Source organism: Variovorax sp. J22G73 (assembly GCF_030317035.1).
Classification (GTDB): Bacteria; Pseudomonadota; Gammaproteobacteria; order Burkholderiales; family Burkholderiaceae_C; genus Variovorax.
On record NZ_JASZYK010000012.1, the window covers coordinates 169,782 to 213,068 of the forward strand.

Consider the following 43,287-nt stretch of genomic DNA (forward strand, 5'->3'; position numbering starts at 1 on the left):
GCGGCGCAGCTCGGCGATGGCGCGCACCTCCTCGACCATTTCTGTCGGTGTCTTGCGCACGTTGGCCAGCGAATGCGCCACGCTGGCCGACACCGGCATCGTGAGCTTGTGCACGCCCGCCTCGAGCGCGGCCTGCGCGCCCTTTCGGTTGGGCACCAGCGCCATCACCACGAGGCCGGGCAGCGTGACGGCGTGGCGCACCACGTCGGCGGCGTCGGCCATCTGGGGCAGCAGCTTCGCGGGAACGAAGGAAGCGACCTCGATCTCGCGCACGCCGGCGGCGTAGAGCGCGTCGATCCAGCGCAGCTTGTCGGCGGTCGGCATGGTGGCCTTGACCGATTGCAGGCCGTCGCGCGGGCCGACCTCGCTGATGAGGACGTCGGGGGATGTCATTGGATTCGTCTCCTTGAAGCGACCTGTGGGTGGGTTGCTTGACAGTTCTATCTTACAGAACTAAATTCCGTTAAACAGAATTAGACCGCTGATCGACTTTCACTGTCAAGTCCGTGGGCACCCGCTCGCGGCACGCCGCCACCCCACGCCACCCCCACGCCATGCCACGCAAAGCCCAGACCGAATCGGTTTCCGACCTCAACGCCGCCCCCGGCGGTGCCGCCGCCGTCGACCGCGCGCTCAGCCTGCTCTCGGCCTTCCAGCCGGGCGACGAGGCGCTGTCGCTCGCGCAGTTCGCCGAGCGCACGCAGCTCTACAAGAGCACCGTGCTGCGCCTGCTGGCTTCGCTGGAACATGCGCGGCTGATTCGCCGGCAGGACGACGGCCGGTACGCGCTGGGCATGGAAATCGCGCGGCTGCACGGGCTGTACGCCGCCTCGCAGTCGCTGGAGCACATCGTGCTGCCGGTGCTGCGCGCGCTGGCCGCGGCCACCGGCGAAAGCGCGGCGTACCACGTGCGGCAGGGCCAAGGTGACGGCTGGGCGCGGCTGTGCCAGTTCAGGGTCGATTCGTCGCACGTGGTGCGCGACCACGTGCGCGCGGGCGACCTGCTGCCCAACGACCGGGGCGCGGGCGCGCGGGTGCTGATCGCCTTCGGCCCGCCGGCCGGCCTGCCGCGCGGCGCGAAGGAGCGCGCGCTGTACGAGGGCATTCGCGCGCAGGGCTACTGCGCGCTGGTGGGCGATCGAACGGCCGAGCTGGCGGGCATCTCGGCGCCGGTGTTCCATGCGGACGGCAGCCTTGCGGCGGCCGTGACGCTGACGATGCCCACGCATCGCTATGACGAGCGGTACATCGAGCCTGTGCGTGCGGCGGCGAAGGAGCTGGGCGGGCTGGTCTGAGGGGGAGTGCCTTGCTCCTTCCCCTTCCGGGGGAAGGTTGGGATGGGGGCGAGCGGCGCTCGCCTTGCCCGCGGCGCTCGATCGACCGCCGCGTGCCCCCACCCCTGCCCTCCCCGGCAGGGGAGGGAGAAATTCAACGACTCAGCCCAGCGCCGCCAGCACCGCCTTGTTCTGCTCCGGCAACCCCACAGTGATGCGCAGCCATTCCGGCAGCCCATAGTTCCCGAGCAGCGACACCTCGATGCCAGCCGCCAGCAGCCGTGCGTGCACGGCCTGCGCGTCGCCCACCCGCACCATCAAAAAGTTGCCCGACGACGGCACGAAGCTCAACCCCAGGGCCTGGAAGCCCGCCGCCAGTTGCTCGCGCCCCGTCGTGTTGAGCGCGTAGGTACGAGCCAGAAAGTCCGCATCGCCCAACGCCGCCACCGCAGCGGCCTGCGCCGGCGTCGTCACGTTGAAGCGCGGGCGCTGCGCGTTCATGCGCAAGGCCAGCGGGGGCTGCGACACGCCGTAGCCGATGCGCAGCCCCGCCAGCCCGAAGGCCTTGGAGAAGGTGCGCGCCACGACCAGGTTCGGCAGGCGCCGCACCCATTCGACGCTGTCGTAGCGCTGCGCGGGCGACAGGTACTCGGTGTAGGCCTCGTCCAGCAGCACCGTCACGTGCGAGGGCACCGACTGCAAGAAGGCCAGCAGCGGCGCGGCGTCGATGAAGGTGCCGGTCGGGTTGTTCGGGTTGGCGACGAACACCAGCCGGGTGTCGTCGCCGATGGCGGCGCGCATCGCGTCCAGGTCGTGGCCGAACTCGCGCGCCGGCACGACGGTGGCGCGCGCGTGGGCGTGCGCCGTGGCCTGCGCATAGACGATGAAGCCGTACTGCGAATAGACGACGCCCTCGCCCGGCTTCAGGCTCACCTGCGCCGCGAGCTCGAGCAGCTCGCTCGATCCGCTGCCGAGCGTGAGCCAGTCGGGCGGCACGTCGAGGCGGGCCGCCAGCGCCTTCTTCAGCGCGGTGCCGTTGCTGTCGGGGTAGTTGCCGGCGCCCTCGAGCGCCGCGGCCGCCGCGCGGCGGGCCGACTCGGGCATGCCGAGGGGGTTTTCATTGGAGGCGAGGAGGATCATGGAGGCGGGGCCCGGATTTGCTTAAGAAGTTAAATATATCCGGCAGCGCCATGGTCCTTATCGGTGCCTACCCTTTGCACCTGGCGTCGGGCCACCGTCGATTACCTTCATTTTTGTCACAGATAAATCTCGCCCGCACCTCTTACTGCCCAGCAAAGTATCGAATAAAGTTCATCCCAAGATTGCATCTTTCTCAAGGAGAAACCCCCATGACCGCACGCACCACCGCCCACGGACTCCAGGTCGCGACCGAGCTCCACCGCTTCATCGAGGACAAGGTCCTGCCCGCCACCGGCGTGGCCAGCGACGTGTTCTGGAAGGGCTTCGACGCCATCGTCAGCGACCTCGCCCCGAAGAACATCGCCCTGCTCGCCGAGCGCGACCGCCTGCAGACCGAGCTCGACGCCTGGCACAGGAAGAACCCCGGCCCGATCGGCGACATGCCCGCGTACCGCGCCTTCCTCGAGAAGATCGGCTACCTGCTGCCGGCCCCCAAGGGCGCCAAGGCCACCACCGAAAACGTCGACTCCGAACTCGCGCTGCAGGCCGGCCCGCAGCTGGTGGTGCCCATCCTGAACGCGCGCTACGCGCTGAACGCGGCCAACGCGCGCTGGGGTTCGCTGTACGACGCGCTCTACGGCACCGACGCCATCTCCGAAGCCGACGGCGCTGAAAAGGGCAAGGGCTACAACCCCGTGCGCGGCGCCAAGGTCATCGAGTTCGCGCGCAACGTGCTCGACCAGGCCGCGCCGCTGGAAAACGGTTCGCACAAGCAGGCCACCGGCTACAGCGTGAAGGACGGCAAGCTGGTCGTCGCGCTGCAAAGCAGCAGCACCGGCCTGGCCGACGCCTCGCAGTTCATCGGCTACCAGGGCGACGCCACGGCGCCGTCCTCGGTGCTGCTGAAGCACAACGGCATTCACCTGGACATCCGCATCGACCGCGGCACGCCCATCGGCAAGACCGACGCGGCCGGCGTGAGCGACCTGGTGCTCGAAGCCGCGCTCTCGACCATCCTCGACCTGGAAGACTCGGTGGCCGTGGTCGATGCCGCCGACAAGGTGGTCGCGTACGCGAACTGGCTCGGCATCGTCGAGGGCACGCTGACCGAAGAAGTCGCCAAGGGCGGCAAGACCTTCACGCGCGGCCTGAACGCCGACCGCGAATACACCGGCGCCGACGGCAAGGCCGTGAAGCTGCACGGCCGCTCGCTCATGTTCCTGCGCAACGTGGGCCACCTGATGACCAACCCGGCCATCCTCTACGCAGGTGGCAAGGAGATCCCCGAAGGCATCCTCGACGCCGTGGTGACCACCACCATCGCCACCATCGACCTGAAGCGCAAGGGCAACTCGCGCACCGGCAGCATCTACATCGTCAAGCCGAAGATGCACGGCCCGGCCGAAGTGGCCTTCGCGAGCGAGCTGTTCGGCCGCGTCGAACAACTGCTGGGCCTGCCGGCCAACACCGTGAAGCTCGGCATCATGGACGAAGAGCGCCGCACCAGCGCGAACCTGAAGGCCTGCATCGCCGAGGCGGCCGCCCGCGTGGCCTTCATCAACACCGGCTTCCTCGACCGCACCGGCGACGAGATGCACACCGCCATGCAGGGCGGCCCGATGATCCGCAAGGGCGACATGAAGTCCAGCGCGTGGATCGGCGCCTACGAGAAGAACAACGTGCTGGTCGGCCTCTCGTGCGGCCTGCGCGGCAAGGCCCAGATCGGCAAGGGCATGTGGGCCATGCCCGACCTGATGGCCGCGATGCTCGAACAGAAGATCGGCCACCCCAAGGCCGGCGCCAACACCGCCTGGGTGCCCTCGCCCACCGCCGCCACGCTGCACGCGCTGCACTACCACCAGGTGAGCGTGACCGCGGTGCAGCAGGAGCTGGAGAAGATCGACGCCGACGCCGAGCGCGACAACATCCTCGACGCGCTGCTGCAGGTGCCCATCGCCGCCGAGGCGAAGTGGACCGATGCCGAGAAGCAGCAGGAAATCGACAACAACGTGCAGGGCATCCTGGGCTACGTGGTGCGCTGGATCGACCAGGGCGTGGGCTGCTCGAAGGTGCCCGACATCCACAACGTGGGCCTGATGGAAGACCGCGCCACGCTGCGCATCTCCAGCCAGCACATCGCCAACTGGCTGCTGCACGGCGTGGTGACCAAGGCGCAGGTCGACGAGACCTTCCAGCGCATGGCCAAGGTGGTGGATGAGCAGAACGCGGGCGACGCGCAGTACCTGCCGATGGCCGGGCACTTCGACACCTCGGCCGCATACAAGGCGGCGCAGGACCTGGTGTTCAAGGGCATCGAGCAGCCCAGCGGCTACACCGAGCCGCTGCTGCACGCATGGCGCCTGAAGGTCAAGGGCGAGGCTTGATGCCTGGTCAGGCAAGGCCATGAAACGACGGCACCTTCGGGTGCCGTTTTTCATGCGCGCGGCTTGGCCTTCCTGGGAGTCGTCTTGATTGGTGGTGCTTCGGACAATTGTCGGAATTCACGGCGCAACTCCCGCTCAAGCTCCTGTTCGGTTGGAAGATGCAATTGGTAGCGGCTCGTGAAAATGTTGCGCTCCTGCTGCTCGCCCAAGGTGTATCTCACGACCGCGTCGTTTTTGTCCGGGCAGAGGATCACGCCCAAAGTCGGGTTGTCGCCTTCAGTACGGCGCTCACGATCGAAGTAGTTCACGTAGAACTGGATCTGGCCGAGATCACCATGCGTCAGCTTGCCGACCTTGAGGTCGATGAGCACGTAGCACTTGAGCACGGCGTGATAGAAGACCAGATCGATGTAGAAATGATCGCCGTCGATGGTGATGCGTTCCTGACGCGACACGAAAGCAAAGCCCTTGCCCAGTTCGAGCAAAAAGGTTTGCAAGTTGTCGATAAGCGCTTGCTCGAGCTTGGACTCGACCAGCTTCGGAGACTCTGGCAGATCGAGAAATTCGATGACCATCGGATCTTTCAGCACGTCGAGCGGTCGGGCCACCTCTTGGCCGTGCGTTGCCAGACGCATCAATCCCTTCTTGTCCTTGCTTTTTGCCAGGCGGTCATACAAAAGGCTCGCCGCTTGCCGCTGAAGTTCACGCACCGACCATGCGTTGCGTATCGCTTCGATCTCGTAGAACGCACGCGCTTCCGGTCTTGTCACTCGCAAAAGTTGGCGGTAGTGGCTCCATGAAAGAGAAGGGCTCAGCTCTCCGGGATGCCAATCGGTGCTTCCGCTGGATTCCCGAGACGGCGTCTCGGAATTCGTCTGGAGAGGCAAAGCTGGCGGCATCATCAATTTCCGAGATACCGTGTCGGAAATAAGCTGCGGAAAATCCAGGTAGAACTGCCTGAAGGCTTCAAGGTTGTCCACGGAATAGCCGCGTCCAAACTCGGCGTTCAAGCGCGCCGACAGTTCCGCAAGCAGCTTGGTGCCGTAGTCCGCCCTTCGCTGTCCACGCTGCTCTTCCTCGACGATCTCGCGCCCGATCAGCCAGTTGGCAGCAACCTGTGTCGTGTTGACGGTACGCGCCAAGCCAACACGCGCGGCATCCAAAATTTCGCGCACACGGCTGAAAAGCGGCGGCGAACCCGAAACCGCGTTGACACCGGCTGGCTTGGTCGCACGGGGGCGGGAAGTAGAGGGAGTTGCCAAGGAAGTGCTTCTGACAAGTTGTTGGGAAATTATGGAGGCACGCCAGAATGAAATCGATCAACTCTATTTCCTCGGAAACAGCACTGATCGGTAGACATCGGTCTGTCGCGCAGCGTGCAACGCAGCGCGCCTCGATCCATTAGCATTCAGGCCGCCTCCTCTTTCCCCCCGGCCTCCCCTCATGAACCCGAACGCGGCACCCCAGCCCGCGGAGCGCACCGGCGACGCCGCTGCGAACTCACGCCCTTCCCTTTTGCCTCGCTTGTCTCGTTTTTCAAATTGGTCGTCCTCGGCCTCGGCCATGCTGGTCGCGCTGGTCTCGGCCTTCGCGCTGAGCCAGGCATTCCGCACGGTCGGCGCCATGATGGCCACGCCGCTCACCGGCCACTTCGGCCTCACGCCGCAGCAGCTCGGCATCTGGGCGGGCACCTTTCACTTCGCGTTCGGCATCATGCAGCTCGCGATGGGCGTGTCCATCGACATGTTCGGCGTGCGCCGCACGGTGCTCACCGCGTTTCCGCTCGCCGTGGCGGGCGCGGCGCTGTGTGCCGTGGCACCCAACTACCACGCGCTGCTGCTGGGGCAGGCGCTGATCGGCGTGGGCTGCGCGCCGGCCTTCCTGGCCTGCACGGTGTTCATCGCGCGGCACTTCGACGCCTCGCGCTTCACGGCCATGTCGGGGCTGGTGATGAGCATGGCCGGGCTGGGCATCGTGTTCACCGGCACGCCGCTGGCGCTGCTGATCGAAGCCGCCTCGTGGCGCGCGGGCTATGCGGTGCTGGCCGGCGTGGCGGTGCTGTCGTGGCTGGTGATCTTCTGGCGCGTGCGCGAGCCTGCACATGCTGCGGTCACTGCGGTCACTGAGAGCGCACCGGCCGCGCCGGCCGAACGCCAGTCGCTCGGCAAGGCCGTGCGCGAGCTGCTGCCGCTGTTCGCGATGCCGCACACGCTGGGCCTGGTCTGCTTCGCCTGCGTGTCGTATGCCGCGTTCATCACGCTGCGCGGCCTGTGGCTGGGCCCGGTGCTGCACGAGCGCCATGGCCTGTCGCTGGTGGCCAGCGGCAACGTGGCGCTGGTGATGACGGTGGCCGGCATGATCAGCCCCGCGCTGTTCGGCCGCATGGACCCGGGCGGCACCGCGCGCACGCGCTGGATGATGGGCTGCGCGCTGGCTGGCGCATTGATGTTCGCGGCCATGGCATTCACGAATTCGCGCGCGGTCGACATCGGCCTGCCGATCGTCTACGGCCTGCTCTCCGGCTACAGCGTGCTGCAGTACGCGTACACCAAGAACGCCTACCCCGCGGCCATGACGGGCCGCGCGCTGGCGCTGATGAACATGGCGATGTTCCTCGGCGTGTCGCTCATGCAATGGACCACCGGCGTGGCCGCGTCGTGGGCCGTCGACCACGGCGCAGAGCCGTTTCGCGCAGTGTTCCTCACGGTGGCCGGCATGCTGGCCGCGGGGACGCTGGCGTTCCTGGTGCTACCGCGCGCGCAAGGCGTGCGCTAAGTCCCAAGCTCGCGCGCAAGGCTCCGCAACAACGCCGGCCGCGTGGCCCTCACTGCGCATCGCCCAGCCGCGCACGCACCTCGCGGCGGCTCAACTGCCGCTTGCCCACGGCATACACGAACGCACGCGCATAGCTCACCGGCCGGTACGACATGCCTTCCATGACGTGGCACACGCCATGGCGCGTCACCAGGCAGCCGCGCATCACGTCGAAGCGCTTGTCGTTGTCGGCCACGCCGCTGGAGGGAAACGCCGCCAGGCGCACCTCGAACCAGCAGCCGTCGACCCGATGCCACTCGGTGAAGTCGTCCACGACCACGCGCTCCGGCGGCTGCGCCCTGCGTTGCTCGGCGGCGCGCTGCCGCGCTTTCTTCAGCCGCAGCCGGTTGGGCAGCAGGATGCCGGTGGCCGGGTGCACGAACAGCTCGACGCGCGGCGCGTCGGCAAGCGGCACGTGCGCGCGGTTCCACCGGTGCGAAGGCACCCACACCTCGCCGTCGCGCAGCACCGCCTTGCGTTCGACGAAGTCGTCGATGTGCTCGAAGATGTGCGCCTGCACCGTGCTGCGACGATCGATGCCGCTGCACAGTTGCGCGTACACCTTGTCCCACGGCCGGTGCACCTGCTTGTGCAGCCAGCGCCTGAGCGGCGCGAGGTTTTCGTTGAGCCCCTTCGGGCGGTCGTAGCCGCGCTTCATGCCCAGGTGCGAACCACGCTCGCGGCTGTTGCGAAAGCCGCGCCCGTCGCCCTGCACGCCGCCGCCACGGCGCGGCCGCTCGACGATGACCTTGCTCATGTCGTCACGCATCGTCGCCTCCGCGTCCCACGCTGCGCGCGGCCTTCTGCAACGCCACCTTCTGCGCACGCCGCTCCGCGCGGTGCGTGCGCAGGTGGCGCCCGGCGCCCTGGCTGGACTCGCGGCGCGCCATCGCGGCCACCACGGGATTGCGAGGTGCCGCATTCGGCACCGAGAAATAAAACCGGCCCAGACGCTTGTCGTCGTCGCGGGCCCTTCGTTGAGCACTCATATGTGCGCACACTCCAGAAACAGAAAAGCCCCGGCGAATGGCTGCGCGGGGCCTTTGTCGATGGGCCTCGGCGGGTGCGTGGATGCACATCCGGCCGGGGCGGTCGGTGTGCGGGTCAGGTGTTCAGGAAACGGTTCATTGATTGCGTTGTGCGCCCGGGAGGTCGATCGTCACCGGGCGCGGTGAAAAGAAACTGTTGCTGAAAAACGAAGGGCGGATTCTGTCGAGCACGCGTTCGATGCGCAAGCGCGCCCTGCGCGGCTGTGGCGCAAAGCCGACGCGCCACAAATCTGAAACCGGGTGCGAATCCAAACGCGAAGCGCTGCCGTATTCGATTCAAGCGCATCGCGCCTCCGAGCTGATGGCGGTTTCCACAGACACCTTCCAAGAACCATTTCTATCCAGGAGCCTTCAATGAAAAAACTCATGATTGCAGTCGGCGTTTCGGTCCTGCTCGGCGCTTGCGCGGGCGGCATGGGCATGAGCGGCAGCGGCAGCACGGCGATGTCGTCGAACCCGATGGTCGGCGGCGCCGCGATGTACCCGACGAAGGACATCGTCGACAACGCCGTCAACTCCAAGGACCACACCACGCTGGTGGCCGCCGTGAAGGCCGCGGGCCTGGTCGACACGCTGAAGAGCCCGGGTCCGTTCACCGTGTTCGCGCCCACCAACGCCGCCTTCGCCGCGCTGCCGGCCGGCACCGTCGACACGCTGCTCAAGCCCGAGAACAAGGCCACGCTGACCAAGGTGCTCACGTACCACGTGGTGCCCGGCAAGATGGACGGCCCGGCCCTCATGAGCGCCATCAACGCAGGCGGCGGCAAGGCCGTGCTGAAGACCGCCAGCGGCGGCACGCTGACCGCCACCATGAGCGGCAAGGACGTGCTGGTGACCGACGCCAAGGGCGGCACCGCGATGGTGACCATCGCCAACGTGTACCAGTCGAACGGCGTGATCCACGTCGTGAACAAGGTGCTGCTGCCAGGTTGAGCGCTTTAAGCGCAGGGCGCCGGCGCGGCGGGCTTTCATAGGCATAGCCTCGCCGCCCTCATCTCCTGCGCTTCATTTCTTGCGCTTCATTTCCTGCGCGTCATCTCCTCCGCTTCATCGCGCAGCCACTGCGCGAACTCGAGCGCGTCGCGGTTGCCCGCGGCGCGCTTCGACGTTTCGACGAAGTAGCCGCGTCGCGACACGACCTGCTCGCCCAGCGGCGCCACCAGCCGACCGTCGCGCAGCAGTTCGCGAAGCAGCGGCAGCCTCCCGATGACCACGCCTTGCCCCGCCACCGCGGCGGCCACGGCGTCGGCGTATTGCGTGAAGCGCAGCGTGCTCTTCATGCGCAGGTCTTCCAGCCCCATCACCTTCAGCCACGGCTCCCAGTCGGCCAGCGGCGCCTCGCTGTGGTCGGGGTACTCGACCGTCAGCAGCGTGAGCTGGGCCAGGTCGGCCGGCGTGCGCAAGGCGTCGGCCAGCGCGGGCGAACACAGCGGCACCACCGACTCCTCGAACAGCGCGGGCCCCACGCCCCTGCCGATGGGCGTGAGTCGTACCGCGATGTCGATGCGGCTGCGCTCCATGTCGAGCACGTCGAGCGTGGCCGACACGCGCACGTCCACCTGCGGATGGCTGCCGGTGAAGCGCGCGAGCCTGGGAATGAGCCACAACGACGCGAAGCCCGGCGTGGTGGTGATCGCGACCTGGCGCGGCGCGGAGGCCGCGCGCACGCGCGCCGTGGCGTCGCGCAGCCGCTCCAGGCTGTCGGTGACGGCGCGCTGCAGCACGCCGCCGGCCTCGGTGAGCGCAAGCGCGCGGTGCCGGCGCTCGAACAGCGCCACGCCCAGGCTGGCCTCCAGCTGCTGCATCTGGCGGCTCACCGCGGACTGCGTCAGGTGCAGTTCGCCGGCGGCCAGGGTGAAGCTCAGGCGCCGCGCGGCGGCCTCGAAGCTGCGCAGCAGTTCGAGCGGCGGCAGCTCGGCGGCGGAGGCTTTCGCATTCTCTGGATGCATGCAACGAGTTCCGAATGACCGCGTGTAAAGGGCGGGCCGGCTCACTATATTCATTCGTATCCCGAATGCAATGGAGCTTGCCATGAGCACCACCTTCACCACTTACGCCGCCTTTTCTTCCTGCCCCTCCTCGGACGCCTCGCGCTTCCACGTCAGCCTGCCGCACCGCGCGGTCTTCGCCGTGCCCGACGGCGCGGGCGTGGGCATCGAATGCCGCAGCGGCTCGGTGTGGGTCACGCTGGACCGCGACCCGCGCGACATCGTGCTGGCGCCCGGCGAGCGCTTCGAAAGCGACGAGCACCGGCGCGTGCTGGTCTCCGCGCTGGAGGCCTCGTGCATCACCGTGTCCGACGCGCAGCCCGCGGCCATTCCGCTGGCGCGCCGCACGCAGGCGCGGTCGCCTTGGCGACTTCTGCCCCACGGGTTGTCCCCGGCTTGACCGGCCCCCGTGGGCGTCGAACCATCGATGCCCATGAGTCCCGACGCACCGAAGGCCGCCGTTGTCAGTGACGGGCGGCCTTCTTGCCTTGGGGCACCCCGCATTCCCGTTACCTGAAGGACATGAACATGGCAGAGGCATACATCGTGGCCGCGGCGCGCACGGCCGGCGGCCGGCGCGGCGGCAAGCTCGCGGGCTGGCACCCGGCGGACCTGGCGGCGCGGGTGATCGACGCGCTGGTGGCGCGCAGCGGCATCGACCCCGCGGCGGTCGAAGACGTGATCCTCGGCTGCGTGAGCCAGGTGGGCGAGCAGGCCACCAACATCGCGCGCAACGCGGTACTGGCGTCGAAGCTGCCCGAGTCGGTGCCGGGCACCTCGGTCGACCGGCAGTGCGGCTCGTCGCAGCAGGCCTTGCACTTCGCGGCGCAGGCCGTGATGTCGGGCGCCATGGACGCGGTGATTGCCGGCGGCGTCGAGAGCATGACGCGCGTGCCCATGTTCACGCCCAACGTGCTGCCGGCCAAGGCGGGCCTGGGCAGCTACATGAGCCCGGCCATGAAGGCGCGCTACCCCGGCGTGGAGTTCAGCCAGTTCACCGGCGCGGAAATGATCGCGAAGAACTACGGCATCGAGAAAGAGGCGCTCGACCGCTACGCGCTGGAGAGCCACCACCGCGCCATCGCGGCCACGCGCGCGGGTGCGTTCAACGACGAGATCGTGCCCATCGACATCCTGCTGCCCGACGGATCGGGCTCGCCCAGCGGCGAGCAGCACACGGTGGACGAAGGCATCCGCTTCGAGGCCACGCTGGAGGGCATCGCGGGCGTGAAGCTCATCGCCGAAGGCGGTCGCTGCACCGCGGCCACGGCCAGCCAGATCTGCGACGGCGCCAGCGGCGTGCTGGTGGTGAACGAGCGCGGCCTGAAGGCGCTGGGCGTGAAGCCGCTGGCACGCATCCACCACATGAGCGTGATGGGGCACGACCCGGTCATCATGCTGGAGGCACCCCTGCCCGCCACGCAACGCGCGCTGAAGAAGGCCGGCATGAACATCGCCGACATCGACCTGTACGAAGTGAACGAGGCCTTCGCGCCCGTGCCCATCGCTTGGCTGCAGGCGCTGGACGCCGACCCGGCGCGGCTCAACGTGAACGGTGGCGCCATCGCGCTGGGCCATCCGCTGGGCGCCTCGGGCACCAAGCTGATGACCACGCTGGTCCACGCGCTCGGCCAGCGCGGCAAGCGCTACGGCCTGCAGACCATGTGCGAAGGCGGCGGCATGGCCAACGTGACCATCGTCGAGAGGCTGTGATGGCCGAGCAGCCATTCATCCTGTACGCGCTGGCCGACGGCATCGCCACGCTCACGCTGAACCTGCCCGCCAAGCTCAACCCGATCGCGCGCGACCTGCAGGTGGAGCTGCGCGACACGCTGGAGCGCATTCGCGACGACCGCGCGGTGCGCGCCGTGATCCTCACCGGCGCGGGCAAGGCCTTTTGCGTGGGCGCCGACCTGAGCGCGATGGCGCCGGGCGAAGCCGGCAAGTCGCTCGGCACGCAGACCGCCGAGGCCATGCAGGCGCTGAGCAACCCGCTGATCGAAACGCTGCGCACGCTGCCCGTGCCGGTGGTGGCCGCGGTGAACGGGCCGGCGGCCGGCGCGGGCGTGGGCCTGGCGCTGGCCGCCGACGTGACCATCGCGGCGCGCAGCGCGTACTTCTACCTGCCCTTCCTGCCCAAGCTGGGCATCGTGCCCGACCTGGGCTGCACCTGGGCCATTCCGCGGCGCGCCGGCCGGGCGCGCGCCATGGGCATGGCGCTGCTCGACGAGCGCGTGGGCGCGGGGCGCGCGGTGCAGTGGGGCCTGATCTGGGCCTGCGTGGACGACGAGCAATTGATGGAAGAAGCCAGGGCCATCGCCCAGCGCCTGGCGCAGCTGCCGGCCCACGCAGTGGTCGAGGCGCGCGAAGCCTTCGAGGCCTCGGAGCGCCACACGCTGAAGGAACAGCTGCACTACGAAAGCGAACGCCAGCGCGAGCTCATCGACAGCCCCAGCTTCCGCGAAGGCGTGAGCGCGTTCCTTCAGAAGCGGCCACCCGTATTCGAGCGCCGCTGACCGCGCCCGGCAGGCGCTGACATCCTGTCACTGGCGCCTGCCGGAGGGCTGCGGGAGAATGCCCGCATGACGATCTCCAACGCCTTCTACGCCCAGTCGGGTGGTGTCACCTCGGTCATCAACGCCTCGGCCTGCGGCGTGATCGAGACGGTGCGCAAGCACCCCGAGCGCATCGGCAAGCTCTACGCAGGGCGCAACGGCATCATCGGCGCGCTGACCGAGGAGCTGATCGACACCGGCGCCGAATCGGCCGAGGCCATCGCGGCGCTGCGCAGCACGCCCTCGGGCGCCTTCGGCTCGTGCCGCTACAAGCTCAAGTCGCTGGAGAAGAACCGGCGCGAGTACGAGCGGCTCATCGAGGTGTTCAAGGCGCACGGCATCGGCTACTTCTTCTACAACGGCGGCGGCGACTCGGCCGACACCTGCTTCAAGGTGAGCCAGCTGTCGCAGTCGATGGGCTATGCGCTGCAGGCCATCCACGTGCCCAAGACCATCGACAACGACCTGCCGCTGACCGACTGCTGCCCGGGCTTCGGCTCGGTCGCGAAGTACGTGGCGGTGTCCACCATCGAGGCCTCGTTCGACGTGCGCTCGATGGCGGCCACGTCGACCAAGGTGTTCGTGCTCGAGGTGATGGGCCGGCACGCAGGCTGGATCGCCGCGGCCGGCGGGCTCGCCGCCGACCAGGGCATTCCGGTGGTGGTGCTGTTCCCCGAGATCGAGTTCGACAAGGCCCGCTTCATCGCGCGCGTCGACGAACTGGTGAAGCAGCACGGCTACTGCTCGGTGGTGGTGTCCGAAGGCTGCCATCACCCCGAGGGCACCTTCCTGGCCGAGCAGGGCACGCGCGACGCCTTCGGCCATGCGCAACTGGGCGGCGCGGCGCCGGTGGTGGCGCAGATGGTGAAGGACGCGCTGGGCCACAAGTTTCACTGGGCGGTGGCCGACTACCTGCAGCGCGCGGCGCGCCACATCGCCTCGGCCACCGACGTGAAGCAGGCCTACGAGCTGGGGCAGCGCGCGGTCGAGCTGGCGCTGGAAGGCCGCAACGCGGTGATGCCGACCATCGAGCGCATCTCCGACGTGCCTTATGCCTACCGCCTGGGCAGCGCGCCGCTCGAATCGGTCGCCAATGTCGAGAAGCCGATGCCGCGCGATTTCATTTCGGACGACGGCTACGGCATCACCGAGAAGTGCCGGCGCTACCTGCTGCCGCTGATCGAGGGCGAGGACTACCCGGCCTACAGCGGCGGGCTGCCGGTGTACGTGACGCTGAAGAACACGGTGGTGGCGAAGAAGCTGCCGGCGTTCGAGATCGCATGACGACCGCGGTGGCAGCCCCGGGGCTTATCGACGCCACGCGCTGCCCGCTGTGCGGCGAGCTGAACCGCTGCGCGATGGAGACCGAGCGCGAGACGGGCCAGCCACAGCCGCCGTGCTGGTGCATGCAGGCCGACTTCAGCAACGCCCCGCTCACCAACCTGCCGCAGGAGATGCGCGGGCTGGCTTGCATCTGCGCCCGCTGTGCCACAGGCGCCACGGGCTCCACACCCGCAAAGGGCGCAACAAGCGCGCCGTGAGCCACGCCGGTCAGGACTGCGATTGAGTCTGTGACTGCGACGGTGCCAGCTCAGGCATCGCCGCGAGTTCGGGCATCGGCGCCAGTGGCGCAGCTTCGGCCGGCGCCGCATCGACAGGCTCGGCCACGGGCACGCCGATTTCGCTGGCCACCACCATCGTCGGCGCGCTGCCGGGGCGTTGCTCGGTGATCACGCGGTGGATGAACTGCAGCTTGCCCACCGCCGCGCGCGGCAGCACGAATGGGTAGTAGTCGGGCTGGCCCATGCTGCGCGACAGCTCGTTGAGCACGTTGGTCAGCAGCACCCAGCCGTTGATGAAGTCCAGGAACTTGCCCGCGTCGGGGTGGTCCGGCTGCCACAGGTCGTCCAGCGTGAACAGGTCGCTGGTGAGTTCGACGTTGGTGGCGTCGACGCCGAAGCTCATCGCGGTGTCGGCCGTGTCGGCCATGTGCAGGTAGTGGGCCCAGGTCTCGGCCCAGTCCTCCCACGGGTGGGTGCTGGCGTAGCTGCTCACGTAGCGGTCGGCCCAGTCGGGCGGCGGGCCCTGTTCGTAGTGGGTCTGCAGCGCGGCGGCGTAGTCGGCGCGGTCGTCGCCGAAGAGCGCGCGGAAGTCGTCGATCCACGGCGTGGGCAGCACCAGCAGGTCCCAGTAGTAGTGGCCGATCTCGTGGCGGAAGTGGCCCAGCAGCGTGCGGTAGGGCTCGCGCATCTCGGCGCGGATGCGCTCGCGCACGGCGTCCTCGGCCTCCTCCGCGTTCAGCGTGATCACGCCGTCGTCGTGGCCCGTCATCACGTGCGGGGCGCCGGGCATGTTGCTCAAGAAGTCGAAGGCCAGGCCGTGCACCGGGTCGGCATGGCGGCTCACCACCGGCAGGCCCAGCGCGAGCAGTTGCGAGATGAGCCGGCGCTTGGCCTGCTCCAGCTTGCCCCAGAACACGCCGTTGACCTCCTGCGACAGGTCGGGAATGGTACGCGTCACGCTGCACGCCAGGCAGTAGCCCGGCGCCAGGCCGTGCACGTCGGCGGGCAGCGCCTGGCCGTCGCGCGCGGCGGGCACCATCCAGCTGCAGGCCGCGGCGGTCATGAGGTTGGCGCAGCGCCGGTAGATGGGGCCTTGCGCGTCGCCGAACACGGTGAAGGTGTCGGGCGGCACGCCCTCGCCCTGCGCGGGCGCCAGCGGCATCACGCCGAGGCGGTCGGCCACATAGCCCAGCGGCGTCTGGCAGGCCAGGCACTGGCTGTTGCGCAGGAACACGGGGCGCCCGCACTGGCAGCGGTAGCTGCGGCTGAGCGTGGGGGCCGCGAGCTCGGCGGCGAGCGTGGGGACGGCTTCGGGGGTGCCGAGGTCTGGCGCAGCGCTTTGTGCACCACTCTGTGCAGTGCCTTGCGCGGCGTCTTGTGCCTGGGCGACTTGTTCGTTCACTGGGGAGTCCATTTGTTGTATCGGTCTTGGCGCGGAGGGTTGACGCGGAGGGGACAGCCGCTGCATTGTGCGATTCGACACCGCGTCCTCCGCCATGCAATCGCCGATATGCTTGTAGGACGACGGACCTGAGACATTCCGCCGCCCCATGACCTCCCCACGAACTCCCCAAGCCGCGACCACGCCGGCCCCGCCCTCCATCGGCACGCTGCGCGAACGCTATGGCGAGCGCTACCGCTGGTACCTGCTGCTGTCGGTCATGGTGGGGACGATGGCGTCGATCATGTCCTCGACCATCGTCAACGTGGCCATCCCCGGCATGAGCCACCACTTCTCGCTCGGCCAGGAGCGCGCGCAGTGGGTGAGCTCGGGCTTCATGGTGGCGATGACGGTGTCGATGCTCACCACCCCCTGGCTGCTGTCGCGCTACGGCTACCGGCGCACCTATGTCGGCACCATGCTGTTGCTGCTGCTGGGCGGCATCGTGGGCGGGCTGGCCAACAACTTCTCGCTGGTGCTGCTCGCGCGCGTGGCCGAGGGGCTGGCGGCGGGCGTGGTGCAGCCCATACCGGCCATCATCATCCTGCGCGCCTTCGAGCCCCACGAGCAGGGGCGCGCGAGCGGCATCTTCGGCATGGGCGTGGTGCTGGCGCCGGCCATCGGGCCGAGCATCGGCGGGGTGCTGGTCGACCTGTTCGGCTGGCGCTCGATCTTCTTCATGGTGGTGCCCTTCTGCCTGGCGTCGCTGTACCTGGCCTACAAGTTCGTGCCCAAGACGGCGCCGGGCGGCGTGGCCGCGGTGCGCGGCAGCGGGCTCGACGCGCGCGGGCTGGCGCTGGGCACGGTGGGCACGCTGTGCCTGCTGAACGGGCTGGTGGCGCTGCGTGGCGATTCGCCGCTGCAAGCGGGCCTGCTGCTGGCGGGCGCGCTGGCGGCCTTCGGCGCGTTCGTGTGGTGGCAGCGCCGGCTCGCGGCCTCGGGCGGCACGCCGCTGATGAACCTGGCGCTGTTCCAGTACCGGCAGTTCGCCATGGGCAGCGTGGTGGCCTTCATCTATGGGACGGCGCTGTTCGGCTCCACCTACCTGCTGCCGGTGTACATGCAGGTGGGGCTGCAGCTGTCGGCCTCGCACGTGGGCACCATCCTGCTGCCGGCGGGCTTCGTGCTGGCGATCACCATCGCGGGCGTGGGCCGGCTGGCCGACCGGCACCCGACGTGGCTGCTGGTGACCATCGGCCTGGCGCTGCTGGCGGCCTCCTTCGCGCTGATGATGGTGCTGCGCCTGGACAGCGCGCTGTGGCTGCTGGTGGCCTTCGCGATCATCGGGCGCATCGGGCTCGGCTTCATCCTGCCGTCGCTCAACCTGGGCTCGATGCGGCCGCTGGCCAAGCCGCTGATTCCGCAGGGCGCGAGCGCCATCAACTTCGTGCGCATGCTGGGCGGCGCGGCCGGCGTGAGCCTGTGCGCCATCGTGCTCGAGTGGCGGCTGGCCGCGCACGGCGATTCGCTGGCCAACCCCATGACCAGCCCGGCCCGGCTGGCCGCCTTCGACGAGGTGTTCGCGATGCTGGCGGGGCTGTGCGCGCTGGCCATCTGCGCGGCGTGGCAGCTGCGCACGCGGCCCTCCGAACTCGGCAAGGCCGAAGCGCCGGTGCGCAACACGGGGTAAACCCCGGCGGCGGAAGCGGGGACTTTCGCATTCAATTGTTATCAGTTGTATCCATCTGGTCCAGATAGCAATCGGGTTCCCCATGCACCGCAGAAACTTCATCGCCGCCACGGCCACGGCCGCGGCCGTGGCCGGCCTTGGCCCGCTCGCTCCGCTCTCCTGTGCCCTGGCGGCGGAGAACGGCGTTACCGACACCGAGATCGTGCTTGGCCACACCGGCATCCTGAGCGGCCCGCTGGGCGCGCCCATCAAGGTGGTGATGGCCGGCGCGGGGCTGGCCTTCGACGCGGTCAACGCGCAGGGCGGGCTCTCGGGCCGCAAGATCAGGCTGGTGTCGCTCGACGACGAACTGGTGCCCGAGAAGGCCGTGGCCAACTACGAGAAGCTGCTGGGCGAGCACCGCGCCTTCGCCTTCTTCGGCTGCGTGGGCTCCGGCACCACGGCGGCCGCCGCCAAGGTGCTCAACCAGAGCGGCGCCCCCATGGTGGGCGGCTATGCGGTGTCCGACTCGGCGCGCGAGAAGGTCGCGGGTTCGGGCTACTTCGTGCGCGCCACCTTCGCGCGCGAGGCGCAGGCGCTGGTGCAGCACCTGACGACCATCGGCGTGTCGCGCATCGGCGTGGCGTACCTCGACAACCCGGGCGGCGCCGAAGTGGCCCGGCTGGTGGAGGCGGCGCTGGCCACGCTGCAGCTCAAGCCCGCGGTGGCCGTGCCCGTGAAGGGCGACGGCTCGACCAACGAGGCGGCCGGCAAGGCGCTGGCCGACAGCAAGGCGCAGGCCGTTGTCATGTACCTGGGCGGCGGCATCGGCGGCGAGGTGATGAAGAGCGCCTGGACCGCCGGCGGGCGCCAGATGTTCTACGGCATGTCGATCGTGCCGGGCGACGTCACCGCCAGGCTGGTGGGCGAGAAGACCAGCGGGCTGGCCATCTCGCAGATCGTGCCGTACCCGTGGAGCGAGGTCGACGCCGGCACCCGGGAATACCGGCAGCTGGCCGAGCGCGCCAAGGTCGACATCGGCTACCTGAGCTACGAGGGCTACGTGAACGCGATGGTGATGGTCGAGGCGCTGCGCCGCACGGGGCGCGACCTCACGCGCGCCAAGCTGCACGCCACGCTGAAGAGCATGAAGCTGCGCGTGAGCAACATGGAAGTCGACTTCACCGGCGCCAGCAACACGGGCTCGCGCTTCATCGAGATGGTGCGGGTGACAAAGGAAGGCAAGTTCCTGCGCTGATGCGACGCACCGGCACCGCGGAAGAACCCGCGTCGGCGCCGGGGGCCGCGCGAATCGGGGTCTAATCGCTGGCATGTGTCAATTGCTAGGGATGAACTGCAACACGCCGACCGACGTGACCTTCAGCTTCACGGGGTTCGCGCAGCGCGGCGGCCGCACCGACCACCATGCGGACGGCTGGGGCATCGCGTTCTTCGAGGACCGCGGGCTGCGCCACTTCGTCGACCACCAGCCCGCGTGCGAATCGCCGGTGGCGGAGCTCATTCGGCGCTACCCCATCCAGAGCCGCAACGTCATCGCGCACATCCGCAAGGCGACGCAGGGCGAGGTCAACCTGCAGAACTGCCACCCCTTCGTGCGCGAGCTGTGGGGGCGCTACTGGGTGTTTGCCCACAACGGCGACCTGAAGGACTTTCGCCCGCGCCTGCACGGCAACTTCCACCCGGTGGGCAACACCGACAGCGAGCACGCCTTCTGCTGGCTGATGCAGGAGCTGGCCAAGTCGCACGCCGGCGTGCCGAGCATCGAGGAGCTGACGCTCACGCTGCGCGAACTGGCGCCGCAGCTGGCGAGCCACGGCACCTTCAACTTCATGCTGTCCAACGGGCAGGCGCTGTGGGCGCATGCGTCGACCAACCTCTGGTACGTGGAGCGCCGGCACCCGTTCGTGACGGCGCAGCTGTCGGACGAAGACCTGGCCATCGATTTCTCGGAGCACACCACGCCCACCGACCGCGTGGCCGTGGTGGTGACGGCGCCGCTCACCACCAACGAGACGTGGACGCAGTTCGCACCGGGCGAGCTGCATGTGTTCGTGGACGGGCAGTTGTCAGGCGTCTGATTGCAGACCGATGTGCGGTCTTTTGACTGACACATTTTCGCAACAGTGCAAGAAAGTATCGGTGGCGATGGGCAAGTGCGTGAACAATAACGGTTCTCATTTGCAATCTTTCGGACCGTCCCATGCCCGCTCCCCACTTCTACCTTCGCCCGACCGTGGTCGCAACGCTGCTCGCGCTCAACGCCGTGGCAGCCCTGGCCCAGACCACCGCGGCCGAGCCGGCTGCCGGAGCGGCGTCCAGCGGCACCCTTTCCACCGTGAACGTGGAAGCCAGCGCCGACGCCTCGGCCGAAGGCCTGACCAAGCCGTATGCCGGCGGCCAGGTGGCGCGCGGCGGGCGGGTCGGCATCCTGGGCAACCAGGACATGATGAGCACGCCGTTTTCGAGCACCAACTACACCAACGAGCTCATCCAGGACCAGCAGGCCAAGAGCGTGGCCGACGTGCTGCTGAACGACCCGTCGGTGCGCCAGGCGCGCGGCTTCGGCAACTTCCAGGAGCTGTACGTGGTGCGCGGCTTCCCCGTGTACTCGGACGACGTTTCCTACAACGGCCTGTACGGCATGCTGCCGCGCCAGTACATCGCCTCTGAATTCTTCGAGCGCGTGGAAGTGTTCCGCGGCGCCAACACCTTCCTGAACGGCGCGGCCCCAGGCGGCAGCGGCATCGGCGGCGCGATCAACCTGCTGCCCAAGCGCGCGCCCAACGAACCGCTCACCCGCGTGGGCTTCGGCGTGCAGACCGGCGGCCAGGGCTTCGTCAACCTCGACCTGGCACGCCGCTTCGGCCCCGACGACAGCCTGGGCATCCGCGTGAACGCGGTGCGCCGCGAAGGCGGCACGGGCATCAAGAACGAGAGCCAGCAGCTCAGCGCCTTCGGCGTGGGCCTCGACTGGCACAACCGCAACGTGCGCCTGTCGGCCGACTTCGGCTATCAGGACTTCGACCTGAAGGACGGCCGCCCCAGCGTCACGCCGTCGTCGACGCTGCCGATCCCGCGCGCGCCCGACGCCCGCACCAACTTCGCCCAGCCCTGGACCTACTCCAAGGAAAAGGACAAGTTCGCCACCTTCCGCGGCGAGGTCGACATCACCGACAACATCACGGCCTGGGCCGCCGGCGGCGTGCGCCGCAGCGACGAGGACAACGTGCTGTCGAACCCCACGCTCACCAGCGCGTTCGGCGACACCAGCAACACGCGCTTCAGCAACACCCGCAAGGACCGCATCGGCACGGCCGAGATCGGCGTGCGCGGCAACTTCACCACCGGCCCGGTGAAGCACACCCTGGTGGCATCGGCCGCCAAGTACAGCAACGACCGCGACAACGCCTACGCCATCTCGGCAAGCAGCGTGCGCAACAACATCTACACGCCGTACGCCTCGCCCTACCCGATCGCCAACGGCGCCGGCGGCTTCGTCGGCAACACGCTCGCGGACCCGCGCCTGACCGACAAGATCGACACCTCAAGCGTGGCCATTGCCGACACCATGTCGTTCATGGACGACCGCCTGCTGGTCACGCTCGGCGCGCGCCGCCAGACCATCGAGCAGACCAGCTTCGCGTACACCACGCTCAAGCAGACCAGCACCTACGACAAGAGCAAGACCACGCCGGTGGCGGGCGTCGTGTTCAAGATCACGCCCACGGTGTCGGCCTATGCCAACTACATCGAAGGCCTGGTCAAGGGCAACGTGGCGCCCGGCACGGTGAACAACCGCCCGGTGACCAACAGCGGCGAAATCTTCGCGCCGTACCAGGCCAAGCAGAAGGAAGTCGGCGTCAAGTACGACGGCGGCACGCTCGGCGCCAGCGCCGCGTTCTTCACCACCGACCAGCCCACCTACGCCTACTCGGGCCAGACCTACGGCCTGTACGGCAAGCAGCGCAACCAGGGCCTGGAGTTCTCGGTGTTCGGCCAACCCGCCAAGGGCCTGCGCCTGCTCGGCGGCCTGACGCTGATCGACGCCAAGCAGAAGCAGACGCAAGGCGGCGCCACCGACGGCCTGACCGCCATCGGCGTGGCCAAGCAGCAAGCCAACCTGGGCGCCGAGTGGGACGTGCCCGGCCTGCGCAACGTGGCGCTCAACGCCCGCGTGCTCTACACCTCCAAGCAGTACGCCAACGCGACCAACACGCAGTCGGTTCCCTCGTGGACGCGCGTGGACATCGGCGCGCGCTACCTGGTCGACCTGGGCAACGGCCGCGCGCTCACGCTGCGCGCGCGCATCGACAACCTGTTCAACAAGTCGTACTGGGCGTCGGTGGGCGGCACGCAAGGCTCCAACTACCTGGTGCTGGGCGCACCGCGGACCTTCGCAGTGAGCGGCACCATCGACTTCTGATCTCGCCATGCGCGCCTTCGCGACCGCAGTGCACCGCTGGGCGGGACTTGCGGTCGCGCTGTTTCTCATCGTCTCGGGCCTGACCGGCGCCGTCATCTCGTGGGACCACGAGATCGACGGCTGGCTCAACCGCAAGCTCTACGACACCACCGCGCGCGGCCCGTTCAAGGACCCCTTCGAGCTCGCCGCCGCCGTCGAACGACACGACCCGCGCGCGCGGGTCGCCTACCTTCCGCTGGGCTTCGAGGAAGGGCACGCGGCCGGCTACTTCGTGCAGCCGCGCACCGACCCCGCCACCGGCAAGCCGTTCAGGCTCGGCTACAACCAGGTCTTCGTCGACCCTGTCACGGCCGAGGTGCGCGGGCAGCGCGACTCGGCCGCCGTGTCGCTCAGGCCCGAGACACTGATGCCCTTCCTGCGCAAGCTGCACTACATGCTGCATGTGCCGGCGATGTGGGGCACCGACCGCATAGGCTGGTGGATCATGGGCACGGTGGCGCTCGTGTGGCTGCTCGACAGCTTCGTGGCGCTGTACCTCACGATGCCCAGGCGGCTGCGCAGGTCGGCGCAGGCAGTGCACGCGGTGCACCGCCCTCCCTCCGCTTGGTGGCAACGCTGGAAGCCGGCCTGGACGGTGCGCTGGGCGGCCGGTGGCTACAAGCTCAACTTCGACCTGCACCGCGCGGGCGGGCTGTGGATCTGGCTGCTGATCATCGTCATCGCCTTCACCTCGTTCTCGCTGAACCTCTACAAGGAGGTGTTCTATCCGGTGCTGTCGCTGGTGTCGAAGACCACGCCGGGGCCTTCGGCGCTGGTGCCGCTCGCACCGCTGGGCACGCGCATCGAGCCGGCCATCGGCTTTCGCGAGATCGTGGCGCAGGCCGACGCCGAGGCCCGGCGCCGCGGCTGGACCACGCCGCTGGGCGGCGTGTTCTACAACGCGCGCGGCGGCTTCTACAACGTGTCTGTCTTCGACCATGCCACGCACGACGACAGCGACGGCATGGGCCTGTCGAACCTCTACCTCGACGGGCGCGACGGCCACCTCATCGGCAGCAACCACCCATGGCACGGCACCGCGGCCGATGTGTTCGCGCAGCTGCAGCTGCCACTGCACGGCGGGCGCATCCTCGGCCTGCCGGGGCGCATCCTGATGTCGGCGATGGGGTTGATGGTGGCGATGCTGTCGGTCACGGGCATCGTCATCTGGGCGCGCAAGCGGCGCTCGCGGGTGCTGCAGAAGCGGCAGCGCCCCAGGCTGCCCGCCACCGCGAAAGCTTGAACCAGGCGCTGATCAGCCCTTTGCCAAATGCGCCTCCAGCGCATCGATGAACATCCTCGGCACGTCGAAGCCCGTCTGCTCGGTGATCTCCTGGAAGCACGTCGGGCTCGTCACGTTGATCTCGGTGACCGAGTCGCCGATCACGTCCAGCCCGATCAGCAGCAGCCCGCGCGGCGCCAGCGCGCGGCCCACGGCCTCGGCGATCTCGCGGTTGCGCGCCGTGAGCGGCTGCGCCACGCCCTTGCCGCCGGCCGCCAGGTTGCCGCGCACCTCGGTGCCTTGCGGAATGCGCGCCAGCACGAAAGGCGCCGGCTCGCCCGCGATGATCAGGATGCGCTTGTCGCCCTGCACTACCTCGGGCACGAAGCGCTGCACCATGATGGTTTCGGCGCCGTCCTTGTTGAGCGTCTCGACGATGGAGCCCAGGTTCAGCGCGTCCTGCTTCACGCGGAAGATGCCCATGCCGCCCATGCCGTCGAGCGGCTTCAGGATGATGTCGCCATGCTCCGCGTGAAAGTCGCGCACGGCCTGCGCGCTGCGCGTGACCAGCGTGGGCGTGACGAACTGCGGAAACTCCATGATCGCGAGCTTCTCGGGGTGGTCGCGCAGCGCGCGCGGCGAGTTGACCACCTTCGCGCCTTCGCGCTCGGCCTGCTGCAGCAGGTGCGTGGCGTAGATGTACTCGGCGTCGAAGGGCGGGTCCTTGCGCATCAGCACCGCATCGAAGTCCTTCAGCGCCTTCGACTCTGTGATGTCGACCGTGTACCAATCTTTCGCGTCGCCGGTGAGCGTGATCTGCTGCACCACCGCCGTCACCTGGCCGCCCGACTTCCACTGGATGTCCTGCGGCAGGCAGGCCGCGATGCGGTGGCCGCGGCGCTGGGCCTCGCGCATCATCGAGAAGGTCGTGTCCTTGTAGATCTTGAACTGGTCGAGCGGATCGGCGACGAAGAGGATGTTTTTCATCAGGTGTTCTTTCCGGCGCCGGGAGCGGCGGCCTCAGGGATGTCGGGCGCGATGTTGCCGGAAGCGGCGATGTCCTTGCCGGGAGGGGCCTTTTCAGCGCCCCGCGCGCGGCGTCCGATCTGCTGCACCGCCAGCGCCACCGCTCCGGCCACCACGCCCCAGAACGCCGAGCCGATGCCCGCCAGCGTGACGCTCGAGAGCGTGACCAGGAAGGTGATCAGCGCGGCCTCGCGGTGCGACTCGTCGCGCACCGCCGCGGCCAGCCCGCCGCCGATGGTGCCCAGCAGCGCCAGCCCGGCGATGGCCGCGACCAGCTCCTTCGGAAACGCGGTGAGCAGCCCCGTGACGGCCGCGCCGAACAGGCCGATCACCACGTAGATGGCGCCGCAGCTCACGGCCGCCGTGTAGCGCCGCGCCGGGTCTTCGTGCGCCTCGCGGCCCATGCAGATGGCGGCGGTGATGGCGCTCAGGTTCAGCGCGAAGGCGCCGAAGGGCGCCAGCACCAGCGTGGTCAGCCCGCTGATGGTGATGAGCTTGCTGACCGGCAGGTCGCCGTAGCCGGCCGCGCGAATGGCCGCCACGCCCGGCAGGTTCTGCGAGGCCATGGTCACCACGAACAGCGGCAGCGACAGGCTGACGATGGCTTGCCAGCTGAACGCCGGCATCGTGAACACCGGCCAGGTGAGCGAGAAGTGCACCGACGACCACGCCAGCTGCCCGCGCGCCACCACGTACACGATGGCCACCAGCAGCGTGAGCGGCACCGCGTAGCGCGGCAGCAGCCGCTTGGCGACCAGGTAGGTGCCGAGCATCAGCAGCACCAGCGGCAGCGCCGTTTGTGCCGCAACGAAGGCGCCCAACCCGAAGCGCGCCAGCACGCCGGCCAGCAGCGCCGAGGCGATGGCCATCGGGATCTTGTTCATGACCCGTTCGAACCAGCCGGTGGCGCCCGCCAGCACCATCAGCACCGCGCAGACGATGAAGGCACCCACCGCCTCGTTCATGCTGTAGCCCATGCCGGCCACCGCCAGCACGGCCGCGCCGGGCGTGCTCCAGGCGATCATCACCGGCTTGCGCCACCACAGCGAGGGCAGCGCCGAGGCCAGCCCCATGCCGATGCCCAGCGCCCACATCCACGAGGCCGCCATTTCGGGCGTGGCACCGAAGGCCTGCGCGGCCTGGAACACGATGGCTACCGAACTCGTGAAACCCACGAGCACGGCGACGAAGCCCGCGGTGAAAGCCGAAAGGCTCAGGTCCTTGAAAAATCGCATCCGGCGATTGTGCCGGGAGGGGCGCGCGCCAGCGCCGCCGGGCCGAGCAGCCCGTCGGCCTGCGCCCTCGCGATGACGTGCCCTTGCGCCGCGGCCCGGGCGATCCACATGAGCGCGAGATATTCGTTGCGCTCGACGCCCTGGCCCGTCGCGTGCGCCACGCCGAGCCATTGCATGGCGTCAGCGCAGCCTTGGCGGGCGGCTTGTTCGATCCAGTAGACGGCGGCGGCGGGACGGTCCAGCAGGAACAGGTGCTGGCCGAAGTCGTTCTGCGCGGCCATGTCGCCGGCATCGGCCTGGAACATGAGCTGCAGGTCTTGCAGGCTCAGGGGAAGCGGCACGTGGTGGTGCACGCTGTCCCAGGCAAGCATGACGCGGCCTCTGGCGTCGTCGGGGAGGCGCCGCACCTCGGTGGAGGAGATGCGGCGCCACCAGGTTCGGCGGCTCCACGTGGAGATGATGACCAGTGCGTCGAGGCTGATTGCTGGCGGGGAAAGGCGGCGCCCGCGTACCCCCGTCATCGGGCCTTCTTATGGATTCACCGGGGGCGCGGTTCCACCCGAGCTGCCGCCAGCGGAGGGGCTACCGCCGCCGCTATTTGCAACTTGCGCTGGGCCGCAACCATGTGGAATTAAAGAAGGGCCAAGGGACGTAACGCACCCCCATTGGGAGGTGTTTGCTCCAGCGGCCAATTTCCAAGTAATGGTTTGGCCTGAGATCTTGGAATTTACTTGCTGCGTCTTGAACGTTGTCTGAACTGTGCACCCCTCAGTAACATTTCCTGCAGTCACGATTTTATCGACGTATCTTCCCTTGATATTTGTAGAAATATCAATTGTTGCATCAGCAACCGTGGCGTTATTTGGGCATCTATTTTCGAGGCCGTGAATCAATTCCACCTCATATTTGACGCTCTCTGCCAAGGTTAATGCCTCACTAGACTGCGCTTTCGCCGTGTAATTTTGATAAGAAGGCATCGCAATTGCGGTCAGTATCCCAACAACCGCTATAACAATCATTAACTCAATAAGCGTAAAACCTTTTTGCGCAACAAAAGAAGCTTTTCCGAAACGATTCATGCATTTCCCCTGATTGAAAAAACCACAGACTCAAGTCCGCAGAATTTCTTATTGCAGATCGCATGCCGTTGAAAAATTTCGTGGCTTTTCAGAAAAATTCTTTAATATTCGTTTGCAATTATAAATTTGTTAAAGCAATGTGGCTTTTTAGAAGAACGGAAGATACAACCACGACAAACTTGTCGCACTGCAAGTGCCAAAAGGCGACTTGGCACACACTTCAGCGCGCCAACCCAGATGCCACGCGCTGCAAACAACACGCAGCCCAGCACGTACAGCGCTCCGAATCGATGCGCGCCTCATCGCTTTGTCGACAATTTCAAGCAATCAATGTCGACAACCCAGGCACAGGACTTGCAAAAACCCCTCCGCCGCATCCCGCCATGCACCGCCATGGCCCACCCCTTCGGAGCCCTCATGACCTCGCCCACCTCCCCCGAACCCCACACCCTCGACCCCGCCGCCGTCGTCGACGAGTTCCTTCGCCTGGTGATGATTCCCGACCCCGAGTCGGCCTCGCGCTACACCGCGCCCGGCATCCGCATCCGCTTCACCGGCAACCGCCCGATGCAGGCGCCCGGCGACACCTCGGCCTTCAACGCCAAGCGCTACGCCTGGGTGAAGAAGAAGATCGAGCGCACCGAAACCGTGGCCGGCGGCACGTCCGAGGCCACGGTGGTCTACAGCCTGGGCACGCTCTACGGCGCCTGGCCCGACGGCACCGCGTTCGAAGACAACCGCTACGTCGACCGCTACGTGGTGAGCCACGGGCTCATCGTGCAGATGGACGTGTGGAACGACAGCGCCGAATGGCTGCTGGTGCGCGCCGGCCTCGCGGTGCTGTGAGGCGCGGCGCATGAGCACCCGCTGGCCCGACCGGCTCCCCACGCACGACCGCTTCGACTACCGGCCCATCACGCGGCGCCCCGACCACGTGTGGCCCAACGGCGCGCGGCTGGCGGTGTACATAGGTTTCAACGTGGAGCATTTCGCGTTCGGCGACGGGCTGGGCGCGTGCATCGGCCCGGCCTCGCCGCAGCCCGACGTGCTCAACCACGGCTGGCGCGAGTACGGCAACCGGGTGGGCGCGTGGCGCTGCCTGGAACTGTTCGATGCGCTCGCGCTGCCCACCGGCGCGCTCATCAACACGGCGCTGTACGACCACTGCCCGGAGCTGGTGCAGGCGCTGGTGGCGCGCGGCGACGAGCTGATCGGCCACGGCCACAGCAACGCCGAGCGCCAGGGCGTGCTCGACGAAACGCACGAGCGCGCGCTGCTGCAGCGCTGCCGCGAGCGCATGGTGCGCGAGAGCGGCCAGGCGCCTTCGGGCTGGCTGTCGCCGTGGATTTCCGAAAGCGCCCTCACGCTCGACCTGCTGGCCGAGACGGGCTACGCCTACACGCTGAACTGGTGCCACGACGACCAGCCGATCCGCATGCGCACGCGCGGCGGCGGCGCGCTGTGGTCGGTGCCGTATCCGCAGGAGCTCAACGACATTCCGATGATCGTCGGCCGCCTGATGGACGCGAAGGACTTCAGCGCGATGGTGGTCGACAACTTCGAGGAGATGCTGCTGCAGTCGCGCAGCCAGCCGCTGGTGATGGGCCTGGCGCTGCACCCGTACATCGTGGGCCAGCCGTACCGGCTGCGGCACCTGCGCACGGCGCTCGCGCACCTGGCGCGGGCGCGCGACCGCGGCGACATCTGGTTCACCACGCCGGGCGCCATCGCGGCCCACATGACGCAACTGGCCGGCGACCGGCCCGGAGAGTTCGAGTGAGCGAAGCGGCGGCCGGGCTCGCTGCGCGAACAGCGCCGGAGCCCGAGCCCGAGCCTGCGCCTGCGCCTGCGCGTGCCCCGGTCGGCGAAGACATCGAGGCGCGCATCTACCGCGCGGTGTTCGAAGGCGTGACCCACCAGCGCCTGGCACCCGGCACCAAGCTGCCCGAGGCCGCGCTGTGCGAGCTGTTCGGCGTGAGCCGCGCGCTGGTGCGCAAGGTGCTGCAGCGGCTGGCGCACGACCACATCGTGCAGCTGCGGCCCAACCGCGGCGCCATCGTCGCGAAGCCCTCGCCGGAAGAAACGCGGCAGATCTTCGAGGCGCGCCGCGCGCTCGAGGCCGCGCTGGTGCGCATGGCCGTGCGCCACGCGACCCAGGCCGAGCTGGCCGAACTGCGGCTGCACCTGCAGCAAGAGCACGCGGCCATGCACCGCCACACGCAGCCCGAATGGGCGCGGCTGGCCAGCGCGTTCCACCTGCGCGTGGCGCGGCTGGCGCGCAACCCGATATTGGAGCGCTACCTCACGGAGCTGATGTCGCGCTGCTCACTGATCGTGGCGCTGTACGAGCCGCCCGGCCATGCGGCGTGCGAGCACGGCGAGCATGCGGCGGTGGTCGATGCCATCGCGCTCGGCGACGCGGACGCGGCCGTGCGGCTGATGGAAGCGCACCTGCTGGTGCTGGAGGCAAACGTGGTGCTCGAGCGGCCGGCGGTGCAGCGCAGCCTGGGGCAGATGCTGGGGTTGGGCTAGGCCGAGCCCCGCCGAAGCCCGAGCCCTTCAGATCTCGATCTTCGAGCCCAGCTCCACCACCGCGTTGTTCGGCAGCCCCAGGAAGGCGGCCGCGCCGCTCGCGTTGTGGTGCATCTGCGCGAACAGCTTCTCGCGCCACGGCGCCATGCCGCTGCCCAGCGTGGGAATCACCACGTCGCGCGAGAGAAAGTAGCTGGTCGTCATCGGCTCGAGCTGGCAGCCCCGCAGGCGCGCGTTGTCGAGCGCGCGCGGCAGGTCGATGTCGTTCTTGAAGCCGTAGTGCACGATCACCTGCCAGCAGTGATTGCCGAGCGCGTCGATCTCGATGCGCTTGTCCATCGGGATCCAGGGCACCTCGTGGTTGCGCACGGTGACGAACATGTTCTGCTCGTGCAGCACCTTGTTGTGCTTCAGGTTGTGCAGCAGCGCGTTGGGCACGGTGCCGGGCTCGGCCGTGAGGAACACCGCCGTGCCTTCCACCCGCACCGGCGGGCTCACGAACACCGAGCCTAGAAAGGACTTGAGGTCGATCGCGTCCGCATGCTGTGCCTCGCCCATCAGGCGCCGGCCTTCCTTCCACGTGATCATCAGCGTGAAGACGAAGCCGCCGATCATCAGCGGGAACCAGCCGCCTTCGAACAGCTTGAGCAGGTTCGAGGCGAAGAACATGAAGTCGACGAAGAAGAAGATGGCCGTGGAGCCGATGCACAGCGCCAGCGGCAGCTTCCACGCATAGCGGATCACGAAGAAGGTCAGCACCGTGGTGATGAGCATGTCGGTGGTCACGGCAATGCCGTAGGCCGCGGCCAGGCTGCTCGACGAGCGGAACATGACCACCGCCAGCACGATGGCCACGAACAGCCCCCAGTTGACCAGCGGAATGTAGATTTGCCCGGCCGTGCGCACGCTGGTGTGCTCGATGTTCAGGCGCGGCAGGTAGCCCAGCTGGATGACCTGGCGCGTGACGCTGAACGCGCCGGTGATGAGCGCCTGCGAGGCGATCACCGTGGCCAGCGTGGCCAGCAGCACCAGCGGAATCAGCGCCCACTCGGGCGCCATCATGAAGAACGGGTTCTTCACCGCCTCGGGGTTCTCCAGCAGCAGCGCGCCCTGGCCGAAGTAGTTCAGCGTCAGGGCCGGCATCACCACCGAGAACCACGCCAGGCGGATCGGGCGCTTGCCGAAGTGGCCGAGGTCGGCGTACAGCGCCTCGGCGCCGGTCACGCACAGCACGGTGGCGCCCAGCAGGATGAAGCTGGTGCCGGGGTTGTCCCAGATGAACTTCAGCGCATAGAACGGGTTCAGCGCCTTCAGGATCTCGGGGTGGTGCAGGATCTGCGACACGCCCAGCACGGCGATGGCCAGGAACCACACCAGCGTGACCGGCCCGAAGAACTTGCCGATGCCCGCCGTGCCGCGCTTCTGCACCACGAACAGGCAGAACAGCACGACCAGCGTGAGCGGGATCACATAGTGCGAGAAGTGCGGCGACACCACCTCCAGGCCCTCGACCGCCGACAGCACCGAGATGGCCGGCGTGATGACCCCGTCGCCATAGAAAAGCGAGGTGCCGAAGATGCCGACCACCAGCAGCACGTGGCGCAGCCGGGGCTTGTCGGCCACCGCCCGGGACGCCAGCGCGAGCATGGCGACCAGGCCGCCCTCTCCCTCGTTGTCGGCCCGCAGCACCAGCACCACGTACTTGATGGAGACGATGACGGTCAGCGTCCAGAAGAACATCGACAGGATGCCGTAGACGTTCTCCACGGTGAACGGCACGTGGCCGTGGCCGAACACTTCCTTGACGGCATACAGCACGCTGGTGCCGATGTCGCCATAGACGACGCCGATGGCGCCGACGATCAGGCCGGCGGAGAGAGATTTGGGGGCTGACACGAGGTCGATGGGAAAAGGGCAGGCAACAGGTTTCGACGCGTCAGACACGCCGGGGTGCGACAAGGGCGAACATCTGTCCGCGCGCCCGCATCACCCCTCCCGCCCTTTTGTTTCCGTTGCTGTGGGGCCGCTATTTTGCCGTTGCTTGCGCACGGTGCAAGCCGAGCCCCTCCAGATTTAGAGCTTCATTCGTATATTTCGGCGTCCGGGTCGGTCGCTTCCATCTCGTAGCTGGCCGCCACCATGGCCAGCCGGCCGACCACGCCGTACATGTAGAAGCGGTTCGGCGCGCTGGCACCCGGCTTGGCGCCGGGCTGCGGCAGGTGCGTGCTTTCGGAGAAGGCCAGCGGCACGAAGCTCGCGCCCGGCAGCTTGAGGTTCTCGTCGGGCGCCTGCTCGGCGTGCACGCGGTAGAAGCCGCCCACCACGTAGCGGTCCATCATGTAGACGACCGGCTCGGCCACGCCGTTGTGCACGCGCTCGTTGGTGAGCACGCCTTCCTGCACGATCAGCTCGGTGGGCTCGCGCAGGTCGCGCCCAGCGGGGGTCTTGGCGGCCGAAGAGGTACTGGTGCGCGACTTGCCGATGAGCGACTCGACTTCTTTCGCGTCGCGCACCGTCACCACGCCCGGGCTGCCGCTGCCGCTGTGGCCGCCCTTGACGACCACGAACGGCTTCTCGTTGATGCCGTATTCCTTGTACTTGCGCCGCACCTTGGTGAGCACCGCGTCCACGTGGCTGGTCAGCACGTCGATGCCGCGGCCTTCGGCCACGTCCACGCCTTCGGCGCGCGCATAGATCGGGTTGATGAGCCAGGGGTCGATGCCCAGCAGCTTGCCGAAGCGCTTGGAAAGCTCTTCGTAGCTGTGCAGGTGGTTGCTCTTGCGGCGCACCGACCAGCCCGCATGCAGCGGCGGCAGCAGATACTGCTCGTGCAGGTCTTCGAGGATGCCGGGCGTTCCCGCCGAAAGCTCGTTGTTGAGCAGAATTGTGCAGGGATCGAAGTTTTTCAGACCCAGCCGACGCTTGGTGCGGACCACCGGCTCCAGCGTGACGGTGTCGCCGTTGGGCAACTCGATCTTCTTGGGCGACTTGATGGCCGGGTCGATGGACCCGATACGCACGTTGAGCCCCGCCATGTGGAAGATGCGCACCAGTTGCGCGACGTTGGCGAGATAAAAGGTGTTCTTCGAATGATTTTCCGGAATGACGAGCAGGTTGCGCGCCTCCGGACAGATCTTCTCGATGGCGGCCTGCGCGGCCTGCACCGCCAGCGGCAGCATCTCCTTGGTGAGGTTGTTCCAGCCGCCGGGAAACAGGCTGGTGTCCACCGGCGCCAGCTTGAAGCCGGCGTTGCGGATGTCTACGGCGCTGTAGAACGGCGGCGTGTGCTCCATCCACTCGAGCCGGAACCAGCGCTCGATGGCGGGCATCGAGTCGAGCACCCGCTGCTCCAGTTCATTGATCGGGCCGGTCAGGGCGGTGACGAGATGCGGAACCATGCGGCGGCCTTGTTGGTTTTGTGCTTAAAGGTGGAGCGGAATTGTAGGATTTGGGGATGGCCGCCCCAATGACAAGACGGCGCGAAGGCGCATCAAGTCCGGACCTCGCCCTGCCCGAGCACCACGTACTTGAGCGAGGTCAGGCCTTCGATGCCCACCGGGCCGCGGGCGTGGAACTTGTCCGTGCTGATGCCGATTTCTGCACCCAGCCCGAACTCGAAGCCGTCCGCGAAGCGTGTGCTCGCATTGACCATCACGCTGGCCGAATCGACCTCGCGCAGGAAGCGCTGGGCGTGCACGTGGTCGCGCGTGACGATGGCATCGGTGTGGTGGCTCGAATAGCGGTTGATGTGGGCAATGGCTTCGTCCACGCCCGACACCACCTTGATGCTGATCACGGCGGCGAGGTATTCCTCGGACCAGTCGGACTCGACGGCATCGACGATCCTGGCCTGCGCACCCACGCTTCCTTCGGCCCCTTCGGCGCGCAGGATTGCCGCGGCCGCCGGGTCGCAGCGCATCTCCACGCCCTTGGCCGCGAACACGGCGGCAATCTCGGGCAGGAAGTCTTCGGCCACCGCGGCCGACACCAGCAGGCCTTCGGCGGCGTTGCAGGGGCTGTACTTCTGGGTCTTGGCGTTGTCGACGATGCGCAGCGCCATGTCGAACTCGGCCGTGTCGTCCACGTACACGTGGCAGTTGCCGTCCAGGTGCTTGATGACCGGCACCTTGGCGTCGCGGCTGATGCGCTCGATCAGGCCCTTGCCGCCGCGCGGAATGATCACGTCGACGAATTCGGGCATGGCGATGAGCTGGCCGACGGCTTCGCGGTCGGTGGTCTGCACCAGCTGCACCGCTTCCACCGGCAGGCCGGCCTCGGCCAGCGACTCGGACACCAGCAGCGCCAGCGCCTTGTTCGACTCGATGGCCTCCGAGCCGCCGCGCAGGATGGCCGCGTTGCCGCTCTTGATGGCCAGGCTCGCGGCCTCGATGGTCACGTTGGGGCGGCTCTCGTAGATCATGCCGAACACGCCGATGGGCACGCGCATCTGGCCCACTCGAATGCCGCTGGGCTGCTGCTTCATGCCGATGATTTCGCCGATGACGTCGGCCATGCCGGCGAGCTGCTCGCAGCCCAGGGCGACGGTCTCGATGACCTTGGGCGTGAGCTTCAGGCGGTCGACCATCGGGGCCGAGAGGCCGGCGGCGGTGGCGCGGGCCAGGTCTTTCTCGTTGGCGATCGCCAACCCCGGGCCGGCTTCGCGCAGGCGCCGGGCCAAGACCTTCAATGCTCTGTTTTTGGTAGCTGCATCCGCACGGGCCATGAGGAATGCAGCGGCTTTGGCTTGCAGACCAAGGGTCTGCATGTGCTCGCTGACGTTGAACGCGTTCATGCCGCTATTTTCCCACGCCGACCTGTGGCCCGGATGACACAGGCTTTTCGATGGCTCGCGCGCTCGCGGCCCCGGCCTTCGCTCAGCCGCGCCGCGGTGCCGCCGCCGCGCTGCTGCACGCGCGGCACAGCATCAGCGCCAGCCGCTGCAGCGACTGCCAGCCGCTCGCGGGCCAGTCGGGCTGCTTCAGCCCCTTCACGATGCCGTCCACCAGGTGCGCGGCGCGCAGCAGCCGGGCCAGCATGCGGTCGTCCAGCCGCGGCAGCACGCGCTCGAAGGCGCGCTCGCGCGGGCCCCAGATGCGGTTTTCGCGCAGCGCCATCGGCAGCGGCCGGCCCGATGCCATGGCGTCCTTCACGCGCTTGAGTGCGCGAATGTCCTCGGCGATGGTGTAGTGCACCAGCACCTCGGCCTCGCCCTCGGCCTGCAGGCCGTCGAGCATGCGCGCCACGCGCTGCGGGTTGCCGGCCAGCACCGCCTCCGACAGCTTGAACACGTCGTAGCGCGCCACGTTGTTGACCGCGCCTTCGACCTGCTCCCAGCTCAGCTCGCCGGCCGGATGCAGCAGCGCCAGCTTCTGGATTTCCTGGTGCGCGGCCAGCAGGTTGCCTTCGACGCGGTCGGCGAAGAACTGCAGCGTGCGCTGGCCTTCGTCGCCGGCCATCACGCGCTGGCCTTGCTGGCCCAGGCGCTGCGCGATCCATTGCGGCAGCGCGTTGCGCTCGATGGGCTCGACCTGGATGCTCGCGCCGTTGTTCTCCAGCGCGGAGAACCAGGCGCCGGTGCGCGTGGCCTTGTCCAGCCGCGGCAGCATCACCAGCGTGAGCGTGCTGTCGTTGCCGGGCGCGGCCTCGGCCATCTGCTGCAGCGCGGCGCTGCCGTCCTTGCCGGGCTTGCCCGAGGGAATGCGGATCTCGACGATCTGCTTGTCGGCGAACAGAGACAGCGACCCGCCCGCGGCCAGCACCGCGCTCCAGTCGAAGTGCGCGCCGGCCACGGTGTACGAGCTGCGCTCGGTGTAGCCCTGCGTGCGCGCCGCCGCGCGAATGGCGTCGGCCGCTTCCTGCGCGAGCAGCGGCTCGTCGCCGTGGATGGTGTAGAGCGGCTTCAGCCCCTTCTGCAGGTGGGCTGCGAGCTGGGCGCTGGCAAGTTGCATGGAATTGAAATGACCCGGGCGCGCAGCCTCAGAGTTCCTTGACGGCGGCCAGCCGGCGCATCAGCTGCTGTGCGATGTCCGACTGCATGTCGCGGAACAGCAGGTCGGCTTCGCCTTCCTTGGCCAGCGCGTTGGTTTCGTTGAAGCTCAGGTCGCGCGTCTGCGAGACCTCGGTGGCGGGCAGCAGGTCCTTGCCGCCCGGCGTGCGCAGGCGGAAGCGCACGCTCAGTTGCAGCTGCAGCTCGCGCACCAGGCCGGCCGAGTTGGTGGAGATGACGAAGCGGTTGCGGTTCTCGCCCAGGATCTCGAGCACCGCATCGGCGGTCGAGATGACGGGCGGGCTGCCTGCCACGACGGGCTCCGGCGTCACCACCGTCACCGTGCCGGTGGCCCGCAGCTCGCGCCGGATCTGGTTGATCATGGCCGAGTTGCCCGACACCGACAGCGTCTTGAACGCGAAGACCGGCGCCTTGCGCAGCTCGAAGCCGCAACCGGCCAGGCCCAGCGAGGCGCCTGCCGCCACCAAACCCAGGAGAAAGCCGCGGCGCGGCTGCGAGACAGTGCGAGTGTTCATGCTTGAGTCGTTCGTCAGAGAACCACGTTGACCAGGCGGCCGGGAACCACGATCACGCGCTTGGGCGGCGCGCCCTCGGCGAAGGCGACGAAGTCGTCGCAGGCGAGCGCCAGCTTCTCGATCTCGTCCTTGGAGGCGCCGGCCGGCACCAGCAGCTTGCCGCGCAGCTTGCCGTTGACCTGCAGCATCAGCTCGATCTCGTCCTGCACCAGCGCGCCGACGTCGACCGTGGGCCAGGCCGCGTCGAGCAGGCCGCCCAGGTCCTTGTCGTAGCCGAGCTCGTTCCACAGCTGCTGCGCGATGTGCGGCGTGGCCGGGTACATGCAGCGCAGCAGGATGCCGAAGCCCTCGCGCAGCGCGGCCGCGTCGCCCTTGCTGCCGTCGGGCTTGAAGCCTTCGAGCGCGTTGAGCAGCTTCATCGCGCCCGACACCACGGTGTTGTATTGCATGCGCTGGTAGTCGTAATCGACCTGGCGCAGCACGGTATGAACCTCGCGGCGCAGCGCCTGGGCGCCCTTGCCCAAGGTCTGGCCGGCCAGCGCGACGGGCGCCACCTCGGCCTGCGCGGCACCGAAGTTCCACACGCGGCGCAGGAAGCGGTAGCTGCCTTCGACGGCCGCGTCGTTCCACTCGAGCGTGGCTTCGGGCGGCGCGGTGAACATGGTGTACAGGCGCGCGGTGTCGGCGCCGTACTTCTCGATCAGGTCCTGCGGGTCGACGCCGTTGCGCTCGCTCTTGCCCATCTTGCCCACGCCGCCGTACTCGACCCGGGTGCCGTCGGCGGTGGTGCCGCCCGTGATGCGGCCCTGCGCGTCGAGCACGGTCGTCACCTCGGTGGGCGGGAAGTAGTCCTTGCCGCCCTTCTCGTTGCGCTTGTAGAAGATGTGGTTGAGCACCATGCCCTGCGTGAGCAGCTTGCTGAAGGGCTCGTCGGCCTTCACCAGGCCCAGGTCGCGCATCACCTTGGTCCAGAAGCGTGCGTACAGCAGGTGAAGAATCGCGTGCTCGATGCCGCCGATGTACTGGTCCATCGGCATCCAGTAATTGGCGCCCTCGGCGACCATGGCCTGGTCGTTCTTGGGGTCGCAGTAGCGCATGAAGTACCACGACGAATCGACGAAGGTGTCCATCGTGTCGGTCTCGCGCCGCGCGGCCTTGCCGCACACGGGGCACACCACGCCGGCGTGGAAGCCTTCGTGCTTGTTCAGCGGGTTGCCGGAGCCGTCGGGCACGCAGTCGGTGGGCAGCACCACGGGCAGGTCCTTCTCGGGGACCGGCACCGCGCCGTGCTCTTCGCAATGGATGATCGGGATCGGCGTGCCCCAGTAGCGCTGGCGGCTCACGCCCCAGTCGCGCAGGCGCCAGGTGGTCTGCAACTCGCCCAGGCCCTTCTGGCCCAGGGCATGCGCCACGGCGGCCACGGCCTCCTTGTAGGTCATGCCGCTGAAGTTGTCGGAGTTGATGGTGATGCCGCGCTGCTTGTCGCCGTACCAGTCCTGCCACTTGTGATAGTCGAAGTGCGGCTCGTCGTCCACCAGCACCACCTGGATGATCTCGATGCCGTACTTGTTGGCGAAGGCGAAGTCGCGCTCGTCGTGCGCGGGCACGCCCATGACGGCGCCGTCGCCGTAGCCGATCAGCACGTAGTTGCCGACCCACACGGGCACCTGCTCGTCGGTGATCGGGTGCGTCACCGTGAGGCCGGTGGGCACGCCCTTTTTCTCCTGCGTGGCGAGCTCGGCCTCGGTGGTGCCACCGTTCTTGCACTCCTCGATGAAGGCCGCGACCTTCGGGTCGAGCGTGGCGGCGTGCGCGGCCAGCGGGTGCTCGGGCGCCACGGCGCAGAACGTCACGCCCATGATGGTGTCGGCGCGCGTGGTGAACACGTACATCCGGCCGTCCTGGATCGGCTTGCCGCCCGCGTCCTTGATGTCGTGCGTGAAGGCGAAGCGCAGGCCTTCGCTCTTGCCGATCCAGTTCTCCTGCATCAGCTTCACGCGCTCGGGCCAGCCCGGCAGCTTGTGCTGGGTGTGCTCGAGCAGTTCTTCGGCGTAGTCGCTGATCTTCAGGTAGTAGCCCGGGATTTCACGGCGCTCGACCGTGGCGCCGGTGCGCCAGCCCTTGCCGTCGATCACCTGCTCGTTGGCCAGCACGGTCTGGTCGACCGGGTCCCAGTTCACGACCTGGGTCTTGCGGTAGGCAATGCCCTTTTCGAGCATCTTCAGGAACAGCCACTGGTTCCACTTGTAGTAGCTCGGGTCGCAGGTGGCGATCTCGCGGCTCCAGTCGATGGCCAGGCCCATGGCCTGGAGCTGGCCCTTCATGTAGGCGATGTTCTCGTAGGTCCACTTGGCCGGGGGCACGCCGTTTTTCAGGGCGGCGTTCTCGGCCGGCAGGCCGAAGGCGTCCCAGCCCATGGGCATCAGCACGTTGTAGCCGCTCATGCGCAGGTAGCGCGTGAGCATGTCGTTGATGGTGTAGTTGCGCACGTGGCCCATGTGCAGCTTGCCGCTGGGGTACGGCAGCATCGAGCAGGCGTAGTACTTCTTGCGGCTCGCGTCTTCGGTGACGCGGTAGGCATCGGCGGCGCTCCATTGCGCCTGGGCAGCGGACTCGACGTCGCTGGGTTTGTAGCTGGGGTTCATGTCGGCTCGGCAAGAGCCCGGCGCAAGGCGGCCGGGAACGCGGGATTATCGCGCCCGGGAGAAAGCCCCGGGCCGCAAACGCCGGCCGGGGGGCACGTAACCTGCGTGTTGCACCGGCCGCGCCTGCCCGGGCGCGGCTTTTTCGGTACGCAAGACCGCGCCCGTGGCCCGGATTTCGCATGCCACAATGTTTTTCGACCACAGGGACCGGCATGGGCAGCAACAGCGACAGCAGCAAACGCGACGGCGAAATCGGCGGAAAAAGCAGCGATTGGTGGCGCGGCGCGGTGATCTACCAGATCTATCCCCGCAGTTTCATGGACAGCAACGGCGACGGCATCGGCGACCTGCCCGGCATCACGTCCCGGCTCGAGCACGTGGCCCGCCTGGGCGTCGATGCCATCTGGGTCTCCCCCTTCTTCCGCTCCCCCATGAAGGACTTCGGCTACGACGTGTCCGACTACCGGGCGGTCGACCCGCTGTTCGGCACGCTGGCCGACTTCGACGCCATGCTCGCGCGCATGCATGCGCTGGGGCTGAAGCTCATCATCGACCAGGTGCTCTCGCACACCTCCGACCAGCATGCCTGGTTCACCGAGAGCCGCAGCAGCCGCGACAACCCCAAGGCCGACTGGTACGTGTGGGCCGACCCCCGGCCCGACGGCACCCCGCCGACCAACTGGCTGTCGGTGTTCGGCGGCTCGGCCTGGCAATGGGACTCGCGCCGGCGCCAGTACTACCTGCACAGCTTCCTGGCCGAGCAGCCCGACCTGAACTTCCACAGCGCCGAGGTGCAGCAGGCCCTGCTGGGCGAGGTGCGCTTCTGGTGCGAGCGCGGCGTGGACGGCTTTCGCTTCGACGCCTGCAACCACCAGTTCCACGACGCGCTGCTGCGCGACAACCCGCCGGCCACGCTGGCCTCCATCGACGAGGTCAGCACCGTGCGCGCGGACAACCCCTACGCGATGCAGCAGCACCTGTACGACAAGAGCCAGACCGAGAACCTGGCGTTTCTCGAAAGCCTGCGCCGCCTGCTCGACGGCTACGGCGCAGTGGCGCTGGGCGAGGTCGGCGACGAAAACGCACCGCCCGTGATGGCGCAGTACACCGAGCTGGGCAAGCGCCTGCACCTGGCCTACAGCTTCAGCCTGCTAACGGCCGAGCACAGCCCGGCGCACCTGCGCCACCAAGTCGAGGCGCTCGACCACGCGCTGGCACCCACCGGCGGCTGGGGCTGCTGGGCGGTGTCCAACCACGACGTGCCGCGCGTCGCCACCCGCTGGAGCGGCGGCGGCCCGCCCGACACCCGGCGCGACCGGCTCTGGCTGGCGCTGCTGCTCACGCTGCGCGGCAGCGCCAGCATCTACCAGGGCGAAGAGCTGGGCCTGCCCGAGGCCGAGGTGCCCTTCGAGTTGCTGCAAGACCCCTACGGCCGCGCCTTCTGGCCTGAGTTCAAGGGCCGCGACGGCTGCCGCACTCCGCTGGCGTGGACCTCCGAGTCGCCCCACGGCGGCTTCACCACCGGCACGCCCTGGCTGCCGGTGCACGGCGCGCACCTGCCGCTGGCCGTCGAGCAGCAGGCCGACGACCCCGGTTCGATGCTCGCCTTCAGCCGCGCGCTGCTGCACTGGCGCCGCGCGCAGCCGCTGCTGCGCACCGGCGGCATCACCTTCTTCGACGCGCCCGAGCCGCTGCTGCACTTCGAGCGGCGCAGCGGGCGCCAGTCGCTGCAGGCCGTGTTCAATTTTTCGGGCGAGCCGGTGTCAATGCCGCTGCCCGAAGGCGTGTTGCCCCTTGTCGGACAACCGCTGTCGGCCACCGCCGTCGTGCAGGGCACGGGTGACAGGCGCATGCTGGTGCTGTCGCCGTACGGCGTCTTCATCGGCGTGCCTGCCGGTGAAGCTACCGGCGCGGGAACCGACTGACCACCATGCCCCTGAAGCCGCTGCCCGAATCCGAAGTCCATGCGCTGATGCGTGCCGAGCACGGCGACCCCTTCGCCGTGCTGGGGCCGCACGAGACACCCGAAGGCCTGGTCGTGCGCGCCCTGCTGCCCGGCGCGCAGCGCGTGGCCGTGCTGCACTCGCGCACCGGCTGGCCGCTGGCCATCCTCACGCGCCACGAGGAGTCGGACCTGTTCAGCGGCCTCGTGCCCGCGGCCGAGGCCCGCATGGGCTATTCGTTCCAGGTCGACTGGGACTCGCACACCTCGCGCCTCGAAGACCCCTACCGCTTTCCCTTCGTGCTCGGCGAGACCGACGTGTGGCTGCTGGCCGAGGGCACGCACCTGCGGCCCTGGGAGCGGCTGGGCGCGCACCTGCGCGAGATGGACGGCGTGAAGGGCGTGGCCTTTGCCGTGTGGGCGCCGAACGCGCGGCGCGTGTCGGTGGTCGGCAACTTCAACAACTGGGACGGCCGGCGCCACGCGATGCGGCTGCGCCGCGAGTGCGGCGTGTGGGAAATCTTCGCGCCGCACGTGACCGTGGGCGACAGCTACGAGTTCGAGATTCTCTCGGCGCACGGCGACGTGCTGCGCAAGGCCGACCCGTTCGCCTTCTCGGCGCAGCTGCGCCCCGACACCGCCTGCGTGGTGCAGCCCCTGCCCGCCCCCGTGAAGATGCCCGAGGGCCGCGCCGAAGCCAACGAGCGCCATGCCCCCCTCAGCATCTACGAGGTGCACCTGGGTTCGTGGCGCCGCAAGAACGGCCACGAGTGGCTGGACTACCGCGAGCTGGCCGACACGCTGGTGCCCTACGTGCGCGACCTGGGCTTCACGCACATCGAGCTGCTGCCGATCAGCGAGCACCCCTTCGACGGGTCGTGGGGCTACCAGCCGATCGGCCTGTACGCGCCGACCTCGCGCTTCGGCACGCCCGGCGACTTCAGGCACTTCGTGGAGGCCGCGCACGCGGCGGGCCTGGGCGTGATCCTCGACTGGGTGCCCGCCCACTTTCCGACCGACGCGCACGGCCTGGGCAATTTCGACGGCACGCCGCTGTACGAGTACGCCGACCCGCGCGAGGGCTTCCACAACGACTGGCAGACGCTGATCTTCAACTACGCGCGCACCGAGGTGCGCAACTACCTGGTCGGCAATGCGCTGTACTGGCTGGAGCGCTACGGCGTGGACGGCCTGCGCGTGGACGCGGTGGCCTCGATGCTCTACCGCGACTACAGCCGCAAGGCCGGCGAGTGGGTACCCAACGTGCTGGGCGGGCGCGAGAACCTGGAGGCCATCGATTTCCTGCGGCGCATGAACCGCGTGGTGGGCGTCGAGCGGCCCGGCGCCATCACCCTGGCCGAGGAATCGACCAGCTTCCCCGGCGTGACCCGCCCGCCGGAAGACGGCGGGCTGGGCTTTCACTACAAATGGAACATGGGGTGGATGAACGACACCCTGGCCTACGCCGGCACCGACCCGCTGTACCGCAAGCACCATCACCAGCAGATCACCTTCGGGCTGATGTACGCCCACACCGAGAACTTCGTGCTGCCGCTGTCGCACGACGAGGTGGTGCACGGCAAGGGCTCGATGATCGGGCGCATGCCGGGCGACGAATGGCAGAAGTTCGCGGGGCTGCGCAACCTGTACGGCTACCTGTGGGCGTATCCGGGGAAGAAGCTGCTCTTCATGGGCGGCGAGTTTGCGCAGTACGCCGAGTGGAACGCCGACCGCGCGCTGGACTGGCACCTGCTGGAACATGCGTCGCACCAGGGGGTGCGGCGGCTGGTGCGGGACTTGAACAACGTGTACCGGCACTTTCCGGCGCTGCATGAGCTGGACAACGACGGGGCCGGGTTCGAGTGGATCGTGCATGACGATTCGGAACAGTCGGTGTTTGCTTTTGTGCGTCGGGCACGGGACGGCTCTTTTGTCGTGGTGGTCTGCAACTTCACGCCTGTGCCTCGGCATGGGTATCGGCTGGGGGTTCCTTGTGCCGGGGCGTATCGGGAGATTCTCAATACGGACGCTTCCGTCTATGGGGGGAGCGGGGTCGGCAACGGGGTTGTGTCTACGTCTTCGGTGCCTTGGCATGGAAAGGCGGCGTCTGTTGCTGTGAGCTTGCCGCCGTTGGGGACTGTGATGTGGGTGCTCGGTTGAGGGTGTGTTCAGGGGTTGGGTTTCCGGGGCCGGGTCTCGCCCCGGCGGGCGATCTACTTTCTTTTGCTTCGCCAAAAGAAAGTAGCCAAAGAAAAGGCGACCCTGCTGTCTGCGTCCCTTCGCTTCGCTACGGGCAACCTGCGGTGCTCGACGTAGAGGGGGGTCCGCAGAACTCGCTTCGCTCAAACAGCTGCGGCCCTGATCCCCTCTACATCTGCGCTCCTCGGCGCAGCCAGAAGGGCTTGAAAACCAAGCAGGCCATCGCTGCGCTCGGCGTGGCAGTTTCCCGGGCAGCGCCGCCGCGAAGCGGCAGCGTTGCCCCACGGGCCGAGCGCAGCAATGGCCCGTCCGGTTCCCCGCCCCTCTGGCTGCGCCGAGGAGCGGAGCGTTTCGCGGATCAGGGCTCGCCCTTGTTTGAGCGAAGCGAGTTTGGGCGAGACCCCGCGAAACGTGAGCACCGCAGGTTGCCCCGTAGCGCAGCGCAGGGGACGCAGACAGTGGGGTCGCCTTTTCCTTGCTTGGCGGCCTCAAATCCCAAGTGCAACGATGGGTTGGATATCGACATTCTGGTTGAAACAGTCTTCGAAGAGGACTTGCGCCGGAGTGCGGAACCCCAAGGTCTTGC

General features: G+C 68.0%; 36 protein-coding genes and 1 pseudogene (1 of these 37 cut by a window edge). 20 read left to right on the top strand and 17 right to left on the bottom strand.

What is annotated here, in order from left to right; translation table 11 throughout:
• Positions 1-393, bottom strand: partial view of a hydroxymethylglutaryl-CoA lyase gene (locus QTI51_RS31465; protein ID WP_286517141.1) — the 5' end (the start) only. It extends 555 nt beyond the left edge of the window; only the first 393 of its 948 coding nucleotides appear in the window; it begins with the start codon at positions 391-393; the stop codon falls past the left edge of the window.
• A 161-nt stretch (positions 394-554) separates the two neighbouring features.
• Here QTI51_RS31465 and QTI51_RS31470 point away from each other — a divergent pair, with 161 nt between their 5' ends.
• The gene (locus tag QTI51_RS31470) at positions 555-1,295 is read left to right on the top strand and encodes an IclR family transcriptional regulator (RefSeq protein ID WP_286517140.1); all 741 of its coding nucleotides are present in this window, start codon (positions 555-557) and stop codon (positions 1,293-1,295) included.
• Between the two features lie 141 nt (positions 1,296-1,436).
• Here QTI51_RS31470 and hisC read toward each other — a convergent pair.
• Positions 1,437-2,420: pseudogene (hisC, locus tag QTI51_RS31475) on the bottom strand (histidinol-phosphate transaminase); the annotation flags it as partial.
• 203 nt (positions 2,421-2,623) lie between these two features.
• On the opposite strand from hisC, the gene QTI51_RS31480 reads away from it, so the two are divergent.
• The gene (locus QTI51_RS31480) at positions 2,624-4,798 is read left to right on the top strand and encodes a malate synthase G (RefSeq protein ID WP_286517139.1); all 2,175 of its coding nucleotides are present in this window, start codon (positions 2,624-2,626) and stop codon (positions 4,796-4,798) included.
• 50 nt (positions 4,799-4,848) lie between these two features.
• Here QTI51_RS31480 and QTI51_RS31485 read toward each other — a convergent pair whose 3' ends face one another.
• Complete coding sequence (locus tag QTI51_RS31485) at positions 4,849-6,060, bottom strand: PDDEXK nuclease domain-containing protein (RefSeq protein ID WP_286517138.1); 1,212 nt, start codon at positions 6,058-6,060, stop codon at positions 4,849-4,851.
• A 181-nt stretch (positions 6,061-6,241) separates the two neighbouring features.
• Here QTI51_RS31485 and QTI51_RS31490 point away from each other — a divergent pair, with 181 nt between their 5' ends.
• Entirely contained in the window at positions 6,242-7,573 is a 1,332-nt protein-coding gene (locus QTI51_RS31490; protein WP_286547673.1) for an MFS transporter, read from the top strand.
• Between the two features lie 49 nt (positions 7,574-7,622).
• On the opposite strand, the gene QTI51_RS31495 is transcribed toward QTI51_RS31490, so the two are convergent.
• Positions 7,623-8,381, bottom strand: coding sequence for a hypothetical protein (locus QTI51_RS31495; RefSeq protein WP_286517136.1), 759 nt, complete (start codon positions 8,379-8,381; stop codon positions 7,623-7,625).
• Positions 8,374-8,601 carry a hypothetical protein gene (locus QTI51_RS31500; RefSeq protein ID WP_116912428.1) on the bottom strand — a complete coding sequence of 76 codons (228 nt, stop codon included), beginning with the start codon at positions 8,599-8,601 and terminating at the stop codon, positions 8,374-8,376. The genes QTI51_RS31495 and QTI51_RS31500 overlap by 8 nt, the downstream gene beginning before the upstream one ends.
• A gap of 196 nt (positions 8,602-8,797) precedes the next feature.
• On the opposite strand from QTI51_RS31500, the gene QTI51_RS31505 reads away from it, so the two are divergent.
• Together QTI51_RS31505 and QTI51_RS31510 are read left to right on the top strand one after the other, a co-directional pair.
• Positions 8,798-9,019, top strand: a complete 222-nt coding sequence (locus QTI51_RS31505) for a hypothetical protein (protein WP_286517135.1) — start codon at positions 8,798-8,800, stop codon at positions 9,017-9,019.
• Positions 9,016-9,594 carry a fasciclin domain-containing protein gene (locus tag QTI51_RS31510; RefSeq protein WP_116912429.1) on the top strand — a complete coding sequence of 193 codons (579 nt, stop codon included), beginning with the start codon at positions 9,016-9,018 and terminating at the stop codon, positions 9,592-9,594. Before QTI51_RS31505 ends, QTI51_RS31510 begins: the two co-directional genes overlap by 4 nt.
• An 86-nt stretch (positions 9,595-9,680) precedes the next feature.
• Here the strand turns inward: QTI51_RS31510 and QTI51_RS31515 are convergent, their stop codons facing one another.
• Positions 9,681-10,610, bottom strand: coding sequence for a LysR substrate-binding domain-containing protein (locus tag QTI51_RS31515; protein WP_286517134.1), 930 nt, complete (start codon positions 10,608-10,610; stop codon positions 9,681-9,683).
• Between the two features lie 82 nt (positions 10,611-10,692).
• On the opposite strand from QTI51_RS31515, the gene QTI51_RS31520 reads away from it, so the two are divergent.
• The 5 genes from QTI51_RS31520 (at position 10,693) to QTI51_RS31540 (ending at position 14,745) form a co-directional block, all read left to right on the top strand.
• Positions 10,693-11,049: a DUF2917 domain-containing protein gene (locus tag QTI51_RS31520; RefSeq protein ID WP_286517133.1), complete on the top strand. Its 357-nt coding sequence runs from the start codon at positions 10,693-10,695 to the stop codon at positions 11,047-11,049.
• Positions 11,050-11,177: 128 nt separating this feature from the next.
• Positions 11,178-12,362: an acetyl-CoA C-acetyltransferase gene (locus QTI51_RS31525; protein WP_286517132.1), complete on the top strand. Its 1,185-nt coding sequence runs from the start codon at positions 11,178-11,180 to the stop codon at positions 12,360-12,362.
• Positions 12,362-13,165, top strand: a complete 804-nt coding sequence (locus QTI51_RS31530) for an enoyl-CoA hydratase-related protein (protein ID WP_207786790.1) — start codon at positions 12,362-12,364, stop codon at positions 13,163-13,165. The genes QTI51_RS31525 and QTI51_RS31530 overlap by 1 nt, the downstream gene beginning before the upstream one ends.
• Before the next feature lie 66 nt (positions 13,166-13,231).
• Positions 13,232-14,488 carry a 6-phosphofructokinase gene (locus tag QTI51_RS31535; protein ID WP_286517131.1) on the top strand — a complete coding sequence of 419 codons (1,257 nt, stop codon included), beginning with the start codon at positions 13,232-13,234 and terminating at the stop codon, positions 14,486-14,488.
• Positions 14,485-14,745 (top strand): cysteine-rich CWC family protein, encoded by a 261-nt coding sequence (locus QTI51_RS31540; RefSeq protein WP_116912433.1) that lies wholly within the window; start codon positions 14,485-14,487, stop codon positions 14,743-14,745. The genes QTI51_RS31535 and QTI51_RS31540 overlap by 4 nt, the downstream gene beginning before the upstream one ends.
• 10 nt (positions 14,746-14,755) lie before the next feature.
• Here the strand turns inward: QTI51_RS31540 and QTI51_RS31545 are convergent, their stop codons facing one another.
• Positions 14,756-16,180 carry a zinc-binding metallopeptidase family protein gene (locus QTI51_RS31545; protein WP_503011558.1) on the bottom strand — a complete coding sequence of 475 codons (1,425 nt, stop codon included), beginning with the start codon at positions 16,178-16,180 and terminating at the stop codon, positions 14,756-14,758.
• 136 nt (positions 16,181-16,316) lie between these two features.
• Here QTI51_RS31545 and QTI51_RS31550 point away from each other — a divergent pair, with 136 nt between their 5' ends.
• From QTI51_RS31550 to QTI51_RS31570, 5 genes are all read left to right on the top strand, one after another.
• Positions 16,317-17,837 carry a DHA2 family efflux MFS transporter permease subunit gene (locus QTI51_RS31550; protein WP_286517129.1) on the top strand — a complete coding sequence of 507 codons (1,521 nt, stop codon included), beginning with the start codon at positions 16,317-16,319 and terminating at the stop codon, positions 17,835-17,837.
• Between the two features lie 82 nt (positions 17,838-17,919).
• Complete coding sequence (locus QTI51_RS31555; RefSeq protein ID WP_286517128.1) at positions 17,920-19,074, top strand: ABC transporter substrate-binding protein; 1,155 nt, start codon at positions 17,920-17,922, stop codon at positions 19,072-19,074.
• Between the two features lie 73 nt (positions 19,075-19,147).
• Entirely contained in the window at positions 19,148-19,915 is a 768-nt protein-coding gene (locus tag QTI51_RS31560; RefSeq protein WP_116912437.1) for a class II glutamine amidotransferase, read from the top strand.
• Positions 19,916-20,037: 122 nt separating this feature from the next.
• Positions 20,038-22,260, top strand: a complete 2,223-nt coding sequence (locus QTI51_RS31565; RefSeq protein ID WP_116912438.1) for a TonB-dependent receptor — start codon at positions 20,038-20,040, stop codon at positions 22,258-22,260.
• Positions 22,261-22,267: 7 nt separating this feature from the next.
• On the top strand, positions 22,268-23,542 hold the full coding sequence (locus QTI51_RS31570) for a PepSY-associated TM helix domain-containing protein (protein WP_116912439.1): 1,275 nt from the start codon (positions 22,268-22,270) through the stop codon (positions 23,540-23,542).
• Between the two features lie 12 nt (positions 23,543-23,554).
• Here the strand turns inward: QTI51_RS31570 and gshB are convergent, their stop codons facing one another.
• Genes gshB through QTI51_RS31590 form a run of 4 tightly spaced genes read right to left on the bottom strand, consistent with a single transcriptional unit; the run spans position 23,555 to position 26,861 of the window.
• Entirely contained in the window at positions 23,555-24,508 is a 954-nt protein-coding gene (gene gshB / locus QTI51_RS31575) for a glutathione synthase (RefSeq protein WP_116912440.1), read from the bottom strand.
• On the bottom strand, positions 24,508-25,782 hold the full coding sequence (locus tag QTI51_RS31580) for a benzoate/H(+) symporter BenE family transporter (protein ID WP_116912441.1): 1,275 nt from the start codon (positions 25,780-25,782) through the stop codon (positions 24,508-24,510). The genes gshB and QTI51_RS31580 overlap by 1 nt, the downstream gene beginning before the upstream one ends.
• Positions 25,761-26,303 carry a tetratricopeptide repeat protein gene (locus tag QTI51_RS31585; protein ID WP_116912442.1) on the bottom strand — a complete coding sequence of 181 codons (543 nt, stop codon included), beginning with the start codon at positions 26,301-26,303 and terminating at the stop codon, positions 25,761-25,763. The genes QTI51_RS31580 and QTI51_RS31585 overlap by 22 nt, the downstream gene beginning before the upstream one ends.
• Positions 26,304-26,312: 9 nt before the next feature.
• Positions 26,313-26,861 carry a pilin gene (locus tag QTI51_RS31590; protein ID WP_116912443.1) on the bottom strand — a complete coding sequence of 183 codons (549 nt, stop codon included), beginning with the start codon at positions 26,859-26,861 and terminating at the stop codon, positions 26,313-26,315.
• A 417-nt stretch (positions 26,862-27,278) separates the two neighbouring features.
• Here QTI51_RS31590 and QTI51_RS31595 point away from each other — a divergent pair, with 417 nt between their 5' ends.
• Genes QTI51_RS31595 through QTI51_RS31605 form a run of 3 tightly spaced genes read left to right on the top strand, consistent with a single transcriptional unit; the run spans position 27,279 to position 29,393 of the window.
• The gene (locus QTI51_RS31595) at positions 27,279-27,707 is read left to right on the top strand and encodes a nuclear transport factor 2 family protein (RefSeq protein ID WP_116912444.1); all 429 of its coding nucleotides are present in this window, start codon (positions 27,279-27,281) and stop codon (positions 27,705-27,707) included.
• Positions 27,708-27,717: 10 nt separating this feature from the next.
• Positions 27,718-28,641: a polysaccharide deacetylase family protein gene (locus QTI51_RS31600; protein WP_116912445.1), complete on the top strand. Its 924-nt coding sequence runs from the start codon at positions 27,718-27,720 to the stop codon at positions 28,639-28,641.
• Entirely contained in the window at positions 28,638-29,393 is a 756-nt protein-coding gene (locus QTI51_RS31605) for a GntR family transcriptional regulator (RefSeq protein ID WP_116912446.1), read from the top strand. Before QTI51_RS31600 ends, QTI51_RS31605 begins: the two co-directional genes overlap by 4 nt.
• A gap of 27 nt (positions 29,394-29,420) precedes the next feature.
• Here QTI51_RS31605 and QTI51_RS31610 read toward each other — a convergent pair whose 3' ends face one another.
• From QTI51_RS31610 to leuS, 6 genes are all read right to left on the bottom strand, one after another.
• Entirely contained in the window at positions 29,421-31,289 is a 1,869-nt protein-coding gene (locus tag QTI51_RS31610) for a potassium transporter Kup (RefSeq protein ID WP_116912447.1), read from the bottom strand.
• 185 nt (positions 31,290-31,474) lie between these two features.
• Positions 31,475-32,791: a glutamate--cysteine ligase gene (gene gshA, locus QTI51_RS31615; RefSeq protein ID WP_286517127.1), complete on the bottom strand. Its 1,317-nt coding sequence runs from the start codon at positions 32,789-32,791 to the stop codon at positions 31,475-31,477.
• A 92-nt stretch (positions 32,792-32,883) separates the two neighbouring features.
• Positions 32,884-34,185, bottom strand: coding sequence for a glutamate-5-semialdehyde dehydrogenase (locus QTI51_RS31620; protein WP_116912449.1), 1,302 nt, complete (start codon positions 34,183-34,185; stop codon positions 32,884-32,886).
• 82 nt (positions 34,186-34,267) lie between these two features.
• On the bottom strand, positions 34,268-35,341 hold the full coding sequence (gene holA, locus QTI51_RS31625; RefSeq protein ID WP_116912450.1) for a DNA polymerase III subunit delta: 1,074 nt from the start codon (positions 35,339-35,341) through the stop codon (positions 34,268-34,270).
• Between the two features lie 28 nt (positions 35,342-35,369).
• Positions 35,370-35,915: an LPS-assembly lipoprotein LptE gene (locus QTI51_RS31630; RefSeq protein ID WP_116912451.1), complete on the bottom strand. Its 546-nt coding sequence runs from the start codon at positions 35,913-35,915 to the stop codon at positions 35,370-35,372.
• A 14-nt stretch (positions 35,916-35,929) separates the two neighbouring features.
• Positions 35,930-38,560 (bottom strand): leucine--tRNA ligase, encoded by a 2,631-nt coding sequence (leuS, locus tag QTI51_RS31635; RefSeq protein ID WP_286517126.1) that lies wholly within the window; start codon positions 38,558-38,560, stop codon positions 35,930-35,932.
• Between the two features lie 212 nt (positions 38,561-38,772).
• Here leuS and QTI51_RS31640 point away from each other — a divergent pair, with 212 nt between their 5' ends.
• Positions 38,773-40,485, top strand: a complete 1,713-nt coding sequence (locus QTI51_RS31640) for an alpha-glucosidase (protein WP_116912453.1) — start codon at positions 38,773-38,775, stop codon at positions 40,483-40,485.
• Positions 40,486-40,490: 5 nt separating this feature from the next.
• Entirely contained in the window at positions 40,491-42,662 is a 2,172-nt protein-coding gene (gene glgB, locus QTI51_RS31645) for a 1,4-alpha-glucan branching protein GlgB (protein ID WP_116912454.1), read from the top strand.
• Positions 42,663-43,287: the final 625 nt, after the last annotated feature.

Coding starts and splice junctions, on each gene's coding strand:
- QTI51_RS31470 (WP_286517140.1), top strand. CDS start 555: ATGCCACGCAAAGCCCAGACCGAATCGGTTTCCGACCTCAACGCCGCC.
- QTI51_RS31480 (WP_286517139.1), top strand. CDS start 2,624: ATGACCGCACGCACCACCGCCCACGGACTCCAGGTCGCGACCGAGCTC.
- QTI51_RS31490 (WP_286547673.1), top strand. CDS start 6,242: ATGAACCCGAACGCGGCACCCCAGCCCGCGGAGCGCACCGGCGACGCC.
- QTI51_RS31495 (WP_286517136.1), bottom strand. CDS start 8,381: ATGCGTGACGACATGAGCAAGGTCATCGTCGAGCGGCCGCGCCGTGGC.
- QTI51_RS31500 (WP_116912428.1), bottom strand. CDS start 8,601: ATGAGTGCTCAACGAAGGGCCCGCGACGACGACAAGCGTCTGGGCCGG.
- QTI51_RS31510 (WP_116912429.1), top strand. CDS start 9,016: ATGAAAAAACTCATGATTGCAGTCGGCGTTTCGGTCCTGCTCGGCGCT.
- QTI51_RS31515 (WP_286517134.1), bottom strand. CDS start 10,610: ATGCATCCAGAGAATGCGAAAGCCTCCGCCGCCGAGCTGCCGCCGCTC.
- QTI51_RS31520 (WP_286517133.1), top strand. CDS start 10,693: ATGAGCACCACCTTCACCACTTACGCCGCCTTTTCTTCCTGCCCCTCC.
- QTI51_RS31525 (WP_286517132.1), top strand. CDS start 11,178: ATGGCAGAGGCATACATCGTGGCCGCGGCGCGCACGGCCGGCGGCCGG.
- QTI51_RS31530 (WP_207786790.1), top strand. CDS start 12,362: ATGGCCGAGCAGCCATTCATCCTGTACGCGCTGGCCGACGGCATCGCC.
- QTI51_RS31535 (WP_286517131.1), top strand. CDS start 13,232: ATGACGATCTCCAACGCCTTCTACGCCCAGTCGGGTGGTGTCACCTCG.
- QTI51_RS31540 (WP_116912433.1), top strand. CDS start 14,485: ATGACGACCGCGGTGGCAGCCCCGGGGCTTATCGACGCCACGCGCTGC.
- QTI51_RS31545 (WP_503011558.1), bottom strand. CDS start 16,180: ATGGACTCCCCAGTGAACGAACAAGTCGCCCAGGCACAAGACGCCGCG.
- QTI51_RS31550 (WP_286517129.1), top strand. CDS start 16,317: ATGACCTCCCCACGAACTCCCCAAGCCGCGACCACGCCGGCCCCGCCC.
- QTI51_RS31555 (WP_286517128.1), top strand. CDS start 17,920: ATGCACCGCAGAAACTTCATCGCCGCCACGGCCACGGCCGCGGCCGTG.
- QTI51_RS31560 (WP_116912437.1), top strand. CDS start 19,148: ATGTGTCAATTGCTAGGGATGAACTGCAACACGCCGACCGACGTGACC.
- QTI51_RS31565 (WP_116912438.1), top strand. CDS start 20,038: ATGCCCGCTCCCCACTTCTACCTTCGCCCGACCGTGGTCGCAACGCTG.
- QTI51_RS31570 (WP_116912439.1), top strand. CDS start 22,268: ATGCGCGCCTTCGCGACCGCAGTGCACCGCTGGGCGGGACTTGCGGTC.
- gshB (WP_116912440.1), bottom strand. CDS start 24,508: ATGAAAAACATCCTCTTCGTCGCCGATCCGCTCGACCAGTTCAAGATC.
- QTI51_RS31580 (WP_116912441.1), bottom strand. CDS start 25,782: ATGCGATTTTTCAAGGACCTGAGCCTTTCGGCTTTCACCGCGGGCTTC.
- QTI51_RS31585 (WP_116912442.1), bottom strand. CDS start 26,303: ATGACGGGGGTACGCGGGCGCCGCCTTTCCCCGCCAGCAATCAGCCTC.
- QTI51_RS31590 (WP_116912443.1), bottom strand. CDS start 26,861: ATGAATCGTTTCGGAAAAGCTTCTTTTGTTGCGCAAAAAGGTTTTACG.
- QTI51_RS31595 (WP_116912444.1), top strand. CDS start 27,279: ATGACCTCGCCCACCTCCCCCGAACCCCACACCCTCGACCCCGCCGCC.
- QTI51_RS31600 (WP_116912445.1), top strand. CDS start 27,718: ATGAGCACCCGCTGGCCCGACCGGCTCCCCACGCACGACCGCTTCGAC.
- gshA (WP_286517127.1), bottom strand. CDS start 32,791: ATGGTTCCGCATCTCGTCACCGCCCTGACCGGCCCGATCAATGAACTG.
- QTI51_RS31620 (WP_116912449.1), bottom strand. CDS start 34,185: ATGAACGCGTTCAACGTCAGCGAGCACATGCAGACCCTTGGTCTGCAA.
- holA (WP_116912450.1), bottom strand. CDS start 35,341: ATGCAACTTGCCAGCGCCCAGCTCGCAGCCCACCTGCAGAAGGGGCTG.
- QTI51_RS31630 (WP_116912451.1), bottom strand. CDS start 35,915: ATGAACACTCGCACTGTCTCGCAGCCGCGCCGCGGCTTTCTCCTGGGT.
- leuS (WP_286517126.1), bottom strand. CDS start 38,560: ATGAACCCCAGCTACAAACCCAGCGACGTCGAGTCCGCTGCCCAGGCG.
- QTI51_RS31640 (WP_116912453.1), top strand. CDS start 38,773: ATGGGCAGCAACAGCGACAGCAGCAAACGCGACGGCGAAATCGGCGGA.
- glgB (WP_116912454.1), top strand. CDS start 40,491: ATGCCCCTGAAGCCGCTGCCCGAATCCGAAGTCCATGCGCTGATGCGT.